General features: G+C 49.6%; 59 protein-coding genes (1 of these 59 running past the window's edge). 2 read left to right on the top strand and 57 right to left on the bottom strand.

From position 1 onward, the window contains the following. From WC592_05210 to WC592_04935, 56 genes are all read right to left on the bottom strand, one after another. A protein-coding gene (locus WC592_05210) for an ASKHA domain-containing protein (GenBank protein ID MFA4981851.1) crosses the window boundary here: on the bottom strand, positions 1 to 1,518 show its 5' portion. The gene continues 372 nt to the left of window position 1, outside the view; only the first 1,518 of its 1,890 coding nucleotides appear in the window; its start codon is at positions 1,516 to 1,518; the stop codon falls past the left edge of the window. Next, positions 1,519 to 2,850 (bottom strand): acetyl-CoA decarbonylase/synthase complex subunit gamma, encoded by a 1,332-nt coding sequence (gene acsC, locus WC592_05205; protein ID MFA4981850.1) that lies wholly within the window; start codon positions 2,848 to 2,850, stop codon positions 1,519 to 1,521. A gap of 12 nt (positions 2,851 to 2,862) precedes the next feature. After that, a complete protein-coding gene (locus WC592_05200) occupies positions 2,863 to 3,405 on the bottom strand; it encodes a hypothetical protein (protein ID MFA4981849.1) in 543 nt (180 codons plus the stop codon). A gap of 2 nt (positions 3,406 to 3,407) precedes the next feature. Next, positions 3,408 to 5,615, bottom strand: coding sequence for an acetyl-CoA decarbonylase/synthase complex subunit alpha/beta (gene acsB, locus WC592_05195; GenBank protein ID MFA4981848.1), 2,208 nt, complete (start codon positions 5,613 to 5,615; stop codon positions 3,408 to 3,410). 13 nt (positions 5,616 to 5,628) lie between these two features. Then, entirely contained in the window at positions 5,629 to 6,495 is an 867-nt protein-coding gene (locus tag WC592_05190; protein ID MFA4981847.1) for a methylenetetrahydrofolate reductase, read from the bottom strand. Next, positions 6,492 to 7,358: a bifunctional 5,10-methylenetetrahydrofolate dehydrogenase/5,10-methenyltetrahydrofolate cyclohydrolase gene (locus WC592_05185; GenBank protein ID MFA4981846.1), complete on the bottom strand. Its 867-nt coding sequence runs from the start codon at positions 7,356 to 7,358 to the stop codon at positions 6,492 to 6,494. The genes WC592_05190 and WC592_05185 overlap by 4 nt, the downstream gene beginning before the upstream one ends. Before the next feature lie 10 nt (positions 7,359 to 7,368). Continuing rightward, a complete protein-coding gene (locus WC592_05180) occupies positions 7,369 to 7,977 on the bottom strand; it encodes a cyclodeaminase/cyclohydrolase family protein (GenBank protein ID MFA4981845.1) in 609 nt (202 codons plus the stop codon). A gap of 138 nt (positions 7,978 to 8,115) precedes the next feature. After that, complete coding sequence (locus WC592_05175; protein ID MFA4981844.1) at positions 8,116 to 8,751, bottom strand: ribonuclease HII; 636 nt, start codon at positions 8,749 to 8,751, stop codon at positions 8,116 to 8,118. Next, positions 8,684 to 9,079 carry a 50S ribosomal protein L19 gene (gene rplS, locus WC592_05170; GenBank protein ID MFA4981843.1) on the bottom strand — a complete coding sequence of 132 codons (396 nt, stop codon included), beginning with the start codon at positions 9,077 to 9,079 and terminating at the stop codon, positions 8,684 to 8,686. Before rplS ends, WC592_05175 begins: the two co-directional genes overlap by 68 nt. Before the next feature lie 31 nt (positions 9,080 to 9,110). Then, complete coding sequence (trmD, locus tag WC592_05165) at positions 9,111 to 9,863, bottom strand: tRNA (guanosine(37)-N1)-methyltransferase TrmD (GenBank protein ID MFA4981842.1); 753 nt, start codon at positions 9,861 to 9,863, stop codon at positions 9,111 to 9,113. Between the two features lie 58 nt (positions 9,864 to 9,921). Next, complete coding sequence (gene rpsP, locus WC592_05160; protein MFA4981841.1) at positions 9,922 to 10,167, bottom strand: 30S ribosomal protein S16; 246 nt, start codon at positions 10,165 to 10,167, stop codon at positions 9,922 to 9,924. 122 nt (positions 10,168 to 10,289) lie between these two features. Continuing rightward, positions 10,290 to 11,555: a UDP-N-acetylglucosamine 1-carboxyvinyltransferase gene (murA, locus tag WC592_05155; GenBank protein MFA4981840.1), complete on the bottom strand. Its 1,266-nt coding sequence runs from the start codon at positions 11,553 to 11,555 to the stop codon at positions 10,290 to 10,292. After that, positions 11,548 to 12,213 carry a peptide chain release factor N(5)-glutamine methyltransferase gene (gene prmC, locus WC592_05150; protein MFA4981839.1) on the bottom strand — a complete coding sequence of 222 codons (666 nt, stop codon included), beginning with the start codon at positions 12,211 to 12,213 and terminating at the stop codon, positions 11,548 to 11,550. The genes murA and prmC overlap by 8 nt, the downstream gene beginning before the upstream one ends. A gap of 51 nt (positions 12,214 to 12,264) precedes the next feature. Continuing rightward, on the bottom strand, positions 12,265 to 13,344 hold the full coding sequence (prfA, locus tag WC592_05145; protein MFA4981838.1) for a peptide chain release factor 1: 1,080 nt from the start codon (positions 13,342 to 13,344) through the stop codon (positions 12,265 to 12,267). A gap of 4 nt (positions 13,345 to 13,348) precedes the next feature. Continuing rightward, positions 13,349 to 13,621 (bottom strand): 50S ribosomal protein L31, encoded by a 273-nt coding sequence (gene rpmE / locus WC592_05140; protein ID MFA4981837.1) that lies wholly within the window; start codon positions 13,619 to 13,621, stop codon positions 13,349 to 13,351. Between the two features lie 120 nt (positions 13,622 to 13,741). Further along, complete coding sequence (gene rho / locus WC592_05135) at positions 13,742 to 14,989, bottom strand: transcription termination factor Rho (protein MFA4981836.1); 1,248 nt, start codon at positions 14,987 to 14,989, stop codon at positions 13,742 to 13,744. Further along, the gene (gene coaE / locus WC592_05130; protein MFA4981835.1) at positions 14,980 to 15,564 is read right to left on the bottom strand and encodes a dephospho-CoA kinase; all 585 of its coding nucleotides are present in this window, start codon (positions 15,562 to 15,564) and stop codon (positions 14,980 to 14,982) included. The genes rho and coaE overlap by 10 nt, the downstream gene beginning before the upstream one ends. Further along, complete coding sequence (gene glgA / locus WC592_05125; GenBank protein MFA4981834.1) at positions 15,561 to 16,952, bottom strand: glycogen synthase GlgA; 1,392 nt, start codon at positions 16,950 to 16,952, stop codon at positions 15,561 to 15,563. The genes coaE and glgA overlap by 4 nt, the downstream gene beginning before the upstream one ends. Before the next feature lie 96 nt (positions 16,953 to 17,048). Beyond that, positions 17,049 to 19,745 (bottom strand): DNA polymerase I, encoded by a 2,697-nt coding sequence (gene polA, locus WC592_05120; GenBank protein ID MFA4981833.1) that lies wholly within the window; start codon positions 19,743 to 19,745, stop codon positions 17,049 to 17,051. Positions 19,746 to 19,931: 186 nt separating this feature from the next. Further along, the gene (locus WC592_05115; protein MFA4981832.1) at positions 19,932 to 21,506 is read right to left on the bottom strand and encodes a hypothetical protein; all 1,575 of its coding nucleotides are present in this window, start codon (positions 21,504 to 21,506) and stop codon (positions 19,932 to 19,934) included. A gap of 143 nt (positions 21,507 to 21,649) precedes the next feature. Next, the gene (locus tag WC592_05110) at positions 21,650 to 21,808 is read right to left on the bottom strand and encodes a hypothetical protein (protein ID MFA4981831.1); all 159 of its coding nucleotides are present in this window, start codon (positions 21,806 to 21,808) and stop codon (positions 21,650 to 21,652) included. Between the two features lie 10 nt (positions 21,809 to 21,818). Beyond that, positions 21,819 to 24,974 carry an efflux RND transporter permease subunit gene (locus WC592_05105; protein MFA4981830.1) on the bottom strand — a complete coding sequence of 1,052 codons (3,156 nt, stop codon included), beginning with the start codon at positions 24,972 to 24,974 and terminating at the stop codon, positions 21,819 to 21,821. Continuing rightward, on the bottom strand, positions 24,961 to 26,283 hold the full coding sequence (locus tag WC592_05100; GenBank protein MFA4981829.1) for a TolC family protein: 1,323 nt from the start codon (positions 26,281 to 26,283) through the stop codon (positions 24,961 to 24,963). The genes WC592_05105 and WC592_05100 overlap by 14 nt, the downstream gene beginning before the upstream one ends. Next, the gene (locus WC592_05095) at positions 26,280 to 26,741 is read right to left on the bottom strand and encodes a MarR family transcriptional regulator (GenBank protein ID MFA4981828.1); all 462 of its coding nucleotides are present in this window, start codon (positions 26,739 to 26,741) and stop codon (positions 26,280 to 26,282) included. Before WC592_05095 ends, WC592_05100 begins: the two co-directional genes overlap by 4 nt. A 133-nt stretch (positions 26,742 to 26,874) precedes the next feature. Continuing rightward, positions 26,875 to 27,300: a PilZ domain-containing protein gene (locus WC592_05090; GenBank protein ID MFA4981827.1), complete on the bottom strand. Its 426-nt coding sequence runs from the start codon at positions 27,298 to 27,300 to the stop codon at positions 26,875 to 26,877. Positions 27,301 to 27,480: 180 nt separating this feature from the next. After that, positions 27,481 to 27,855 carry a response regulator gene (locus tag WC592_05085; protein MFA4981826.1) on the bottom strand — a complete coding sequence of 125 codons (375 nt, stop codon included), beginning with the start codon at positions 27,853 to 27,855 and terminating at the stop codon, positions 27,481 to 27,483. Between the two features lie 141 nt (positions 27,856 to 27,996). Further along, positions 27,997 to 29,400, bottom strand: coding sequence for a hypothetical protein (locus WC592_05080; GenBank protein MFA4981825.1), 1,404 nt, complete (start codon positions 29,398 to 29,400; stop codon positions 27,997 to 27,999). Beyond that, positions 29,397 to 32,075 carry a fused MFS/spermidine synthase gene (locus WC592_05075; GenBank protein MFA4981824.1) on the bottom strand — a complete coding sequence of 893 codons (2,679 nt, stop codon included), beginning with the start codon at positions 32,073 to 32,075 and terminating at the stop codon, positions 29,397 to 29,399. The genes WC592_05080 and WC592_05075 overlap by 4 nt, the downstream gene beginning before the upstream one ends. A gap of 57 nt (positions 32,076 to 32,132) precedes the next feature. Further along, positions 32,133 to 32,807 carry a sulfite exporter TauE/SafE family protein gene (locus WC592_05070; GenBank protein MFA4981823.1) on the bottom strand — a complete coding sequence of 225 codons (675 nt, stop codon included), beginning with the start codon at positions 32,805 to 32,807 and terminating at the stop codon, positions 32,133 to 32,135. 7 nt (positions 32,808 to 32,814) lie between these two features. Then, positions 32,815 to 33,927: an AmmeMemoRadiSam system radical SAM enzyme gene (gene amrS, locus WC592_05065; protein MFA4981822.1), complete on the bottom strand. Its 1,113-nt coding sequence runs from the start codon at positions 33,925 to 33,927 to the stop codon at positions 32,815 to 32,817. After that, positions 33,924 to 35,618, bottom strand: coding sequence for a single-stranded-DNA-specific exonuclease RecJ (gene recJ / locus WC592_05060; GenBank protein ID MFA4981821.1), 1,695 nt, complete (start codon positions 35,616 to 35,618; stop codon positions 33,924 to 33,926). Before recJ ends, amrS begins: the two co-directional genes overlap by 4 nt. Before the next feature lie 7 nt (positions 35,619 to 35,625). Next, positions 35,626 to 36,504: a cation diffusion facilitator family transporter gene (locus tag WC592_05055; GenBank protein MFA4981820.1), complete on the bottom strand. Its 879-nt coding sequence runs from the start codon at positions 36,502 to 36,504 to the stop codon at positions 35,626 to 35,628. A gap of 15 nt (positions 36,505 to 36,519) precedes the next feature. Continuing rightward, on the bottom strand, positions 36,520 to 38,751 hold the full coding sequence (secD, locus tag WC592_05050) for a protein translocase subunit SecD (protein ID MFA4981819.1): 2,232 nt from the start codon (positions 38,749 to 38,751) through the stop codon (positions 36,520 to 36,522). Positions 38,752 to 38,795: 44 nt separating this feature from the next. Next, the gene (yajC, locus tag WC592_05045; GenBank protein MFA4981818.1) at positions 38,796 to 39,077 is read right to left on the bottom strand and encodes a preprotein translocase subunit YajC; all 282 of its coding nucleotides are present in this window, start codon (positions 39,075 to 39,077) and stop codon (positions 38,796 to 38,798) included. Continuing rightward, positions 39,074 to 40,213, bottom strand: a complete 1,140-nt coding sequence (gene tgt, locus WC592_05040; protein ID MFA4981817.1) for a tRNA guanosine(34) transglycosylase Tgt — start codon at positions 40,211 to 40,213, stop codon at positions 39,074 to 39,076. Before tgt ends, yajC begins: the two co-directional genes overlap by 4 nt. Positions 40,214 to 40,303: 90 nt before the next feature. Further along, complete coding sequence (locus WC592_05035) at positions 40,304 to 41,398, bottom strand: S-adenosylmethionine:tRNA ribosyltransferase-isomerase (GenBank protein MFA4981816.1); 1,095 nt, start codon at positions 41,396 to 41,398, stop codon at positions 40,304 to 40,306. 742 nt (positions 41,399 to 42,140) lie between these two features. After that, positions 42,141 to 43,304, bottom strand: coding sequence for a SpoIID/LytB domain-containing protein (locus WC592_05030; GenBank protein MFA4981815.1), 1,164 nt, complete (start codon positions 43,302 to 43,304; stop codon positions 42,141 to 42,143). Beyond that, the gene (locus WC592_05025; protein MFA4981814.1) at positions 43,301 to 43,525 is read right to left on the bottom strand and encodes a DUF2905 domain-containing protein; all 225 of its coding nucleotides are present in this window, start codon (positions 43,523 to 43,525) and stop codon (positions 43,301 to 43,303) included. Before WC592_05025 ends, WC592_05030 begins: the two co-directional genes overlap by 4 nt. 13 nt (positions 43,526 to 43,538) lie before the next feature. Further along, positions 43,539 to 44,084, bottom strand: a complete 546-nt coding sequence (locus WC592_05020; GenBank protein ID MFA4981813.1) for an epoxyqueuosine reductase QueH — start codon at positions 44,082 to 44,084, stop codon at positions 43,539 to 43,541. Between the two features lie 74 nt (positions 44,085 to 44,158). Further along, positions 44,159 to 45,232, bottom strand: coding sequence for a Holliday junction branch migration DNA helicase RuvB (gene ruvB, locus WC592_05015; protein ID MFA4981812.1), 1,074 nt, complete (start codon positions 45,230 to 45,232; stop codon positions 44,159 to 44,161). Between the two features lie 65 nt (positions 45,233 to 45,297). Next, positions 45,298 to 45,924 carry a Holliday junction branch migration protein RuvA gene (gene ruvA, locus WC592_05010; GenBank protein ID MFA4981811.1) on the bottom strand — a complete coding sequence of 209 codons (627 nt, stop codon included), beginning with the start codon at positions 45,922 to 45,924 and terminating at the stop codon, positions 45,298 to 45,300. After that, positions 45,921 to 46,451: a crossover junction endodeoxyribonuclease RuvC gene (ruvC, locus tag WC592_05005; GenBank protein MFA4981810.1), complete on the bottom strand. Its 531-nt coding sequence runs from the start codon at positions 46,449 to 46,451 to the stop codon at positions 45,921 to 45,923. Before ruvC ends, ruvA begins: the two co-directional genes overlap by 4 nt. After that, on the bottom strand, positions 46,451 to 47,188 hold the full coding sequence (locus WC592_05000; protein ID MFA4981809.1) for a YebC/PmpR family DNA-binding transcriptional regulator: 738 nt from the start codon (positions 47,186 to 47,188) through the stop codon (positions 46,451 to 46,453). Before WC592_05000 ends, ruvC begins: the two co-directional genes overlap by 1 nt. Positions 47,189 to 47,301: 113 nt before the next feature. Continuing rightward, on the bottom strand, positions 47,302 to 49,362 hold the full coding sequence (fusA, locus tag WC592_04995) for an elongation factor G (GenBank protein ID MFA4981808.1): 2,061 nt from the start codon (positions 49,360 to 49,362) through the stop codon (positions 47,302 to 47,304). Between the two features lie 61 nt (positions 49,363 to 49,423). Next, a complete protein-coding gene (locus WC592_04990; protein MFA4981807.1) occupies positions 49,424 to 50,131 on the bottom strand; it encodes a pseudouridine synthase in 708 nt (235 codons plus the stop codon). Between the two features lie 9 nt (positions 50,132 to 50,140). After that, positions 50,141 to 50,650, bottom strand: a complete 510-nt coding sequence (locus tag WC592_04985) for a hypothetical protein (protein MFA4981806.1) — start codon at positions 50,648 to 50,650, stop codon at positions 50,141 to 50,143. Between the two features lie 12 nt (positions 50,651 to 50,662). Further along, positions 50,663 to 52,177: a hypothetical protein gene (locus tag WC592_04980; protein MFA4981805.1), complete on the bottom strand. Its 1,515-nt coding sequence runs from the start codon at positions 52,175 to 52,177 to the stop codon at positions 50,663 to 50,665. Positions 52,178 to 52,227: 50 nt separating this feature from the next. Further along, positions 52,228 to 52,671, bottom strand: coding sequence for a hypothetical protein (locus WC592_04975; protein MFA4981804.1), 444 nt, complete (start codon positions 52,669 to 52,671; stop codon positions 52,228 to 52,230). A 149-nt stretch (positions 52,672 to 52,820) separates the two neighbouring features. After that, on the bottom strand, positions 52,821 to 53,162 hold the full coding sequence (locus WC592_04970) for an exosortase system-associated protein, TIGR04073 family (GenBank protein ID MFA4981803.1): 342 nt from the start codon (positions 53,160 to 53,162) through the stop codon (positions 52,821 to 52,823). A gap of 29 nt (positions 53,163 to 53,191) precedes the next feature. Then, on the bottom strand, positions 53,192 to 53,446 hold the full coding sequence (locus WC592_04965; GenBank protein ID MFA4981802.1) for a hypothetical protein: 255 nt from the start codon (positions 53,444 to 53,446) through the stop codon (positions 53,192 to 53,194). Between the two features lie 19 nt (positions 53,447 to 53,465). Beyond that, positions 53,466 to 53,915 (bottom strand): hypothetical protein, encoded by a 450-nt coding sequence (locus WC592_04960; protein MFA4981801.1) that lies wholly within the window; start codon positions 53,913 to 53,915, stop codon positions 53,466 to 53,468. A 203-nt stretch (positions 53,916 to 54,118) separates the two neighbouring features. Continuing rightward, positions 54,119 to 54,370, bottom strand: coding sequence for a translation elongation factor-like protein (locus WC592_04955; GenBank protein MFA4981800.1), 252 nt, complete (start codon positions 54,368 to 54,370; stop codon positions 54,119 to 54,121). Between the two features lie 9 nt (positions 54,371 to 54,379). Next, positions 54,380 to 54,658: a hypothetical protein gene (locus WC592_04950; protein ID MFA4981799.1), complete on the bottom strand. Its 279-nt coding sequence runs from the start codon at positions 54,656 to 54,658 to the stop codon at positions 54,380 to 54,382. Positions 54,659 to 54,680: 22 nt separating this feature from the next. After that, entirely contained in the window at positions 54,681 to 54,953 is a 273-nt protein-coding gene (locus WC592_04945) for a cupin domain-containing protein (protein MFA4981798.1), read from the bottom strand. A gap of 24 nt (positions 54,954 to 54,977) precedes the next feature. Beyond that, positions 54,978 to 55,175: a hypothetical protein gene (locus WC592_04940; GenBank protein MFA4981797.1), complete on the bottom strand. Its 198-nt coding sequence runs from the start codon at positions 55,173 to 55,175 to the stop codon at positions 54,978 to 54,980. 119 nt (positions 55,176 to 55,294) lie between these two features. Beyond that, a complete protein-coding gene (locus tag WC592_04935) occupies positions 55,295 to 55,783 on the bottom strand; it encodes a type II secretion system protein (GenBank protein ID MFA4981796.1) in 489 nt (162 codons plus the stop codon). A 229-nt stretch (positions 55,784 to 56,012) separates the two neighbouring features. Here WC592_04935 and WC592_04930 point away from each other — a divergent pair, with 229 nt between their 5' ends. Both WC592_04930 and WC592_04925 read left to right on the top strand, forming a co-directional pair. After that, positions 56,013 to 56,156: a hypothetical protein gene (locus tag WC592_04930; protein ID MFA4981795.1), complete on the top strand. Its 144-nt coding sequence runs from the start codon at positions 56,013 to 56,015 to the stop codon at positions 56,154 to 56,156. 40 nt (positions 56,157 to 56,196) lie between these two features. Beyond that, the gene (locus WC592_04925; protein MFA4981794.1) at positions 56,197 to 57,276 is read left to right on the top strand and encodes a helix-turn-helix domain-containing protein; all 1,080 of its coding nucleotides are present in this window, start codon (positions 56,197 to 56,199) and stop codon (positions 57,274 to 57,276) included. A 112-nt stretch (positions 57,277 to 57,388) separates the two neighbouring features. On the opposite strand, the gene WC592_04920 is transcribed toward WC592_04925, so the two are convergent. After that, complete coding sequence (locus WC592_04920; protein MFA4981793.1) at positions 57,389 to 57,592, bottom strand: hypothetical protein; 204 nt, start codon at positions 57,590 to 57,592, stop codon at positions 57,389 to 57,391. Between the last annotated feature and the right edge of the window lie 79 nt (positions 57,593 to 57,671).

Here is a 57,671-nt window from a genome sequence, read left to right as displayed (position 1 = left end):
TTCTATGTCGTCTTCTGTTATGACGATATCCCTGCCTATATCCGTCTCGCTCGCGAACGCGACGACGAATTCATAAGTGGTCTCGCCCTTCCTGACACGATTTGACTTTATATCGCGCCTGATCTTCCCGTCCTTCCCGATGACCTTGCGTTTCAGCATCCGGCACAGGAGATCGATGTAGCCTGAACCGCATATACCCTTGGGTTTCGCTCCGCCGATCGTTCCGACTTTAACGTTAAGGGCCTCGTCTATATCGACCTTTTGCGCGGCGCCTTTTACTGCCTTCATGCCGTGGCTTAAGCCGCTGCCCTCAAAAGCAGGCCCCGCGCTCGCGGCCGCGCCTATCATCCATTCCTTATTACCGAGGACTATCTCGCCGTTCGTTCCGATGTCGGCTAATAACGTCATATCATCCTGTTGGGCCAATCCACAGGCAAGCACGCCTGCTACTATATCGCCGCCCACATAGGTGCTGACCCCCGGCAGAAACGCTGCCATCCCTTTGGGGTTGATATCCACGCCGACCTCGGACGCGTGCATTGAGGAGAACGATGTCGTTGTCGGCACGTAAGGAGCTTTCCGTATGTTCGATGGGTCTATCTTCAATAAAAGGTGCATCATAGTCATGTTCCCGGCAAAAGTAATACATGAAATATCGCCAAGGCCTACCTTGTGCTCGCAGGTAAGATCATCTATCATCTCATTGATATTATCCAGAACTGCGCCGCAAAGTTGCGCGAGGCCGCCTGGCTCGGACGCGTAGATGATCCTCGTTATGACATCGCTCCCGAACGCGGATTGTTTATTGAAAGCTATCCTGGTCCCGAGAATATCTTTCGTATTCAGGTCGACAAGCTGGCCGGCGACCGTAGTGGTCCCTATGTCGAACGCGAGGCCGAAGTTATTTTTAGATGTATCGCCCGGTTCTATGGCCAATATCTCCAGGGCGCCGTCAATATAAGCGAGGCTCGCGGTAACCTTAAAATCGCTTTCGCGCAGCACGTCCCCGAGATGTGTCACGCTTGTGAGTTTAGCCTGAATGCGGATATGTTCGATCTTCGTTTCAAGGTCCCTGACTATCCTGTCAAGGTCGCTTAAATTGTCATCGGCCGTCGGCTTCGGAAGTTCCAGATACACCTTTCGGACCAATGGAGAGAACTTGTAAATCGCTTCCTGTTTTAACGTCTCTCCTTTTGTAAACTCCTCAGCGTCATGGCTTAAGTTCTCATGAAGCCCGATCGACTCCTTGGGAATGAGCACTTCAATGTCGCTCTCGATGATAGTCTGGCACGCCAGCGCCGCACCCTTCTCGCGCTCCGCCTCGCTTATGAAGCGCGATGAATCGGCCTTGAACTTGCCTTTCTCTATGACGACGCGGCATTTCCCGCAAAGGCCCTCGCCTCCGCAGGCCGCGTTCAGCAATATACCGCATTTTATGGCCGCGCTCAAGATATCAGAGCCTCTCGCGACCCGGACCGACCTACCCTGCGGCTTGAACGTGACGTTGAATTCCTGCAATTATTTCAGGCTCCTCAAAAAATTTGTTATGCCCGAAGCTTCTTTTGGGCCGACAGATACTTTCCAGCCGGATACCTCTTCAAGCTTACCGCTTAATACCGAGACATACCCGGGAATCACGACCTTTCGGTGCGCGACAATATCAGCGATACCGCCGGTTTTTAATGTATCCGCGATCTTCTCCGCGGTAAACTTCTCCGCCGCCCAGGCCGTCAGGACGGACATGCCCTCGGCGTCGCAGGCAATTAGGTAGGAGGGTATCTTGCTGGCCTCCACTTCTCCGGCAACTGTAAAATATGTTATGGAGAAGTTGGTAGTGACCAGCACCGGCGAACTCTTGGAGACTTTGCCTATCTCGTATATCTTAGGCTCTACCTGCACCGGCTTCTGCGGGTCCTGGTAAATATCCTGTCTGGCGACAAGTAAGGGAAAGATATAATCTTTGTCAGTATTCTTTACGATCACGATGCCGGCATACTTCACGACGTATGATATCGCCTCTGCAAGCTCCAGGTCGGGATCGTCGGAATCAGTAAATGCTATTACCGGGTATCCGAGGGGCCTAAAGTTCTTCCTTAAAGCGCTCCTCCTGGCAAAAGTAAAATCCTGTATGCGTTTCGCTATCGACCTGCATTCAAGGTTTATCACAATCTCGCCGACGCCGGCGTTCTTCGCCCTGTCGGTCAATTGCGCCGCTTCATCAAGGCTCTTCGCGCTTACCGCGAGCGGCAAACTGTTATCTTTGGATAATTTAATGAAATCATCGATGGATGAGGGCTCGTCGCATATGATAAGCGGCCGCTTTTCTTTGCATACCTTCAAAGCTTCCCCGGTCGAAGCGGCATCGGCAAAGAGCGCAATATTGAGACCGGATTGGGACACAACCTTTTTTACGACCGCGGCAAAGCGGTCCTTATTGCCGGATGAGGCCTTTACGCATATGAGATCTACGCCTATCTGCTGGCCGACCCTTTCGAATTTTAGCTTGTCTATCTCGGCGACTTTCTTCGCGAGTTCATCATCGCTTAACGTATCCTCCGCCAGGAAACCTATAGCAGCCGGGTGGAAAAATTTCTGCTCGTGGCGATACATGACCGTTTCGTTGCCTATCTCGATCTTGCTGCCGCCGGTACCGATAGTGACAAGCTTCATGGGAGGCTGACTCGCGCTTTCAAGCAACAAGCGCGCCGCAGCTGTCACGTGCGGGCACTTATCGAGCGACACCTTCTTCTGGGCAAGCGCCATCGCAAATGCCAGGCACGTCGCGAATCCGCACTCTTTGCAATTTGTCTTCGGAAGCTGTTTATAAATATCCAACCCTGATAACGCCATTATCCCTCCTGCCTATCTCCTCACAACCTCTATCATCTGTGAAATATACTCAGCTTCAGGCCATGTGTCGAGGACGTCGCCCTCTTTAAGGCCGACCGCAGGATTTCCGACAGCCATTATTTCATACCGTCTTCCCACGTCCTTATTCCCCGGCCTTCCCACAAAAATAAGCGACCCCCAATCGCCTCCGGCCTTGGTTCTCGCCTTGGGCTGTACCCAATAATCCCCTGTAGTCTTCGACCGCACCACCGTCCAGATAGTTACCCCGGAAGCCTTGGCTGTGCCCTCGACGAGCGGCCTTCTGTCCACATATTCGCCGGGCCTGGGAGAGACTATCCGGATCAAACCGCTCTTTGATACGGTCCTGCCGAGCGCCCTGCCGGCTTTCCGCGGTTTTCTCTTTTCGTTCTCCTCGAAATATTTATCCGCGATCTCCAGGGTTAAGCCGAATAACGATATCGACTTCGCGTATTTCATCTTTTCAATATTGAAGAGAAAGAACGCGACGAGGACAAAGACAAAAATAACTATCAGCGCTATGCCTAAGATCTCCATCTTTAAACCAGCGGCGGCATGGTGAGTGCCGGATGCTTGACCTTCTCGAGGTACACCAAAAGGGCTGCCGCATCTGTCGCGATAGTCTCATCCGCTATCTTGTCGAACAGGTCCGGCACGCCTTCCTCTTTGGCGCGAATTTTAAGCCTATCGGCTAGCGCCTCTTTCAGCTCCTTAGGCATCCACACGACCCTCTTCAATCCGCCATCCGCTGAAATAAATTTCTTGCTCACTACATACAGGCGTCCGACCCCGAGGAACCCGGGAGTCTGGTTGCCGCCGCCGACTGAGCTGGCAAGAGTAGTGAACTTCATTCCTGCAGGCGTCTCGCCCGTGTATTCCCTGTTGACGACCATGACACCGTTAGCCTCAGGCACTATCGCTACAATGCACTCGAAACAACCGCACGACGTCATAGGCGATTCCATCAGTGAATATACGGCCATCTCGGATATGTGCTGATGCGACTTATCAGTAACGAACTCATTTATACCCTGCCAAATGCCTTTCGAAAGATCGACGGTCTTTCCCTTCTTGATGGGCTGGTTTCCGCCTGTCGGCGTGATCTCATGCGCGGCCTTCGCGTCCAGCCACGAATACGCGCCGCACAGGCCAAGCCTCTCTGGACTTACAACGCAGACGTGGTCCGGCGCGAAACTCTGGCAGAGCGTACAGCTGTAGAACGTGTCGACGGATTCATCCGTCATTCCCGCAAGCCGCTCATCCCTGGCGTCGAAAGATTTTTTCGCCTCCGGCATCAGCGACTTAACATCGTCCTCTTTTGTATAAACCGTTACCTGGACTTTATCAACGATGGCGCCATATTCGTCATGGAGTTTTGACGCGATGATGTCGCCAAAATGCCTGATCTTGAATCCCGCCTTATGGGCGTCCTTGGAGATCCTCATCCAGTTCATATCGCGCTGGCCCATATGAAATATACCCATAGCGTAATTCAGAAACCTGTGTATCTGGCGCTCCAGGATAGGCTCAAAGTCCTGGACCATCTTCCGTCCGGCAACCTCGACGAATATGCCGAGCGGGTAACTTTCGCCTTCCTTCATGGAAGTTATCTCCGGCCCCACCACCTCGATCTTGCCGTCTTCGATCTCGTCCATCCTGCGCATCTTGAGATATTCGAAGGCTGTTGAATATTTGCCGCCGAACTGGACGAACATGTCGGCCTTCCTCACCCGCTCGCCTTCAAACGCCGCTGAAAACGGGACCGGCACCGGAATTTGAGAGACCTTCACTCTTATGCCGCGCGTCTCTATACATTTCTGCACTATCTTCTTGTAATCCGATTCCTTTATCAGGCACTCTTCGTGCGCGCAGACACCGGGCACCCTTACTTCAGGAAGATCGAGGTCCGTTATTATCGGCACTCCTGCCGCAAGCGCTCCCGCGCCCGTAGCGGCCTTCACCTCATCGACTCCGCCTAATAGCATGACAAATGCCGGCACCCTGTCCTTAACGTAATCGGCGCATGCTTTTGTGTTCCCGGCCTTGATCCCGCCGAATGTAAGCGCCGCCCTTATCGCGAAGTTGAGGACATAGACAACGGATATCGTATCCCTTCCGAAAGGCACCACATAGGATTCGAGCCCCATATGCGCCCCGCCTTCCTTAAGCTGATCCACGATGCTAACCCCGTCCACGTTACCGCCGACAAGCGTAAGTATGTTCCGTTTCTGCAAGTCCCTTACTATATCGACCGCTGTCTTCGCATCAGGCGCTTTCCCGAGAATAACGCCAATCCCTGAAATCCTGCCATCGACCAGCTGTATGCCGAGGCTTCTCAAAAGTGTATCCGGGAAGAATCCGGGACAATCAGCCTGCGGCTCTTCTCCATTCAAATATCTCGCTGCGCATATAACTTCTTCGGCCAGTATAGTCGCGACGCCGGCGTTGAGGCTGTCTTTTAAAAAACTGCTCCAGGCGTCTTCAGCCGGAACTTCCTTTATCACTAAAGTCTTTGCGGTAATTAGGATCGTTTCGGCGTCCGCAAGCGTCCGTGTCTCGAGGCCCAACAGGGCATGCGCAAGCGGAAGATAGAATGCCGTCTCCGGGAACGCTATCTTGCTGTCCGCTCCTTTATCTTTTATCGTTTTGCTTAAAAGCGCGTCTGCCTCTCCGAGGACCTTCTTCGCTCCGTTGACCATCAAGGCGCAAACCTTCTTTATCGTAATTTGTGTAGACACTTTTGACATCCTTTCCCCCTCTTTATAACCCTGCAGCATCCAACACTTGCGGGACTTTTTTATCCCAACCTATGGGCATAATATGTATCCCCTGACACAGGGGTTTCAATTCTTTTATAAGGCGCGCCGATATCTCTATCGACTTGGCCGCTTTGTCTTTTGTCTCTTCCATCTCTTTGATCAGGCTATCCGGAACAAAGACGCCTGCAACGTTTTTGTTCATATATCGTGCCATGCCGGCCGATTTCAATAACACTATACCGGCCAGTATAGGCACCTTGATATGTTTCGCGCTTTCGAGAAATTTTTTAAAAAGCGCAATGTCGTAAACCGCCTGCGTCTGGAAAAATTCCGCGCCGGCGGCGACTTTCTTCTCCATCTTTATGATCTCCGGCTCTAGAGGATCGGCTCCGGGATTGACAACAGCGCCAACGCAAAATTTCGGGGAGCCTTTGAGCGCGTTGCCCTTCATGTCTTTGCCCTGCTGCAAAGTCCTTATCGCGCCGAGAAGCTCGACCGACCCAAGATCAAATACAGGCTTCGCCTCAGGATGGTCGCCGAGACTCGGATAATCCCCGGTCAGCGCTAGGACATTCTCTATGCCGAGAACGTAAGCAGACAAAATGTCCGATTGAAGCGCAAGCCTGTTCCTGTCGCGGCATGTCACCTGAAGTATCGGCTCATGTCCCCGTTCTTTCAGCAACCGGCAGACGGCCAGCGACCCAAGACGCATGACTGAACTCTGCAGGTCTGTGACGTTTATGGCATCGACCCTGCCTTTGATGAGGTCGGCGTCTTCGAGCATCTCCTTTATGTCGACTCCCTTCGGCGGGCCTATCTCGCTCGTCGTGACAAATTTCCCTTGTTTTATCTTTTCGCAGAACGTCATTTCGTATCCGCCTGTTTTTTAAACAACTCGACCGTATTCCTCATCAATATAGTCGTCGTGATCGGCCCCACACCTCCCGGAACAGGCGTAATATACGAAGCTCTCTGCGACGCGGTCTCGAACTCGACGTCGCCGACTATCTTATCGCCGATGCGGTTTATGCCCACATCTATGACAATTGCGCCTTCTTTTACCCAATCGCCCTTTACAATGCCGGCTTTCCCGACAGCTACTATCAATATTTCAGCGCGCTTCACGTGGTCAGGCAGAAGCCCTCGTTCTCCTGTAGCGATATGGCAAACTGTAGTCGTGGCGAATTTATTGAGGAGCATAAGCGCGAGCGGCTTACCCACTATCTCCGAATGGCCAATTATGACTGCCTCTTTCCCGTACAAGTTAACCTTTGTAGATTCCAATAGCTCCATTACGGCCATTGCCGTGCACGGCCCGATCTTATAATTCCCGAGCAATATTTTTCCGAGATTCTGAGGGTGCATTCCCTCCGCGTCTTTATTGGGCGATATCATTACAGAAAGTTTTTTGGCGTCGATACCTTTCGGGGCCGGAAGCTGCAATATCAACGATGTAACGTCTTTGTCGTTGTTAAGGCCTAAAACCGCTTTCTCCGCCTCGGCTTGTGAAATGTTGTCCGGCATGACCTTCAATTCATATTCAATGCCGAGAGTCTCGGCTACTTTCTTCTGCGCCTTTACATATACGGCCGAAGACGCGTTCTCGCCTATCTGCAGGGCCGCGAGCCTGGGCGAGCTTCCATGTCTTGTTTTGAGCGCCTCGACTTCATTTTTAACGGACTGTTTCAACCCTTCAGCGATCACCCTACCTTCTAAAAGTTTCGCCGCCATCTCATCCTCTTTATTTTGAAATTACATCCTCGCACATTTCCAGTATATCTTCTTTCAATTTCGGGGCTTCATTTTCTAGCGGAGATAACGTTCCAGCGACCATCTCTATGAACTTCATGTCCTTTACGTTCTTCAAATTGATAAAGGCGTTGAACTTAGCCGAGAAGAAAGCGCCTTCGAGCAGAATAGCCGCGATCGCGGTATCTGTTATAAGGTTCGGATTGCCATAGCGCGCGAGGTCCGGGCACATCTTAAGGCACTCGAACGATAGCTTACATATCTCGAACGGCGCCTTGACTGACTCTTTATATAGCTCGTCATGCCCCGCAGGGTTCTTACCGCGTACCTTCATACCCTTCGACAGCTTGTTGTACGCCTCAACGTCCTTATCTATCAGGTCTTCAAGCTCATCCCTGAGCTTCTCGATCTTCGCCAGGAGAGGAGCAATCTTTTCGTCGCTGTCCCTATATTTCGGATTTCCTACCGTGTAATTAGCTACCATCGACATTAAGCCGGCTCCTATCGACGCGCTGAGGGCCGCGGCGCTCCCTCCCCCCGGCGCCGGCTTCTTCGCCGCCAGGTCGTTCAGATATTCGCGCAATGTCTTATCTATATACATATCTCAGCTTTCCTTTCAGCCGGTCCGGCTACTCCAGGTCTGCCTTCACAGGTTGTAATAGTCTCTTTATTATGAGCAATATCAGGTTTATTCTAATATAAAGGGCTCATGGGGTCAACAAAAATTGGCCGAGAAAATTTATACCATCAGGTCTTTAACGGGGCGGAAACTGAAGCGGTGGATCGGTGAAGGGCCGTGTTTTTTCAGGGCCTCCTTATGGAACTTGGTACCGTAGCCTTTGTGGCGGGCAAATCCGTATTGCGGGAATGTCTTATCGTACTCCAGCATCATCCTGTCGCGCGTGACCTTCGCTATGATAGAAGCCGCGGCTATAGAAAGACTAAGCGCGTCTCCCCCGACAATACACTTCAGGGGACACCTGGTCACCAACTTGACCCTTCCGTCGACTATTATATAATCAGGCACTACATTGAGGTTCGCTATGGCCAGGTCCATCGCCCTTATTGTGGCGCGATAGATATTCAGGAGGTCTATGATCTTTTCGTCTACCACACCTATTCCGACGGCGCATTTGTCCATTATCTCCGCATAAGCTTTCTCTCTCAACTTCGCGGAGAGCTTCTTTGAGTCGTCGACCCGCTCTTTAAAACAGGCGTCTTTTAATATTACAGCGCCGGCGACAACCGGTCCGGCAAGAGGGCCGCGGCCCGCTTCATCGACGCCCGCTATTGTCTTGTAACCGAGGCTACTTAGCCTCTTCTCGTGCAGGAGCAGCTTCCGGGCCCGTCTGAGAGTGTTCGATCTTCTCGTCAACTCTGGTCTCTTTCCCGACTTTCCGTTTCAGGTAATATAACTTGGCCCTTCTAACATCGCCTTTTTTCATGACCTTTATCTTATCGATCGACGGCGAATGGAGCGGGAATACAATTTCAACGCCTTCTCCATACGATATCTTTCTGACTGTAAACGTCTCGCGCAGGCCCGACCCCGCACGCGCGATCACCACGCCTTCGAAAGTCTGGATGCGCGACTTGCCTTCCTCGACTATTTTTATCTGGACGTCTACCGTATCGCCGACGTTGAATTGGGGGGTGTCTTTCTTTAACTGTTTCGATTCCACCAGGTCTAGGTAATTCTTCATATTTTTCTCCTTTGAAATTTGTTAGTTAATTTTATATGCTTTTGTCTTTGCCCGCCAAAAGATCCGGCCTCCTGCGCGCCGTTCTCTTAAAAGCCTGCGTCTTCCGCCACTCCTCTATCGCTTTATGGTCGCCGCTCATGAGAGTTGCGGGGACCTTCATTGCCTTATATTCAGCGGGCCTTGTATATTGAGGATATTCCAGCAGCCCGCCCTCAAAAGATTCATCGGTTATCGACTCGTCGTCTCCCAGCACACCGGGTATCAGTCTCGTCACGCAATCGACCAGCACCATTGCTGGGATCTCCCCGCACGTCAGGACGTAATCGCCTATCGATATCTCGTCATCCGCAAGTTCCCTGATACGTTCGTCAACTCCTTCGTAATGTCCGCATATGAGGATCAGGCGCTTTTCCCTGGCCAATTCCTTGGCTATTCTTTGATCAAGCTTCCTTCCCTGCGGTGTCAGCAGTATTACCCTTGGCCCGTGGCCTCTGAAATTTTCTACAGAAAATTTCATCCCGCCGCCGCGACGAATAGGAGCGGCAGAGGGATTACCTCTTTTCAGTTCTTTGAGAGCCAGGTATACGGGCTCGATCTTCATCACCATGCCCGGCCCGCCGCCGAAAGGCTTGTCGTCCGCTGTCTTGTGCCGGTCGGATGTCCAGTCCCGGAGATTGTAGACCTCTATCTTCACCAACCCCTTAGCCCGGGCCCGCTTTATTATAGATTCGCCCAGGACGTTCTCGAACATCTTGGGAAATAGCGTCAGAATGTCTATGCGCATAATAAGCTTTCGACTTTTCAGCTTTCGGCGCTGACGGCTGACAGCTGACGGCCTGAAACTACGCCTTGATCCCCTGCTTCTTCAACAGCGTCCTTACGATGGCGGACGGAACCGCCCCGACGCCAAGCCAGTATTCCGCCCGTTCCTTCTTAACCTTGACATTAGCTGGATTGGTCTTCGGGTCATAGAATCCGAGGATCTCTATGGTCTTTGAATCTCTTGCCCTGCGCTTATCCACGACTACGATACGATGAGACGGTTTCTTCGGCGAACCGCCTCTTTTGAGCCTGATGACTGCTGGCATTGTACCCCCTTTTATCCGAGTTTTGTGTAACGTTAAATGTGTAATGTGTAATAAAAATATTCATGACTTTTTTCCATTACACATAGACGCATTACACCAGCATTACACCTTATACATTATACTTATCTTTCCTTCTCTCTCCACACCTTCGCGCCTAAACTGTTCAACTTCTCTTCCAAGTTCTCATAACCTCTGTCGAGGTGGTAGATCCTGTGGATCTCGGTCCTGTCCTTAGCTACGAGGCCCGCGAGTACAAGCGCGGCCGACGCCCTTAAGTCGGACGCCATGACCGGGGCGCCGCTCAGATGTTTGACGCCTTTGACTATCGCGCTCGGGCCCTCTAATATTATTTCGGCTCCCATCCTGCCGAGCTCGCTGACATGGATGAACCTGTCGGGATAAATCTTTTCGGTTATGACGCTTATCCCTTCGGTAACCGACATAAGGCTCATGAACTGCGCCTGCATGTCCGTCGGAAAACCCGGATAAGCGAGCGTCGTTACGTCGAGCGGCTTCAGTTTCCTGACATATCTTGCCCTGATGCCGCTCGGCACTTTCCTGATCTCGAGACCCGCCTCTATCAACTTATCCGCCACAGCTACGAGATGCTCAAACTTGGCGTTTTTGACGGTTATGTCGCCTTTCGTTATCGCGGCGGCTATTATATAAGTACCGGCTTCGATCCTGTCGGAGATTACTGAGTGTTCGGCCCCATGCAGTCTCTTGACGCCTTCAATTATTATCCTGTGCGTGGAGTGCCCTTTTATCCTGGCGCCCATCTTTATCAGGAATGCGGCCAGGTCCACCACTTCCGGCTCGCACGCCGCGTTCTCGATCACGGTCACGCCCTTAATTAGCGTCGCGGCCATCATTACGTTTGCTGTAGCCAGAACGCTTGACCCGAAATGCCCTCCGAGGTATACGCTGCCTCCGCTCATCTTCCTCCCGTCGGCGATAATATACCCCTTCTCAACTTTTATGTCGGCGCCGAGCGCCCTTAGTCCTTTCAAATGCAGATCGATAGGCCTTGGGCCTATGACGCATCCACCCGGAAAAGAGACCTCGGCCATCTTCTGCTTGGCTAAGAGCGGCCCGAGAACGCATACAGACGCGCGCATAGTGCTTACCAGATCATAAGGCGCGCTGTACTTCTTGTATCCTTTCGGCTCGATCGTTATCCGGGAGCCGTCCTGCTGGACCTTCACGCCGAGATTCTTCATGATCCTTAGCATGGTCGACATATCCTTCAGCGCGGGGATATTACTGATAACGGATCTCTCGTCGGAGAGAAGCGCTGCCGCGAGTATCGGAAGGCAGGCGTTCTTCGCTCCGCTTATCTCTACCGAGCCCTGCAATTTACGGCCGCCTTCCACCAACAGCTTATCCATTAGCCACCACTATCCTATCTATACCGTTCCAGTCTTTCACCACAGAGGAGACCTTATACGCCTTCGTCTCCTCAACAATCTTTTTCACATACGCGGATTGCCCAAACCCTATCTCGAACGCAGCAAAACCGCCCTTTTTCATAAAACCAGAAAGGTCCCTGAATATCCTTCGATAAAAATCCAGCCCGTCTGCGCCCCCGTTCAGGGCCAGTCGCGGCTCTTTTAACACGTCCTTAGGGAGCGCGGCAAACTCGTATTCCGCGATATAAGGCGGGTTGGAAACTACTATGTCAAACCTGCCGCTTACAGACCCGAACAGGTCGCTTTCCACAAGATCGATCCGATGGGCAACGCCATGTTTTTCGGTGTTTCGGCGCGCTATGCTCAATGCCGCTGCAGATATATCGGAAGCGACTATTTTACATTCAGGGACTGACTTTGTCAACGCAATTGCTATATTGCCTGAGCCTGTACACAGGTCGAGGATCCTCAAAGATCCTGATTCCGGCAGCCGTCTCCTGGCTTCTTCCGCGACAGTCGCGACAAGTAATTCTGTCTCAGGACGCGGTATTAGCACGTCTTCGTTAACGACCAGGTCGAGGCCGCAGAAGTCCGTCTTCCCCATTATGTACTGCACCGGTGTATATGGCTCTATCATTTTACCCAGCCTATTCTTCCCGACCCATCACCATTCACGGAATGGGCTGGGTCATACGGCAGCTCTCAGCCTTAATTTTCTCTCTTCCATTTTCAGCGCGGCAGTTATTTCGTCCAGATCGCCCTCCAGCACATCCTCGAGATTATGGACGGTCAACCCTATCCTGTGGTCGGTGATCCGCCTGTCAGGGTAATTATAAGTGCGTATCTTTTCCGAGCGGTCTCCGCTGCCCACCTGAGACTTTCTTGACTGGGATATCTTACTATTATGCTCGGTCTCTTTCACGTCTAAAAGCCGCGCGCGCAGGACCCTCATGGCCTTGGACTTGTTCTTCAATTGGGAACGTTCGTCCTGGCACGTTACTACTATACCCGTCGGTATATGCGTGAGCCGCACTGCGGAATCCGTCCTGTTAACACCCTGGCCGCCCGCGCCTCCGGACCTGAAAACATCGATCCTTAAGTCCTCGGGTCTTATCTCCACCTCTACATCTTCTGCCTCCGGCAGCACGCATACCGTCGAAGCCGATGTATGTACCCTTCCGCTCGCCTCAGTCTCCGGCACACGCTGAACCCTGTGTGTGCCGCTCTCGAATTTAAGCGCGCCGTACACTCCTTTGCCGGAGATCGAGAATATGACTTCTTTATACCCGCCTTTTTCGGTAGTGCTCGAATCTATCAGCTCTACTTTCCATCCCTTTCTCACCGCGTATTTTGAGTACATCCTCAATAGATCCGCTGCAAACAGACTTGCTTCCTGGCCGCCTGTGCCTGCCCTTATCTCCATTATTATACCGCGGTCGGCGCCGGATTCCTTCTCCAGCAACAACTCTTCCAGCCGACTACCGGATTCTTCAAGCTCCTTCGCCAGTTTATACCTCTCCTCTTCCGCGAGCACAAGGAAATCCTTGTCGTGGCCGTGCGTCTTTTCGCCGAGCACCTTGTCCAGGTCTTTGACGTCGAGTTTAAGTTTCAGGTAGTCATTATACTCGTTTATTAAGGGAGTTAGGCTTGCAAGCTCCCTGGCATAGCCCTGGTATTCCGATGTATTGGCTATGACCTTCGGGTCCGCTAGAAGCTCATGGAGCTTATCGCACCGGCGTCTCTTCTCTTCCAATATCTTTTCGAACATCGTATTATCCGGCGTTTCCCGGCTCCGTCTTCTTCTCTACCTTAGGCTGATCGGCCTGTTCAGCGGCCTTCGCCTTCACTTTGCCGGCATAACGCTTGGCGAACTTCTCCACCCTGCCTGCTGAGTCTACAAGCTTTTGCTTACCTGTAAAGAACGGGTGGCACTTCGAGCAGATATCGACATGGATGTTCTGCTTCGTCGAGCGCGTATGTATTACCTCTCCGCACACGCACGCGATCGTCGTCTCTTTGTATTCCGGATGTGTCTTATCTTTCACGCTTACCCCCTTTTTTAGTTGTAAGTCATAAGTAGTAAGCTGTAAGTAAAAGATTTGAATTTTTTTAACACTTAAAACTTACGACTTACAGCTTACGACTAATGGTTTGATTCTTGTTTTCTACTGGTTCATTGACATCAAAAATTCCGCGTTGGTCTTCGTCTTCGACAGCTTCTCGACCAGGAGCTGCATAGCCTCGTCGGAATTAAGTTCGTTCAACGCCTTCCTCAGAAGCCATATGCGCTTCAATTCGTCCTCGTGGACCAGGAGCTCTTCCTTGCGGGTATTCGAGCGCTTTATGTCTATCGCCGGATATATCCTCTTCTGGAAGAGATTCCTGTCGAGCTGCACCTCCATATTGCCGGTCCCTTTGAACTCTTCGAATATTACCTCGTCCATCCTCGAACCGGTATCGACGAGCGCGGTCGCTATTATCGTAAGGCTCCCGCCCTCTTCGATATTCCTTGCCGCGCCGAGGAACCTCTTCGGTTTCTGGAGCGCGTTCGAATCGACTCCGCCCGAGAGTATCTTTCCCGAATGCGGCACGCAGGAATTGTACGCCCTGGCAAGCCTCGTGATCGAGTCGAGCAGGATCACCACATCTTTCCTGGCTTCGACGAGACGCTTTGCCTTCTCCAGCACTATCTCAGCGACCTGGATGTGCCGTTCCGACGGTTCGTCGAATGTCGAACTTATTACCTCGCCCTTCACCGAGCGCTGCATGTCCGTGACTTCCTCGGGACGCTCATCTATAAGAAGGACTATGAGCACGGCCTCCGGATAGTTCGTAGTTATCGAGTTAGCGAACTTCTGCAGGAGCACCGTCTTTCCGCTGTACGGCGGAGCGACTATCATGCCGCGCTGTCCTTTCCCGACGGGCGCCAGGAGGTCCATTATCCTCATCGAAACTTCTTTTGGGTTGCATTCAAGCAGGAACCGTTCATTCGGGTAGAGCGGGGTCAGGTTGTCGAACAATGTCTTCCCCTGCGTGTCATCCGGATTCCCGAAATTTACAGCCTCGACCTTCAATAAGGCGAAATACCTTTCGCCTTCCTTAGGCGGCCTTATCTGCCCGCTTACGGTGTCGCCCGTTCTCAGGTTAAACTTGCGTATCTGCGACGGCGACACATATATGTCGTCGGGTCCCGGGAGATAGTTGTAGTCCGGGCTGCGCAAAAATCCGAACCCGTCCGGCAATATCTCCAGCACGCCCTCGCCGAAGATCAGGCCTTCCTTCTCGGTCTTCGCCTGCAGTATCTTGAATATCAGGTCCTGTTTCTTAAGGCCGCTGGCGCCGATCACATTCAGGTCCTTCGCAAGCTTTGTCAGCTCCGCTATGCTCATGGTCTTAAGTTCGGCTATCTCCATAACATCCTCCATATTTCGAGTACCTGTCTTCTTGTCTTTGACTTCAATCCCTGATTGTCTATCACGAAGTCCGCCATTTTTAATTTCTTCTTTAACGGTATCTGTCTTTTTATCCTTTTTAATACGTCCTCCTTTTTGATGCGAAATTTCTTTACGCATCTTGCTATCTGTCTTTGTCTTGAACATTTTACGACTATCAGCTTATCTATAAGGTCGATGAGCCCCGCCTCGACCAGGAGCGGCGCGTCTACTACTATAATATCATGACCTGACGCGCGGTTAATCTCTCTCTTTATTTCCCGGATTACTTCAGGATGCATTATCCTGTTAAGCCTCTCCAGACATTTCCCGTCCTTAAAAACTATCGTTCCAAGTTTCCGCCTGTCGATCTCACCGCTCTTTGAAAGCGCCGAGACCCCGAAAAGAGCCTCTATCCTCTTATGCGCCGGAGAGCCCTTCCTCATGACACGGTGCGCGATGATATCCGCATCGACGACCTTCGCGCCCAGCGAAGCGAGTATCGAGGCGACGAATGTCTTGCCGGTACCGAAACTGCCTGTTATCCCTATTATCATCGCGGTCCCAACATCCTGTCGTACAGCCTTATATACTCCGCGGCCGATTTCTCCCATGAAAAATCGAGTCCCATCACCTTGCTGACGAGCTTCGACCACATATTTTTGTTCCTGTACAAGTTAAGCGCCCTCTTTATAGCGGCGAATAAGAGGTCCGCCCTGTATTCCTCGAACGTGAACCCGTTGCCGTCAAGGGTTTTAGGATCGAATTCGGTGACGCTGTCTTTAAGCCCCCCTGTCTGTCTGACTATGGGGATAGTTCCGAATTTGAAGCTTATCATCTGGCTCAGGCCGCACGGCTCGTATCTTGACGGTATGAGGAAAACGTCCGATGCCGCGTATATCTTTTGTGCCAGCACCGCGTCGAATTTAAGGTTAATGGAGGTGTTCTTACTATGCGCCTTGGCCATCTTCTCGAATAGAAGATGATATTTATTCTCGCCCGTGCCCAGCACAACGAACTGCACTTTCATATTTAACAGTTCGCTGATGATCTTCGCTATGAGGTCCAGGCCTTTCTGGTCGGCAAGTCGCGATATGAGGCCTATCATAGGGATGTCTTGGTCTACCTTCAGCCTCAATTCCTTCTGCAGCGCCTCTTTGTTAACGTATTTATCGTTTGATGTCTCGGCCGAATATTTTTTTGATATCCCGGCGTCCTTCTCAGGGTTCCAGATATCGTAATCGATCCCGTTAAGGATACCGGATAAGACATTGTTGCGCGTCTTTAACACGCCTTCGAGGCCGCAGCCGAACTCCCTGGTAAGTATCTCCCTGGCGTAAGTCGGGCTCACCGTGTTTATAGCGTCGGAATATACCAGCCCCGCCTTCATCAAGTTGACCTTGTCGTAAAACTCAAAGTATTCTATACTGAAGAGCACCCAATCCAGCCCCGTCTTAGGGAACTCCTCTTTTGGGAACAGGCCCTGATATGCCATGTTGTGGATAGTGAAGAGCGCCCTGGTATTGAAAAAGAACGGGTCGTATTTGTATATGGTATTAAGATAGACCGGGACCAATGCCGTCTGCCAGTCATTGCAGTGGATTATATCCGGTTGGAAATTCTCGCGTTTGCAGCGCTCCAATATCTCCCTGGAAAAGAAAGCGAACCTGTCGAGGTTGTCCTCGTAATCTCCGAATTTGTCGCCGTACAGCTCTTTCCTGTCAAAGTATTCTTCATTCGCGACAAAATAGACTTTTACGTTCTTACCCATCGTAGCTTCATCGGCTTTGCATTTTATGAGTCCGTATTTGGGCATTATCACCCGCACGTCTACACCCTTTTTTTCCAACGCGATAGGAAGGCTTCCGGCGACATCCGCCAATCCGCCCGTTTTCGCGAAAGGCACGACCTCGCTTGAGGCAAATAGTATTTTGAGTCGTTCCATGGAATCTCCGAATGATAGTTGTAAGCCGTAAGTTTTAAGCTGTAAGTTAAAAATTGAGTTTCACAATCTTACAACTTACGACTTATAACTTACAACTCACTTATACTCTTCCAACTCCAGCCAATTCTTTCCCACTTCTATATGAACTTCGATAGGCACCTTCAGCGTTATGATATTCTCCATGCTCTCTTTCAGTATCTTATATGCCTTCTCGCGCTCTTTCCTGGGCACATCCAGGACCAGTTCATCATGAACCTGCAGTGTCATTTTCGATCCCAGTCCTTCTTTTATAAGCTTTTCATTCACCGCTATCATCGCGACTTTTATGATATCGGCCGCGGACCCCTGGATCGGCGTATTTACAGCCGTTCTCTCGGCAAACTGCCTTATGCGAACGTCAGGGCTGTTTATCTCTGGTATATGCCGCTGTCTTCCCAGGAGCGTGGTAACAAAACCCTTTTCCCTCGCCTCCGCGATCAGGCCTTCGAGATATTGCCGCACATCGGGATATCTTTCAAAATACGCGTCTATGAAGTTCTTCGCCTTATCTACGTCTATCTTCAGGCTCTGCGACAGGCCGTACGGGCTCATCCCGTATATTATCCCGAAATTGACGGTCTTTGCCATGTTCCGCATCTCTTTCGTAACGTCCTTCTCATCCACCCCGAACACGAGCGCCGCGGTAAAGGCATGGATATCTTCCCCCTCTTTAAACGCATTTATCAGGTTCTTATCTCCGGAGAGGTGCGCCAGTATCCTAAGTTCGATCTGCGAATAGTCGGCAGAAAGAAGCACGTTCTCTTTAGACGACGGAATAAAGGCTTTGCGTATCTTCCTGCCCTCCTCCGTCTTTATCGGAATATTCTGGAGGTTGGGCTCGCTCGACGAAAGCCTGCCTGTAGCCGTAACGGTCTGGTTGAACGATGTATGGACTTTGGCCGTCTTTGGGTTGATGAGGTTCGGCAGCGAATCTACGTATGTCGATTTCAACTTCGAGAGCTCCCTGAACTCCAGGAGCATTGCCGGCAGTTCGTGCTCGAGCGAAAGCTTCGTCAGGACCTCTTCGTCGGTTGAAAATCCGGTCTTTGTCCTCTTCACCACAGGCAGCTTCATCTTCTCGAACAATATCTTAGAGAGCTGCTTTGGCGAATTTATATTGAACTCCTCCCCCGCCATCTCATATATGGACTTAGTGGACTTCTGCAGTTTCCTCTCTATCGCGACGGAGAGATCGGCAAGGTACCCCTTATCTATCGAGACGCCGTTTATCTCCATGATGGCCAGTACCTCGATGAGCGGGATCTCGACGTCGTAGAATAAACTGTCGAGGCACCTTTTTGAGATCTCCTTCTCCAATATGTCCTTTAGCCTAAGTGTAACGTCGCTGTCTTCGCAGCAGTATTGGCACACCTTATCCACATCGACCTTGTCCATCGTAATGGCATTCTTACCCTTACCGATCAACTCCTCTATGGGTGTCGTCAACTTGTGGTTCAGGTATTCCAGCGATATGTCTTCAAGGTTATGGTTCAATTTGGAAGGGTTCAGAATGTAGGAAGCGACCATGGTGTCGAAGATGATACCCTTCAATATTATCCCGTAATTCGCCAGCACTATATACTCGTACTTGATATTCTGGCCTATCTTCTTTATAGAGCTCTTCTCAAAAACCGGTTTAAGCGCACCAAGGACTTCTTTCGCATCGAAATACTTGCCTGTCCCGCCCCCAGCTTTACTCCCGGCGGGATTTACAGGAACATAACAGGCGCGGCCGATCTTCCATGAGAACGATATCCCCACGAGCTCTGCCAGCATCGGATCCTCGCTGGTCGTCTCGGAATCGAAAGCGAATTCCTTGAGGCCCTTAAGCTCGTCGACCAGCTTCCTGAATTTCTTGTCGTCGTCGATCAGTTCATAGGTAGATTCAAGCTTCTCCCTGGGCGTGACATCCTTCAGGAATGACTTGAACTCCAGCTCCTTATATAATTCCATAAGTTCGACCTGGTCCGGATCCTTCGATTCCATCTCTTTGAAATCGATCTCGACCGGCACATCCGAGTCCAGGACCGCAAGCTCCCTCGACAGTATCGCCATCTTTTCGTTCTCTTTCAATGTCTTCTTCTTCGCCTCACCTTTCACTTTATCCACGTTCTTCAGGAGGTCATCGAGCGATCCGAATTCCACTATCAATTCAACGGCCGTCTTTTCGCCTATGCCGGGCACCCCGGGGATATTGTCAGTCGCGTCGCCCATCAGGCTCATTATATCGATCATGCGCTCCGGCTCGACGCCGTAGACCTCTTTTACCTTCTTCGCGTCGTATATCAGGCCTTCTTTATGCGTGCTAAAAACTTTTATATGCGGATTCACAAGCTGCAGGGCGTCCTTATCTCCCGTCACTATGAACGTCTCGATGTCGCGCGCCTCGGCTTTTTTTGCGACTGTCGCAAGCACATCGTCCGCCTCGTATCCTTGTGCCTCATATATCGGGATATTGTAAGCCTCGACGAGCCTTTTTATGTAAGGCATCTGGCTTACGAGATCATCCGGCATGGGCTTCCTGTGGATCTTGTATTCCTCGTACTTCTTATGCCTGAACGTCGGCCCTTTAAGGTCGAACGCCACAGCTATCATATCAGGCTCGTTTTCCTTGATTATCTTATTGAGCATGGTGATGAAGCCGTATATGGCATTCGTCGCCTGCCCCTTCGAATTGGAGAGCGGCCTGACGGCATAATGCGCCCTGTAACAGAATGAATTCCCGTCGATAAGAAAAAGTTTTTTCTTGGACATTAAGCGGCAAGCCCTATAAGGTCAGGATATAATAGCAGGGTATCTTTAACATCGTCTAATTTTAGTATGTCAGGGATTTTATTTCTCTCGGAAATTGAATTTACAACAATATAGAGAGGAAATACGACTTGATAACTGCTTTCATTCTACATTAATAACGCTATTTGTCAAGAAAAAAAATGCCTTTTATTCATTTGCGTCAGTTATCTTCATATGCTCGCTCAGGTAATTCCCGGTCAGGTCGTCTATTGCCTGAGTAAGTTCCTGAATACGCAGTTCCTTATCGAATCGCGCCTTCATCTCTTTTGGCGGCGCGGTCATAGTATCGAACTGCAGCCGTTTCCGCTCGTAATATGCCCTCCTCAGGTCATCGAGTATGTCGTTCCTCAGTTGCGTCGTGAGCCGCGAGCGAACGTCGATATTCGTCTGGTCGTCAGACCAGATGAGGTCAGCAAGCTCCCACGAGACCGAGACATCGAGCCCGTCATTTTCGTCGTCCGGCCCCATGATGACATAATCTTTTGTGGCGCTCGTGTATATCTCCGAGTTTGTCGAGCGCTTCTTATCAAGACCTACGCTCACCTTCGGCAGGAGCGCTTTTAACCTCGCCTCGCTTCTCATCTTCCTGATCTTCTCCGGGTCGACCTCGGCAAAGCGCATAGCCGCCCGCTGTAATTCCTTGAACGCGGGCTCGTTATCGAAGATTATCTTCAGGCCCTTCAGGTTCCTCTCCACATCTATATATTGGTCGGAGGCGTATTTTCCGCTCTCAAGACGGTATAACCCTTTATCGGTCAAGGCCCATAGGAAATTTTCTTCTTCATCGCCGGATACGATACTATTCACGTTGAATATCCTGTCGGCTCCTTTATATAATTCCATCCATCTGCCGTCCTTGAATTCAAAAACACCTTTACTCGTAGCGCAATATAAAGAATCTCTCTTTTTGACGCTCGCTATATAGTTTATTGTCCCTGTCAGGCCCTCATCGGACAGATCGCGCCAGGACTTTCCGTTATCGTCGGAGAATATTATCTTCTTACCTACCCCGGCATAGAGCCTGGAGCCTTTAAGCATCAGGCAATTCACCGTCACGCCGGAGCCATTTTCAGCGTCATACGGCGCTTCTTCGAAAACGTCTTCCGCCGTCTCCTCCGCGTTACGATGTACGTATATTCTCTCCCAGTCGCTTAGGGTATCAGGTTTGAAATATAGCCCGTCATCCGCGCGCGCGAACGCGGAGTCCTTGTTCAGGGCTATACTGCTTACGCGCCTTCCCTTTATGCAGCCGCTGATGTCCTGCCAATTGTCCCCGGAATCGACACTTGCGAAGATCCCGCGCTCGGTCCCTATAAATACTTTCCTCGGATTGTATTTTGAATTCTCAATGCACAGGATGCTGTTCTTCCCGGGGATTATGGTCCTGAAAACGTTCCTCCACGTCTTTCCGTAATCCTGGGACCTGTAGAGGCCGCGCCTCGTGCCTGCGAGAATATTTTTAGCGCTCCCGCCTATAGAACTAATCTCGTTCTCACCCTGCGGAAGAGTAAATATCGACTCCCACTTGTCCTTCGCATCCCTTGCCCGGTATATCTCGCTCCTGGTCGCCAGGTAAAGCTCGCCCTGGTCTATTATCATCGCGCGGGTATCAACGTTCCTTATATTGCCGTCTTTGCCCGCCCATATATCCTGGGCCTTTGCCGGCGGCGGAAATGATACGGCAAATAGCGCGCAGGCGATCATAGCTAATACCTTTTTCATGCCTACCTCCATTTGTGTATGAATTCTAACATTTGATTGATTTTTTGTCAATATTTATTTTATCTTTAATCAAATCTGCGCGGGCACAAAAAACCTCCTTTCCGCCTTATATGCCCCACTATATAAGACGGTAAAAGAGGTTTTTATTTCTTGACCCCAAAAAAGAGTCCCGCGCTTATTAAGAAAATAGCGCCTGCGAGGATATATCTGACAGGAGGATTGAGGTCGGCTTTCAAGCTTATGGCAAGGACCGCGAGGATGAAGACGATCCACAGGGTAATTGTTCGATTAGTCTTGTTCATATATAGCGGCTTATATCCGAAAGTCTTTTTTCTCGACTGAATTGCCGTGATCGTCAAGATCCTTGAATTCGATCTGATATTTCTTCCGTTCGATTTTTGAGAAAAGACTGTAGACAGACGGCACCACAAATAAAGTCAATAGCGTAGAAAGTATGACGCCGCCTATTATGGTTACCGCCATAGGTATCCTCGTCTCGGCGCCGGGACCTATTGCGAGCGCAGGCGGCACTGCCGCCGCGATCGTAGCAACTGACGTCATCAGGATCGGGCGCAGCCTTGTAGGACAGGCTGATAGCAAAGCCGGTGTAGCCTCGAGCCCCTGTTCTCGCTGCTGGTTAGTAAAATCGACGAGCAGGATCGAGTTCTTCTTTACTATTCCCATAAGCAATATCAACCCTATGATACTGTAAATATTCAAGGACTGATTGAATATCATCAGAGCTATCAATGCGCCGGAAATGCTGAACGGCAGCGCAAAGAGGACCGAAAACGGATGGAGATAACTATTGAACTGGGAAGCGAGCACCATATACGCTATCAATATGCCTAGCCAGAAGGCCAGGAGCAGGCTTCCGAACGATTCCTTGAAAGTCTGTGTACTGCCTGAAAATACCGCCCTATACCCTTCGGGAAGAACGCCCCTGACTATCTTCTCTACCTCTTTCAGCGCATCGGTCTGAGACTTGCCCTGAGCGACATTGGCAAACAGCGATATGGCCCTCTCCCTGTTGCGCCTCGTTATCGTCAGCGGTGTCGGTTTTTCGGTTATCTTTATGACATTTTTAAGCTGTACCAGCTCATTCCTGTTGTTCCATACCCACAAGCGGTCAATATCTTCAAGAGCTGTCCGCTGGGAAGGCACCAGCCTTATGCGTACATCGTATCGCCGGCCGTCTTTTGTATATTTCGCGATCCTCTCACCGCCTATCAGGGAGTTTATGGTGCTGCCGATAGTTGAAACGCTTACCCCCCTGTCATCCGCTTTTTCCCTGTCGGGCTGTACGCGCACTTCCGGGATCTTCGCGAGATAGTCGGTGTCTACGTCTATCATGAGCGGAGACTTCTCCATCTTTTTGCGGATCTCTTCGGAATATATCGATAATTTTTCCCAATCGGGACCTCTCACCGACAATTCAACCGGCATTCCCCGCTGCGCGGAGAAACCGGAAAGCGACAAGTCCTGCACAACCACCTTTAGGTCCGGGATCTTGTTCAATTCTGTTCGGAATAACGTCATGAGCTCGGCCTGGGAAAGTGAATGTTTATTAGGAGGTACTACAGGCCGTTTCTTCGGTTCTTTAAATGTTATGAACATCATCCCGGAATTTACCTCTCCCCCGCCCATCCCTCCTCCAAAACTGCCTATCAGAGCGAAATACGAAATGACTTCAGGCCGGTTCATAAGGAAGGCCTCTGCCTTCTTAAAATGTTCGTCTGTGAAAGTTATCGACGAACCTACGGGCGTCTGGAGTCGAAGCATCAGCATGCTCATATCCTGTGACGGCAGGAACTCCTTGCGGATAAATAACAGTAATAAGAGCGAGGAGATAAAAAACGCTATAGCCACCAGGACGACGAGTACGCGTTTCCTCAACACCTTTTCAAGCGTCCTGTGATAAGAGGCCGAGAGACGTTTGAAGCCTTCGTCGATCGAACGGCCGATGAACGTGTGGCGCGTCCCTACCTCCAGGAACTGCGAGCATCTCATGGGGGCAAGCGTAAGCGCTTCCAGGAGCGACAACGCAACCGCGACAGAGATCGTGACGCCGTACTGGTAAAAGAATTTGCCGATGATACCGTACATAAATGCTACGGGCAGGAATATCGCGACGAGCGCCATCGTCGCCGCGATGGCCGCGAACGTTATCTGCCTTGCGCCGCGGCGCGCCGCCTCCACCTTATCTACGCCGCGCTCCCTGTACCTGACTATATTTTCCAGGACCATTATAGCGTCATCCACGACTATACCTATCGCGAGCGACAGTCCTAATACAGTAAACGTATTAAGCGTAAATCCCATAAAATATATTACGATAAACGTTCCCAGGACAGATGTCGGTATGGCGAGCAGGATATTGAGCGTCGCGCTCCATGACCCGAGGAAGAGCCAGCATATGAGCGACGTCACTATGGCGGAAAGTATCAGCGTGAAGATAAGCTCACGGATAGAGTCTTCGCTGAACTTGGTAGCGTTATAACGCACCGATATATTTATATCTTTGGGCTTGGTCTTCTGTATCTCTTTCAGGCGTTCAAGGACTTTATTGGCGACACCGACCTCATTAGCGCCGCGCTGTTTGCGTATACCGACACCCACAGTCGTCTCCAGGTTGGAACGCGCGATCCTGCGTATGTCGGAAAGCCCGTCCTCGATCGTGGCGACTTCTTTAAGGTAGATCGGCCTGAAGATCGGCTGTCCCGACCTTTTAGGGATGAGCAGGTTCTCGAAATCCTTTGTCGTCGCGGCCTCGCCCATGACCCTGACGTTGAATTCCTTCTCGGAGGTCTCTATACGGCCTGCGGGCACCTCCTCGTGCTCCGCCTTTACGGCGTCGACGACATCCCCTACTGTAAGCTGATACGCCTCTAGCTTATTCGCGTCTACCCATATCCTTAAGTTGCGTTCGACAAATCCTCCCAGGAAGATGTCACCTACTCCGTTTATGGTGGCAAACTGGTTCTTCAAATGGTCCTGGACATAGGTCATTATATCCCTTATCGGGCGCGTAGGCGATGATACGGAAAGTATTAATATGGGGTGGTCATCCGGATTTACCTTATTGACTATCGCGGGGTCGATGTCTTTTGGAAGCGACCTCTGCGCCTGGTCTATCTTATTCTGCACATCCTGCACGGCAACATCTATATCCTTACCCAGGTCGAATTCAACGGTTATGCCTGCCGAGCCCTGGTGCACAGCCGAGGATATCTCCTTGACGCCCTGAATGCCCATCAAGGCATCTTCAACTACATCCACTACATCGGTCTCCATGACTTCGGGCGCCGCGCCTTCCCAGGTCATGCTTATGGACACTATCGGGAAGTCAACGTCCGGCAGCTGCCCTACGCCGAGACGGTTATAGGAAATTATGCCGAATATGATCAGCGCCGCCATCAGCATCCAGGCAAATACGGGATTCTTGATCGATAGGTCAGATAACGTCATAATGTGTCTCCAATAGGCCTTCTCCCGTAGCTATGCGCAGCGCCCAGAAAGCGCGCTTCGCCTCATAAAGCGCTTGTATATAATCCCGTTCGGAATTTTCCAGCGTCTGGATAGCCGCCAGCACTTCGAGGTTATTAACCAGGCTGCGCTCGTAATCCTTTCTCTGTAGATAATAGTTGAGCTTGGCGCTCTTATACGCTTTCTCGAGAGCGTTGTGGACCGAGATCGCCGTCTTCAATCTGACATACGCTTCCCTGATGTCGTATGGGGCTTTCCGCCTGGTCCTTCTGAAGATCAATTCACTCTCGTGCGCCTTAAGAGAATACTCTTTGGACTTTCCCAGCACCTCGGTCCCGCTGAATATAGGAACGCTGAACGTCAGCTTTACGTCCCAGTCGGTGTCCTTGCTGAACCCCGTCCTCTGCGTATAGTAGTTGCCTTCCCAGTCTACTCTTGGGAGGAAGTCGCTGTCCACCACCTCGCGTTGTTTCTTCGCGTAAAGCCACGCGAATTTTGCCGCTTTGACGTCCGGCCTTTCCATAACAAGCGACACATAATAATCCTCATCCATAAGATGCGACGGCGTACCGTACGTATCCTTCACGGCGGTTATCTTCCCGCCCACCAGGAACTCCAATATCTGCCGCACGATTATCTCCTGGTTCTTGACCAGCTCTATACTGGCTTCTACGCTGTATAACTGCGTCCTCGCGTTAACCACCTCGCTCTTCCTCGACCTCCCAAGCTTTTCACGCGCCTTCAGCTCTCTTATTCGGTCGGAGAGTGCCATCCTGATCTTCTGCAGGGATTTCAGGTCCTCACGTCTCTCTATAAGTGAATAGAACGCGCTGGAGACATCGACGAGCAGCAATTGTTCGGCGCGTGTCTTTTCTTCGGTACGCTGGCCGCGTTCGTACTTACTTCCCTTCATGGCTGCAAGGGCCTTGAATCCGCTGAAAAGATTTTGCGTTACATTAAATCTTCTCTCGGAGCTCTTTGTCGGTTTCAAACTGGTCAGCGCGCTGAACTGTTCATCAGGGGGCTCTTCCTGTAGATCCTGCGATTTGAACGAGACATAAGGCATCATGATAGAAAGCGCTTGCAGGAAATGAGCCTCCGTCTCTTTTACCCTGTCTGCGGTTATAGCAATATCTTCACTCTGCTTCAGCGCGAGATCGTAGCAGTCCGAAAGGGTCAGGGCATCATCGTTGACACCGGCCGGAACGGGAAGTTTCGGAGCGTCTGCCGCGCCGATGGTGACACACGCCGTAAAAATAAATATTATCGATAAGATCATCGCTCTCTTCATGACTTGCTTAAAGCTTCCCTCTCTTTGATGTGATGCTGTATATGCTCCAATATTTTAAGGTACTCTGCCCGCTCTTCCGCGGAAATCATGCCGAACATCTCCATCATAACCTTCCTGTGCTGGCCGAGTATATAACCGACTATCTTATTGCCTTTGGATGTAAGTGTCAACCTCTTTATGCGCCTGTCTTTAGGGTCGTCCAATCTTGTGGCATACCCTTCCCTGACGAGCCTGTCCACCATACCGGTGACAGCCGCCGTAGTCACCTTAATATAATGCGCAAGGTCGGTCATGCTCGATTCGCCGTGCGTGCTCAGGAAATTGAGGACGATAAATTGCGGCATCGTAATCTTCATCCTGTAGAAATCTTTGGTCTGGTATTTTATGAACTCCCTGCTGACTACCGCCATGATGTCTCTTACCCTGTCGGCAAATTCGGAAAGCGAGAGATCGGACATTTTTAACCCCCTTAATAGTTAAACATATTGAATATCAATGATATTAAATATATCATAGGCGACAATATATGTCAATGATTAAACTGTTTTTTGCTTCGGACTTATTTGTAAGAGAAATGTTTCTGGGACGGCCTTAAAACCAGGCGGGAGAATCCTTATACCACTTCATAGAAGCTTCGGTCAGGGATATTTCCCTGTCTTCCTCATCACAAAGCTGCCTCTGATAGAGGCTCAATGCGCCCATCTCTTCGTTGAACCCTCGCGTAAAATCGGGGGTTTGCTCCTTAAATTCTATTCCTACGTTATAAGGCCCACCCTCGCTCTCCTTGCGAATATGGCGGACAGACGCTGTTATGAAAAAAACTCCTCTGCTTAAACATATCCTGACCGCAATATCCGTACCGATGTCTATGGGTTCCCTGGTAGATACAAGAGCCCCTCCTTCGCTGATATTAAGGGTTATGGACTCGTCGCGCATCTTCTTGCTCTCACATCTGTACTGGAGCGGGCAGTACACCGGAAACCTGAGAAATCTTCTTCTCTCTGTTTGGTCGGCCATACGATTTCCTTTGCTCAGTACGGAAACAAAATAAAACAGCCGGACTTACAAATCAGCCCGGCTGTCCCGTCGCTGCCTTCCGGAACCGCCATATTTGAAAAACTGACGCGAACCACATTCCAATCAAATATACCATCTAGTAACCCAATATGCAAGGCGGTAAAATCAAATTTTTCATTCTTAACCGCTTACCACATGCCGCTTTACCATCGATACCAGCTGTTCCATGCTGGCGGGTTTTATCATATAATCCGACGCTCCGAGCCTTCCGGCGTCAAGGGCATATTCCGCTTCGGTCTTGGCGGTCAGGACTATAACAGGTATGTTCATCGTCCTTGGATCGGATTTCAATTGGGATAACGCCTCGAACCCGTTCACTTGAGGCATTACCAGGTCCAGGAGGATGAGGTCGGGGTGCTGCTTTCTTGCCTTTTCAAAGCCCTCGCGTCCGTTATAAGCCTCCACGACCATATAATCGTTCGCCTCCAGCCTCATCTTAACCGCATCTACGAATTCGGCTTCATCATCGATAACTAATACGGTCTTCTTTCCCATGTGAAGCGCCCTCCTGAAATTATTTTGGATTACAGCCAATCAATATAAGTATATCATATAAAACTGAAATTTAAGGCAAATTTTTATGGTATAGGAAAGTATAAAACTTTCCTAACCACTGAAACTTCATGAGGAAGGTTCTTAAATCCCTCCTTCGTCGGGATGAAGTTTCTTGCAGTTCAACAGCGAGATCAATAATAATACGAGCCCGGATACCTGAAGAGCGAACCTGTCCATCCCTATCAGCATATGGTCGAGCGGAAGGTCGACCAGAATGAACATCGTGTAGTATAATATGAGCGTAGACCATACTATGAATGCCAGATAGACGACAGGTTTTTTAAAAAGCTCTTTTAGTGAGAGTATCTGCGCTACAAAAAAGAGTATCCAGAAGAGATTCCACTTCCTTGTCTTAAGCACTATATCGAATATAAAATTGTCCATGATAAGTGAATGCCTGCTCATTTTAGCCGTTATCGTATTGATGACGCCTGCATTAAAAAAAGTCTTTTCATTAACGAGGACGTCTGTGGAAGGCAACGACGTGAACCTATAGATAAGCCATGGCGTTGAGAGGGCAAGGGTCAGGCCCATATAGATGAAAGCGGCCTTAGCCTTATCCCTCAATGGCATCCGGCTGAAGAACAGACTCAACAAAAGACATGCTGTAAGAATTACAAAGAACGATGTGGCTTCGTTCTTCGTAAATATGGCAAACGCCGTAAAGAGCGACGACGACACGATATAGGGCGTCTTCCCGGAACATATCCATAAGAACATAAGCGCGCCTGCCCCAAAATAAAAGAAGGCTAAAGGCGCATCCGCTTCAGCGCACGCGAACCTGTATACAAAGACATATATCAGGGAGTACAGGAGAGTATACACAAGGCAGTGCGTACTGCCGCAGAACCTCCTCTGCGCCCCATACATTAGACTTAGGAACCCGAGGGCCATGAACGGCAGGAAACCCTTGCCGAACCTGTCGTCATCCGTTCTCATGACGGTATACATCCAATCCTCCAGCAGGGGCACCATCAAAGGATATTCGGGATGTTCGATGACGAATTCCTTGTCGATAAAGCTCTTGTCGTAAATAGTCCCGGAGTCGTGAAGTATCTTCGCCTTGAAACCGAAGCAGGAACGCGAAGCCCACTCATACATCGGGTAATACAACGACTTGAAAAATATGACCGATACGCTTACCGCGATAACGATGACCAGGATAATATCGAACTTTTTTATGCTGGGCTTTTTTGGCATATCGGGGACGCCCCCCCTCCCTTTCATCCTATTGCCCATTATGATAACGAGAGCCGAGGCCGCGAAGACAACCGTGACTGCCATCATGACGTTACCGCTAAGGCGTATACCTGAAAATGAGAGGTAGAAGAATACCAAAGCCATGCCGCCGCAACCGAACCCGATATCGAGCCCGAACTTTTCAGGTCCGGATAAGAGAGCCGGCTCCCTGCTAAATACAGCCTTGCGGATAACAAATCCTGTCGAATATATCGCAAGTATGCCCGCGAAAAATAACCCTATCATCCGCCCATCTCCCCTATGCTCTTTAACGTCAACCGCTCATTCTTATCGGCCATGATGACCCATTTGATATTCCGCTTTTCAAGCCATTTTGCGTCAACTTCTTCAAATTTGTACGGAGCGCTCGTCGAAAAATAGCCCTTCCTGAACTTGTACATCTTTATGGGGTAGATATAGTACGCTATGAAATATATCTCTCTGTGGAGGACCAACACGCCTTCTTTAGGATCGACCCTTCTCTTTATCTCGTCTATGAACGCCTTATCGTCCCTGTTTATCGTGAACCTTACCTCATCAACGGGCGTCTTCCGGTATTTAATATAATCTTCGACGCAGTCAAGGACCGAAAGACAGCATATCCTGTGAAAGCCGAGGACGATCCCTGCGGCCGCTATCCCTCCTATGACGACCTTCTTGAAAAGCGCGACGTTGATCGAAACGACCAGCGCTAAAAGTACCGCGAGATTCAATCCCGCTACCAAAAAACAGGTCTTCGGAATACCGATGATCGGTATGAGGAACGCTCCAGTCAGGACCGCTCCAAGGCATGAGCCGAAAAGGTCTGTGCCGTAAGCCAGGCCTGCGACCCGCCCTGTCCCTTTGCCCTTTTTCAGGCATATCGCGTTTGCGAGCGGAAATTGGAACCCGCCTATTACGCCGGCGATCGCGGAGAGCGCGGGAAAAACAATGTTAGAACCCGACCAATACATTACCTTGGTCCCTGATGACGCCAACCACAAAAAAGATAAGGGCAACACAAGCGCATACGCGAAGAGCGCTGTTTGGGTAATGATAAGCGGTAATCTATGATTTTTCATACGCGGGAGCATTTTTACTATCCACCATCCCCCGAACACCATGCCTGCCATGAACGATGTTATTATTATGCCGAGCTTATAGAAGAGATATCCATAGACGATCTGGAACGACAAGAGGATGAGCATCTGGAACGCCATAGCGCTGAAGCCGGTAGCGGCGACCGAGACCATGGAGGCTTTCTCCAGGAAATCAGGTCTTTTGGCCGATGAGAACCCGAGGGCGAATATCGATAGGCAAACGAAAAATACGGCATACCATATCGTCTCTTCCGTCACGCTCTTCAGAAGCCCGGTAAAGAATGAGCCCTTGAAACGGCTCGACCAGTATATTATGTCATAGTAGTAGGCGATAGGCCTGAAGTCGCGGTTTATTGCGGACTTATTTTCGCGCATTACGGACGTCTCAACGTAAGCTATCCTTTGAGGCGAGAGCTTTGAAGATAAGTAATAATCGCGGACATATTCCAGGTCGAGCCCTCGATCCCTGACCCTTTGAGCAAGCGCCTTATGATCGAGTGTCAGGGATAAGCTGCTGTCCGAGGCTATGAAATAAGCCGTATCTCCCGGCACTATAATGACATTGGCAAAAACTGTCCTAAGAGTACTGTATAACGACTCAAGGAAATTTTTCAATTCGTCATTGATATAATTTTCCGATGAATTGACCGAAAAAGAAAAGACGCCGCCCGTTTTCAATATCCGCCTGATCTCGGCAAAGAACTCTGCTGTGTAGAACCTGTTCAGCTGCGCGGTCGACGGGTCCCCTACGTTCAATATGATACAATCGAATTCCTCTTTTGCCCTCTTCACGAACAGGCGGCCGTCGAGATTTTTAATGACCGCCCTGGCGTCTCCCAGGGGCTTATAATATTTTATTGGCAGGAAATCCTTTGCCGTCCCTATTATAAGCGGGTCTATCTCTACATAGCAGACGCTATCCACAGGATATTTGAGGGCCTCTTCCATGAGCCCTCCCACCCCGCCTCCTATCAATAGCACCTTCTTCGGCCGGGGATGTTCCAGCATCGCGAAGTGTACCGCTTCCTCCGCCGCGAGAGCGTCGGGGACCGTATATAGATGGAGGCCGTTATCAAAGAATGAGAATTGTTCCAGTTTCTTCGCGAGAGTGATATTGCCGTAGATGGAATTCTTCGAGGATACCAGGTCGAAGCCGCGCCACTCGTTCTCGAGCGACGTTTTGTCGATCCTGTCCCAGCCGTTCGAGAACCACGGCAGAAGACAGACAGCAAAGGCGATAGCGGCTAAAGCCTTAAATAAAGGTTTGTAGCTCTCTCTTTCCAAAGAAGAAGCAACCGCAAATACGGCGATCGCGTTAAGCAGGCTCAAAAATGCCGCGATATGCACGGAGCTTAGATGCTGTATCAGGATAAAACTGGCCGCAAAGCCGCCTACTACGGCTCCGCACGTTTCTATTATATAGATCCTGCCGATCCCGGCAGCCCCAAGATGAGACCCCTTTTCATAGATGCCGCAGGCAAGCGCGAACATGAACCCGAGAGCGATGCATATGGGAGCGAGGATGGCGAGGCTTGCGGCGATCATAGGAAAAAAAGGTATTATCTGTCCGGGAGAGACACCAAGCGCCGTTTTGACAGACCTGATAGCGAGGACCGTCAACGGAAGTGCCAATATCAACACAAGCTGGCATAAGCAGAATGCGGCGATCCTATGTTTCATCCTGTCCGCGAAGACCCCGGACAAAGAACTTCCCAGCGCCCCTCCTATAAGCCAGCTCGCCAGTATAAGGCCGATGGATAATTCATTGCCGCAAAAAACAACGAGGAATTCGCGCATGAATACGATCTGCGAAGCCATGGCCGTAATACCTAATATGATCACAGACAGAGATATTGCTCTATTCAATTCGCTCTTTATCCTATCCTTTCATAAAAAGGTTCATAGACGCGAAAATCGCCCCCATATCAGGCTTAACCCCAACAATATGAGAAGCGAGGCGCATAATATCTTAAACACCAGATTGCTGACATTTGACTTCAAGAGCTTCGAAGGGATCCACGCCAGGATGCCTGCCGCGGCCCCTACTACGATCAACCCGGAAAGGAGCGTACCCATGCCGAAAGAGAATACATATAGAACCCCATCGACGATATTCTTTGAGATAAGCGATACCTCGAACAGAAGCGCTATGAGAGGCGGGCATGGTGTTATACCTATCACAAACCCCAACGCAAAGAGTCCGCCGAGATCATGCTTGCTGCGGCTTTGCGCGGCGCAGTGTACGTCATATTTATTTTTATGTACCAGCATAAATATGCCGAGCGCTATACTTATCAAGCCGGCAACCGGTTTAAAATAAGACGTGATATCGGAATTGATGAACCTGTTGAGTAATTCCGCAGATAGTCCGGCTAAAAATCCCAATGTGAGATAAGCGGTAAGTCGGCCGACCAGGAATATCAGGACATCGCACGCCACTCCGCCCGCGTCTTTCCTGCTGCCCGTTATGTATGTTATAAGGATCGGCGTGCAGACTAAAAAACAGGGCCCGATCATGCCAAAACCGAACCCGATTGCGAATATTTGCGCGTATGTGATCAGCGTATCAAACATTATATGGTTATTCGACGCTCCATATGCCGGCTATCTTGTAACCGCAAAACTTGCACTTGCCGTGCCTGATATTGTTTTGCAGGATCTCGTATCCGAGCCTGTCTATTACCTTCTTGCCGCAATTAGGGCAATAAGTGTCTTCCATCGGGTGGCCGGGCACATTTCCTACGTAGACATATTTTAGCCCTGCGTCTTTGGCTATACGGGCGGCCTCTTCCAGTTTTTTAAGCGGCGTCGGCGGCAGGTTCTGCAGCTGGAACGATGGCGTGAACTTGCTGAAATGCAGGGGCGTCTCGCTCCCTGTATTCTCTTTGATCCAGACGCACATACGGCGAATCTCTTCAGGGTCGTCGTTCTGCCCCGGTATCAAAAGATTTGTGATCTCGAGCCAGACGCCCTCCTGCCTCACGGTCTTAATAGTCTCCAGCACCGGCTGTAATTCCGCCATCATGCCCATCTTCTTATAAAACGCCTCGTTAAATCCTTTCAGGTCGACATTCACCGCATCCATATACTTGAGAAGCTCTTTAAGCGGCTCAGGGTTAACATATCCGCACGTATGCATGCCGTTCTTCAATCCTTTTGTCCTGGCGAGCTTTGATATGTCGAGCATATATTCATAAAATACTATGGGCTCTGTATAAGTATAGACGATGAACGGGCAGTTGCTGGCCTGGGCCTGTTTTACCACTTCTTCAGGCGGCATATCGTAGGCAGTGACTTCATCCGGTTTTGATTGGGATATCTGCCAATTCTGGCAGAAGAGGCAGCGCATATTGCACCCTGCGACCGCTATTGAGAACGCGTTTGTACCGGGCAAGACATTAAAGAATGGCTTCTTCTCGATGGGATCGACGTGGACGGCTATTGGATTGCCGTAACCCAGCGTGTAGAGCATGCCGTCCTTATTAATGCGCGCTGTGCAGACGCCCCTCTGGCCCACATCTATTATGCATTTACGGGGGCACAATACGCACTGCACAATATTGCCCCTTACGCGCTCCCAGTAGCTTGCGATCCGGGGCACAGGCTTAGCAGCAAGAACATCGGCGGAGAGACAGAAACTCAGTGTAGCTACGATCAACGCGGAAAATATTGCGGGTGTCGGTCTTCGCTTCATATATTTTGGACCTGTATATCGCGCAGCTCCAGCTGGATCGACCGGACCCCTTGCCAGTCATTTATGGCGGGGATATACGCGAGATCCAGTTTTGAACCCGGCGCGGGCATATCCAGGTTATTCCTTCCGAAGCTCACGGCCTCGCAAGTAATATTATCATCCGTGACCCACATCTTAAATCCGTTCTTCCCTATCTGTCTTGGTCCGTCCTTTACTACTAGTCCGCGCGAAGCAAGGACGGGCCTTGGGTTGTCGGGCCCGAAAGGAGAAAGGCTCTCGATCTCCGATATGACATTTTCGCTTAGCATGCTGAGCGGGATATCTATATCTATATCCAATCCCGGAATGAATACATTCTCGTCAACATCCTTAGACACTTCTTCATTTATCCTGTCCCTGAAATCGTCTATCCTGTCCTTTTCTATGGTTATACCACATGCGGCCTCGTGACCTCCGAACCCTGACAGGATCTCCCTGCACCTGAAGAGATATTCGAAGAGATGAAAACGGTCGATAGACCTGCCTGACCCTTTGCCAAGCTTTCCGTCCAGCGATATCAGGATCGTCGGCCGATAAAACCTGTCGGCTATCCTCGACGCGACTATGCCGATTACCCCCGAATGCCAGCCCTCGCTCGCCAGAACGATCACGCGGTGATACTTAAAATTCACTTCGCGCTCTACTTTGGACAAGGCCTCATCCAATATCTTCGCCTCGATCTTCTGCCTGCTCCTGTTCTCCGCGTCCATGATCTTCGCTATCTTTGCGGCGGCAGACGAGTCGTCGCTAAGCAGCAGCTCCAGGGCTTTCTGGGGCGAACCTATCCTGCCCATGGCGTTGATCCTGGGCCCGAGCATAAAACCTATGTGGCCGCTTGAGATATCCTTATCTTTCAGGCCGGACACGTCCATAAGCGCCTTCAACCCTACCCGGCCCCTTCTATTAAGCTCGTCCAAGCCGTATTTTGTCAAGGTCCTGTTCTCGCCTATAAGCGGCGCGATGTCGGCAACGGTTCCCAGGCTTACAAGGTCCAGAAAATCTTCCGCAAAAAAAGGAGTATTTTCGTACAGAGCTTTGACGAGTTTATACGCTATTCCTACACCGGCGAGGTGCTTGAACGGGTAAGAACAGCTTTCCTGCAGCGGATTAACAACAGCATACGCGCTCGGGATACGGGATTCCACTATCTCGTGGTGATCGGTTACTATGACATCTATATTTATGGCCCCCGCGTGCTCTATTTCCTTAAAAGAGGTGATACCGCAATCGACTGTTATTATAAGAGTAACGCCGTCCTTGTGTGCGCGCTTTATGGCATTCGTATTAAGGCCGTAACCCTCTTCGAGCCTGTTCGGGATATAACTATCGACTATGGCCCCCAGGTTCTTCAGCGCCGAATAGAGTATCGTGACCCCGGTCATCCCGTCGACATCGTAATCGCCGTATACGAGCATCTTTTCATTGCCGGCTATTGCCTTCTTGATCCTGTATACGGCCTTATCCATATCTTTTAAAAGGAACGGGTCATGGCACGACGACAGCGACGAGCGCAGGAAATCGGAGGCAAGCGCGGCGTCGGTTACTCCCCTGTTAGCTAAGAGCTGGGCTGTGATTTTGGATATATTTAATGCGGATGAAAGGCAATCCTGCGCGAGAGGGTCAGGATCTTTTATCCTCCATATCTTTCTCATGGCTTACTTACTTTCGCTTAAACGGCTCGACGTGTATGAATACCTCTTTTGCAGTGGAGATCTTCTTAAGGATATTTTCGCATATCACATCGGTTATCTTGTGGCCTCTTTCAACAGAGATACTCTTATCTACTTCTATGGTCATATCTATTATCACCTCAAGCCCCATCTTCCTGACCTTTACGTCCTTCACGGCCTTGACGTTGGGGTTCTTGAGAGCTATCTTCCTTATGTTATCGATAAACGACTTATCCGGCGCTCCGTCCATAAGTTCGTCATATGCTTTATGAAATCCTTCCGCGCCTGTCCTTATTACAAGTATGGCCAGTATAAAAGCCGCTATCGGGTCCATTATCGGGAATCCAAGGCGCGCGCCGGCTATCCCTATTAGCGCGGCAAATGAAGAAAAGGCGTCTGACGCCAGATTCCACGAGTAGACCATCATGGCCGTGCTCGATATCTTCTTGCCGATGATATTAGTGTATTGGAAGAGTCCCAGTTTTACTACTATGGAGATCACAGCCGCCACCAAGGCTATCTTGCCCGGCACATATAGTTTATGCCACACCATAGCATGGGCTGACGTATAGGCTATCTTAATACCGATCGCTATTAAAAATATCGCCAGGAGCTTCGCGATGATCGATTCCGCTTTGCCGTGGCCGTATGGGTGGTCCGAGTCGGCCGGTTTTTTGGCGATCTTGTACCCGATGAGCATGCCCGCAGACGTCACCGCGTCGCCGAACGTGTCGAGGGCGTCCGCTATCATCGCGTTGGAGTGGCCGACGACGCCGGCGAATATCTTCAATATAAAGAGAAGCCCATTTACCGCGATACTTACTACGGAAGCCTTTTCCGCGTGTTCGTATCCTTTATGGCCGGACATGCGCCCTCTCTATCATCACTTCTTTTTCGCCGCAACCGTCTTCTTCTGCCACGATATGATGAGCGGGCTGGCTATATAGACGGTGGAGTAAACACCTGATATCATGCCCACAAAGAGGCAGAACGCGAAGTCGTTCAGTACCTCGCCGCCCCAGAAGAGCAGCGCTATGACAACGAGCATGGTAACGCCGGTGGTAAGGACCGTCCTCGCGAGGGTCTGGTTAACACTCAGGTTAACTATGTCGATGAAGCTCCCCTTTTTGACAAGGCGCAGGTTCTCCCTGATCCTGTCGAATATAACGACAGTGTCGTTGATCGAATAACCGGCTATAGTAAGAAGTCCCGCGACAATGGTCAGGTCAAACTGCCGTTGAGTGAGCGCAAGCGCTCCTATAGCTATAAATACGTCATGGAAAAGAGCGATTACGCCGGCCATGCCGTATTTAAGATTAAATCTGAACATAATGTAGGCCAGGATACCAAGGATACCAAGCATAAGGCTCATAGAAGCGTTTTTCCGCAGGTTCTTCCCTACAGCCGGGCCGACAGTCTCCACCTTAAGCAAGTCGTACTTATTATCGGTGAACTTATCCCTGAAGACCTCTTTCAACTTTTTCGTTATATCGTCCTGTGTCCTGATAATTATCTCTTTCGGGTTGCCGTACTGCTGGATGGATGCGTTCCCGTACCCTATCTCTTTCAGCGCGTTCCTCATCTTATCAACGTTAACAGGCTTTTCGAACACGAATTGTTGAAGCGTTCCCCCCGAGAAGTCGACGCCGAAGTTCTTCTCGCCCCTCATCGCGAATATGGCAAGCCCCGCGACTATAACAATAGCGGATATCGCGTAACATATCTTTCTTTTGCTTATAAAATCAAAATGCGTTTCCGGGAACAACTGCATGAACTTTAATTTTGCCAGGTCGAACTGATCGCATAAAAGCTCGAATACCGCTCTGGTGCAGACTACGGACGTAAAGAGATTTGCCAGAAGACCTATCGTCAGCGTTACGGCGAACCCGCGTACCGGTCCTGTCCCGAATTTGAAGATAAGGGCGGCCGCTACGATCGTCGTAACGTTAGAATCCACTATCGCGGAGAGCGCCCTGTGGTAACCCGCCGCTATAGAGGCGCGCAGAGACTTTCCGAGCCGCATCTCTTCGCGTATCCTCTCATAGACAAGGACGTTCGCGTCTACAGACATGCCGATCGTCAATATTAGACCGGCTATACCGGGCAGGGTCAGGGTGCCTTTGAACATGGACAGGCATGCCAATATCAGGAGTAAGTTTAGGCCAAGGGCAAGGTCCGCTATCACGCCTGCAAGCCGGTAATAAAATATCATGAATATCACTACGAGAAGGCCGCCTATGACCGTCGCGCGGATGCCGCTTTTGATAGAATCGGCTCCAAGGAGCGGACCTACGGTCCTCTCTTCTTCCACTACGACTGGCGCGGGCAGCGCGCCGGCCCTGAGTACTACAGAAAGGTCGTTTGCCTGTTCTACCGAGAAGTTGCCGGATATCTGCGCCTGCCCGGACGGTATGGCCTCGCGTATGACTGGAGCCGACACCACCTTGCCGTCAAGTACTATCGCGAGCCTCTTACCGACATTGGCGGCGGTAAGATTAGCGAAGATCTGCGCGCCCTTAGAGTTGAGTGTAAGGGAAACATAAGGTTCACCAAACCCGCTGGAGCTGAACTCCGTCTTGGCATTCACTATCGCGTCGCCCGTAAGGCTCGCGTCTGCAGCCACCAAAAGCGGCTCACTGCCGCCGCGCTCACCTTCGGAGTATTTTACCTCGTAACCCGCCACAAGCTCATTATTGAGCGCCTTCTTCAGGTCTTCGACGTTATCTGAAACGAGTTTAAATTCGAGATGGGCGGTCCTGCCGATGATCTCGAGAGCCCGTTCCCTGTCTGTAATACCGGGAAGCTGGATGATGATATTTTCCTTGCCCTGTTTCTGGATAGACATTTCGCCTACGCCGAACTGGTCTATCCTGTTACGGATGATCTCCATCGCCCTGTCCAGGGCGTCCTTCTTAGCGTCAAGCGGTAGTTTGGAGGAATCCACGCGAAGCACTACGTGCATACCACCCTGCAGGTCGAGGCCTAAATTTATCTTCCCCTTTTGAACTATAGTTCCGTTCTTATCCTTGATCGTAAAAGGCGGCCATATAAGCCATATACACGCCAATGCTAACGCCACCATGCCCATCAGTTTCCATTGTTGGTTCTTATCCATCCATTAGCTCCTTTTGATTGTTCTTATAGCTTACGGCTTAAAGCTTATACTGACGCCTGCCGCTTCATCGTCATTATGCTGTTCTTCTGGACCTCTATCTTCACATTATCGTCCACTTTAAGCGTGACCGAATGCTCTTTTACATTAGTGATCGTTCCGTGGATGCCGCCCGCTGTTATTACCTCGTCGTTCTTTTTAAGGCCCGCTATCATCTTCTTATGGAGATCCTGCGTCTTCTTCTGCGGCCGAATAAGAAGAAAATAGAAAACTATAAAAATAAGCACTATCGGCATCAAATTCAATAATGGGCTCGGCGCCTGGTTCATTTGTCTCTCTCCTTGTTATACTGTTTCACAAAATCACGTTTAAAATCAGAAAAGCGGCCTTCTCTGATGGCCTTCCTCGATAATTCAATAAGTTTAACATAAAAATGTATATTATGCAATGAAACTAGCCTTAATCCTAATATCTCCTCAGTATTAAACAAATGTCTAATATAGGCCCTTGTATGCGTCCTACAAGCAAAACATTGGCACTCCGCATCTATCGGAGCGAAGTCCTCTTTATATTCCGCATTTCGGAGCTGCAGTTCTCCTTTCCAGGTAAAAGCCTGGCCGTTCCTGCCGTTCCTGGTAGGAACGACGCAATCGAACATATCTATGCCGTTAGCTATGGCTTCAAGCATATCGGGAGGCGTCCCGAGCCCCATAAGGTATCTGGCCTTATCCTCGGGCAAAAGCGACGCCGTATATTCGGAGACTTCGTGTATGAGTTTTTGCGGTTCGCCTACACTAACGCCTCCGATCGCATAGCCGTCGAACCCGATCTTGAGCAGGTCCTCTACGGCCTTCTTCCTCAGGTCCAGATATGTGCTCCCCTGCACGATCCCGAATAGCAATTGCTTTCCTGCGCCCTTGATATTTTTGCGCGTTGACTCTTCAAAATATTCCCTCGACCGCTTCGCCCACTTAGTCGTAAGAGCCAGAGACTGCTCTACATAATCACGCGCCGCGGGATAGTGGACGCATTCATCGAGCATCATCATGATGTCGCTGTCCAGTATCCGCTGTATATCCACGGCCTTTTCCGGAGTTATGAAATGCTTCGAACCGTCTATATGGGACGAGAACTCGACGCCCTCCTGGCTCAATTTCCGCAATTTGGCGAGACTGAATATCTGGTATCCTCCGCTGTCGGTAAGTATAGGTCCCGGCCATCCCATAAATTTATGTAACCCGCCGGCTTTGCCGATTATATCCAGACCAGGCCTCAAATACAGATGATAGGCGTTGCCCAGTATTATCTCTGCGCTTGAAGCCTTGAGCTCGTCGACCGATATTGCTTTGACGGTCCCCTGCGTCCCTACGGGCATGAAGACGGGCGTATTAACCTCTCCGTGCGCCGTCGTCAGCACCCCGAGCCGGGCTTTAGTCGATTTGTCTTTATGAATAACAGTGAACATAGATTTAGTTGTAAGTTTTAAGTTATAAGTTATAAGTTATAAGTTATAAGTCAAACTGTTATCTTACGACTTACAACTTATAACTTAAAACTATAATATAATCATCGAATCGCCGTAACTGAAAAAACGATATTTCTTCTCAATGGCCTCGCGATACGCCTTCATGATAAAGTCTCGACCCGCAAATGCACTAACTAACAACATCAACGTAGATTTCGGCAGATGAAAATTCGTTATCAGATGGTCCACTACTTTGAAATTGTAGCCGGGATAGATAAACATGTCTGTATGCCCGGTTTTAGCTGAAAGCTGTAAGTTATAAGTTATATTCTGAGGTGCGCAATACTCTAAAACTCTGGTCGTCGTGGTTCCAACAGCAAATATCTTACCCCCTACTTTCTTAGTTTCGACTACTGCCTTAGCCGTATCTATCGGTAAATCAAAATATTCCTTATGCATATTATGGGACTCAATGTCATCTGTCTTTATCGGCGCGAACGTCCCATAGTTCGTATGCAGAGTAATATACTTGACCCTTGACCCCTGAAATTTTCGACAGAAAATTTCATCCCGAGATTCCGACGAACAGAAGGAATCGAGGGACTTCATCATTTTTTGATTTACCCTCTCCATCAATTCCCGCGTAAAATGTAACCCTGCCGTCGGGCTTGCTGTAGCGCCTTCATTAACTGCATATGCTGTCTGATAATCATCCCTATCGGACTCTTCATCCATCCTGTCAATATAAGGCGGCAGCGGAATATGCCCGGACGCTTTTAATATTTCGTCAAGGGGCCGGCTAAACCTGACGCGCCTGCCGATCTCACCTCTATCGAGGACCTCCACTTCGTCCCCCGATTCCAACGCTATCCGCTCGCCCTCTTTTAGCCGGCCTGAAGGTCTGACAAGCGCCTCGCAAACCGGATTCTTCTTTTCCAGCAGAAATAACTCTACCTTGCCGCCCGTCTTTCGCTTCCCGAACAACCGAGCTGGGATGACCTTCGTGTCATTAAGGACAAGTAAGTCGCCCTCATTAAAATATCCGACGATATCCTCAAAGTGCTTATGGCTTATCATCCTCGACGCGCGGTCGAGCACCATAAGGCGGCACTTCTCCCTCTGCTTAACCGGATACTGAGCGATCAATTCTTTCGGTAATACGTAGTCAAATTCCGATAGTTTCATGGTTCCTCTAAACCTAAGCCTCCATGTGGTATTAAATTTTTACGGGTCCCCGCCTGCCAGCGAGAGACTGCTTCAGGCGGGCAGGCTGCTGCTCCTTCGACTTTTTCTTTTAAAGGGCTCGTTTGGGATTTATCCCGCCATCTGTTTAGCTCGGGGCGGGATCCCGCCTCAAGTCTAACTCCGGGCGGGACAATCTATCACGGGTATATTCTATGCTCGTATCTATGTATCCCGAAATCCAGTGTTTAACATTCGGGCAACCCATCCGTTCCTGTCACTCTAAAGCATAAAGGCAGGAACGGGTTTACAATCTGTAGCCGTAGGGGAGGTTTAAACCTCCCCTACGACATAAGCGCGTATCTATATGCCCGAACTATTCTCTTCTGTATTCGGGACACCCCATCCCTGCCCGCCTGACTTAGTTTGCTGCGATCAGGCGGGCATACTTCGCCCTTATCATAAAAAGTCTCAAGCCGCGTCACCCGAAAAATTTCCCTACCAGCTCTTTCCCAATAAAATTTCTTCGCTCAGACTGTAAGGGCAGATAACGGCAGGTTGCCCTTGAGGCGTTATATTTTGCCGATGCTGCGCTATAACCCAAACTCTTTAGAGCAATTGTCTCCATAACGGCAATATTATAATCCACAATAAACACCTACATATATACTCTTGACGGCAAAATTAGCCGAAAGGGCGCCTGCCGTTAAGCTGCCCTGTGGTGGAGCGAAAAATTTTACCTCACTTACTTCTTCAGCTTGTCAATAGTCGTGATCTCTGCGCCGGGATAATAATACTTCAGTATCTCGTCGGCCTTCTTTTTCTTCTTCGCCATGCCGAACGCGCCCCACTGGCACATCCCAACTCCGTGCCCCCAGCCTAGCCCTTTCAGGACAAGATCATTGCCCTTAACGCCGGCGTCAAATTTTGTACTCCTGACCATATTCGGGCCCATCATCTGCCTGAAATCTTTGCCGGTCAATACGACGGAAATCCCCGCATCGTCCCTGATCTCCAGCTTATCAACGCGCCCTGACTTATTTTTGGAGAGCGCCGACACGGAGGCTACCTTGCCGATCTTATAGCCTTTCTCTTTCAATTTATCCTGCAGAGCGGACAATCGGATCTCTTTGCCCCACTTGTAATGAGGAGAGTGCTTGCAGAAATCACACCGGACTCCCTTTAGCGGAGGCATGTCGATCTTCCATAAGTTGGACGCGTCTTCGGTATAGCCGGCGCATGTCGCATGAAAGTATGCAGGAATCAGATTAGACTTATAGGCCAGCACTTTGCCTTTCGTGGCGTTCACAGCCATCGTAGTGGACCATTTTTCAGATGTCCTACCTCCATATACCTGGGAATATATGTCGCTGCGCAAATCAAACGGCTGCAGTTTGTTCTGTCTTGCCTGATATAGGGCAAACGTCCGGGCAGCTATAGCCTGAGCCTTCAGAGCCTCCATAGGCCAGCGGTGGGACACCTCATGATAAAGAACTCCGTATAGGTATTCATCCAGACCGACATGGTTTATCACCATGAGCTTATCGTTGTCCTTGCGCAGTATATCTATTTCCCCCCTGAATATCCTGCCGTCTACGTATATACTTGAGTTTTTCGACGCTTTGACCTTGACTCCGGGCGCTCTTATTTCCCGGCTCCCCACAGATAATCCGTCTTTTGCGCAACTGACCTGAGCCGCAAGATAAGGCCCTTCAAGCACAGCCTTGTCGGAATTGATCGCGTACATCGTATATTTCCCCTTCAAGCTAAGAGAGATAGAATCTTTGTTGTCTATAATCAATACCCTGACAATTACATCGGCGGGATCTTCAGCCGGGATCGCGGCGGTCGGAATGTTGAGGATGAAGGTTATTATGCAGATAAAGGTTATGAGCTTGATATTTTTCATCTCCGCCTGATCAGGACAAGGATTATGGATAGGATAATCGATATTAGTATGGATGTCGTGATCGGGAAAAAGAAGGTAACGCCTTTTTTTTGGATGCATATATCTCCCGGCAGCCGCCCCAGCCACGGGATCTTCCCGCCTAACGTGAATATGGCCCCGAATATTATAAGGAAAATTCCCAGCAGAATAAGCATCTTTCCGAACGCGCTCATGTCTGGCATCTACTCGTCCTTTTTATTTCTTCTTTTTCTTACTCTCAATTCGCTCCTTCTCGGAGAACAGGCATCCGCAATAATTCTGGCAATACATCCCCACGGACTTCGCCTTCTCATGAGCCTCCCTGAACCCTGTCCTGAAATCCTCATAATAGAATTTCAACCCCAGCTTGCCTGCGACGTCAATGCATAAACTCTTGATCGTCTCCTGGTCCTGGTACGGGCTGCCGAGGAGAGTCGTCGTGAAAGCGTCGAAACCGTTTTCCTTGGCGAATTTCGCCGCCTTTTCCACTCTCAGCCACCAGCATACCGGGCACCTGAGTTTAGCATCTTCGTTGTAGACGATATACTGGAAATAGCTTTCAATATCGTAATCCGAATAAGTAACGTTTAGACCCGCCTGTTTTGAGAATTTCTCGACCTCGGCTTTCCGTTTAAGGTATTCGGAATACGGATGGATATTCGGGTTATAGAAGAATCCGGCAATGTTATGCTTCTCGGCGCGTAATCTCTCTACAGGAAAAATAGCGCACGGCGCGCAGCATATGTGTAGTAGTACGTTCATTTGTCAGTCGTAAGTTATAAGTTGTAAGTTATAAGCACTGAACTTACGACTTATAACTTAAAACTTACAACTTTTTAGAACATTTCCTTTTGTTTATCTTTGGACTTACCCGCAAAGGCCATGTGTTCATAAGCCTGCTTCGTGAGTTCCCTCCCCCGCGGCGTCCTCTTCATAAAGCCTATCTTAAGCAGGAACGGCTCTACTATATCGACTATGGTATCCGGCTCCTCATTCAGCGTAGCGGCTATCGACTCTATACCGGCGGGCCCTCCCCCGAACGATTCATACATCACATTGATTACCTTCCTGTCTACATTGTCAAGCCCCATAGAATCTATCCCGTGGCTCTTCAATGCCTCTTCCGTGGCCCCGATCGTTATCTTCCCGTCTCTCTTGACCTCGACCCAGTCCCGGACGCGCCTTAAGAGCCTGTTCGCGACCCTCGGTGAACCTCTCGAACGCCTCGCTATCTCTTCGGCCGCGTTCTTCTCGATGGTGATATTCAATATCTTTGCGGAACGCGTTAATATCATAACAAGGTCTTCCGTCTCATAAAAATCGAGGTGGTAGAACATACCGAACCTCGACCTCAGCGGCGCGGTCAATAAGCCGGCCCGGGTCGTAGCCCCGATAAGAGTAAATCGTTTGAGATTGAATTTGATCGTCTTTGCGTACGGTCCCTTATCTATAATAAAATCGATCTCAAAATTTTCCATCGCCGGATATATGAATTCTTCCACGGTCTTTGACAGCCTGTGGATCTCGTCGATGAAAAGGATATCGCCATCGGCGAGATTCGTCAATATGCCGATGAGGTCGCCGGCGCGCTCTATCGCAGGCCCGCTCGTAGCCGTGATCTTCGTGCCCATCTCATGCGCTATTATGTGCGCGAGCGAAGTCTTTCCCAGTCCCGGGGGACCCGAGAGGAGCGTATGCTCCATGGGCTCTTTTCTCTTCTGAGCCGCCGCCAGCGACACCTTAAGGTTTTCAACAATAGCCTTCTGTCCGATAAAATCAGGCAGGTTTGAGGGCCTGAGCGAGATATTCAATACCAGGTCTTCGTCCGTCTCCTGGTTTGTTATCAGCTTTTCCCTGCCCTCTGGAGGAATTGTTTTGGCTGCCAATTTTTTCATATCTTTTTTTGGCATATTTTTCTGTTTCTCACTCTAGTTTTAAGTTGTAAGCTATAAGTTTAAAGCTTACCACTTAAAACTTACAACTTACGACTGCCCTTGTACACCTCATTCAATATCTCTTCGCAATTAGAGGCTTTCGGATTGGATTTAAGCGCCCGCTCGATCATTTCGCGGGCTTCATTCTTTTTATACTGCAGTTGGACAAGGACGCTTAAGGCCTCGTCTTTAATATCTTCTTTGATCTTCGGCATATCCTGGTCGAACCTGTCCTGGATGAGGCCGAATTTCCCGATCTTTCCCTGGAGTTTAGCTATGATCTCGCGCGCCTTCTGCTCCCCTATGCCGGGCAGCGTCTTCAAAAGCGCCATATCTCCCTTATCGATAGCCTCGGCAATTACGGAAAACGAAAGGCTGAGCGCCCTGCACGCCGCTTTAGGGCCCACACCCGAGACCGTTATAAATTGCTCAAAAAAATCTTTCTCGATCTCGTTGATGAAGCCGACCAATACGGGTATCGCTTTCGAGGGATCCATCTGGTAATAATGGTATGTGATGAGGTTTATCGCGCCATCCCCGGTCTTCGCCTTATCGAGGCCTTTCATTACGGCGGGAGGTATCAGGACTTCGTAAGAAATACCGCCGACGTCGACTATGACGCTCGAGGGTTTCTGCTTCTTTATCTTGCCCGATATCTGGGAGATCACAGCTTAGCTTTCTCCGCCGAAGGCGGATCCGCCAATCTTTGTGGCGGAGGCTGCAGTTTATTTTTCGCAATATAACAATAACTTATCGCCATAGCGAGAGCATCGCTTACATCAACCGGCTCGGGCGGTTCCTTCAATCGTAACAGGCTCTGAACCATCCTCTGGACCTGACGCTTGGACGCGTGACCGTTGCCCGTAACGGCCTTTTTGATTCTCGTAGACGGATAGTTGATCAGTTTTATCTTAAAGTCGCCGCAGACAAGGCATGCCATTGCCCGCGCGTGGCCCATAAGTATCGCTGTGGTGGGGTGTTTGTAGTGCGAATATATCTTTTCCAGGACCAGTATATCCGGCCTGTGCTCTTCTATGACCACCGATATCTCATCGAATATCTTCTTTACCCTGTCCTGGATCGGCGTGCCTGATCTCGTCCTTATTACGCCGGCTTCGATCAGCTTGAAATCCTTATCTTCTATTATACCGTATCCGGTCGCTCCAAGCCCCGGATCTACGCCGAGTATCCGCATTATTCCTTCAGCATGTCGTCTGGTATATCGAAATTCGCGTAAACGTTCTGCACGTCATCGTGCTCCTCAAGGGCTTCTACGAGGTCGAGCACCTTCTTCGCTTCATCCCCCAAGACCTTGACCGTCGATTTCGGTATAAGGGTCACTTCGGCAGATTCAATTTTAACGGTTTTGTCCTCAAGCGCTTTCTTCACCTTGAAAAAATCCGCCGGCCCGGTCTTTACGGCATAGTTCTCGTCTTCGGTCACCAGGTCTTCCGCTCCGGCATCCAGCGCTATCCCCATAAGCTTTTCCTCGTCTATCGCGCTTTTACTCACGACGATGTAACCCTTCTTCTCGAACATCCAGCTGACAGAACCGGCGCCGGCCATATTGCCGCCCTTTTTGGTGAATATAGTGCGCACCTCGCTCGTCGTCCTGTTCTTATTATCGCTGACACCCTCTACGTAGATCGCCACTCCGCCCGGACCGTAACCTTCGAGGGTTATATCTTCATAGCTGACCCCTTCCAGTTCCCCCGTGCCTTTTTTTATGGCGCGTTCGATATTATCCGCGGGCATCGACGCTTCTTTAGCGCGCTCTATTGCGACCCTTAGTCTGGGATTAGAATCGGGTTTTCCGCCGCTTCTTGCGGCCACGGTTATTTCTTTGATAAGTTTTGTGAACAACGATCCTCTTTTGGCGTCCGTCGCCGCTTTTTTATGTTTGATCGTTGCCCACTTCGAGTGTCCGCTCATGTGTCTCCTCTCAATTTATGCGTTAGTTTATTGCGTTCTTTGCGTTTTAGCGTTATTGCGTTCGAACGCTATAACGCAATAACCCTACAACAGAACTACTGTTTGCGTAAGAATTACGCCTCGATTTCTTCCTTCTTACTCAGCTTCGCCTTCTCTATTATCGCCTGGGCCGTATTCGACGGCACGACTTCATAATGAGAAAAACTCATAGTGTACGTGCCGCGGCCTCCGGTTATAGATTTAAGTTCATTCACATATTTGTACATCTCTTCGAGCGGGACCTTCGCCTTTATCGTCTGGCTCCCGTCTCCCGGCTCCATCCCCATCACCCTGCCGCGCCTTGAATTCAGGCTGCCGGTTATATCTCCCATGAATTCATCCGGAACGACGATGTCTACGTCCATTATCGGCTCCAGCAGCACAGGCTTTGCCTTTAGCATCGACTCCCTGAACGCATGCCGCGCTGCCGTCTGGAAAGCTATATCCTTCGAATCGACCGGATGCGTCTTGCCGTCGTAAACAATAGCCCTGACATCCACGACCGGGTATCCGGCCAGGCCGCCGGACTGCAGGGCGCTCCTGATGCCTTTCTCGCAGCTTACGACGAACGGCCTGGGTATCGCTCCCCCCACAACCTCGTCCACAAATTCGAACCCGGCCCCTCGAGGCAGCGGTTCTATGCGCATCCAGACCTCGGCAAACTGGCCGGCGCCGCCCGTCTGCTTCTTGTGCCTGTACTGGGCGTCGCCCTTGCCAAAGATCGTCTCTTTGTACGCGACTTTGGGCGTCCCGAGTTCAGCCTGAACCCCGTAACGCATCTTCATCCTGCTGATCATCGTGTTGATATGTATGTCCCCCATACCGGACGCGATCATCTCCTTGGTCTGCTCGTCCATCGCGATCTTGAACGTAGGATCCTCTGCCGTTAATTTATGGAGGGCAGTTGATATTTTATCCTCGTCGGAACGCGTCTTAGGCTTTAACGAGAACGATATTGCCGGTTCAGGGAACTGTATATCTTCGAATTTAAGCGGGTTCTTTTCATCGCTTAATGAATTCCCGGTATCCGTCTCTTTCAGCTTGGCAACGCATGCGATGTCGCCCGCCTGGGCGGACTCCATAGACGTCTGGGCTTTTCCCAGCAGCGAAAATATCTGGCCTATCTTCTCCTTCACCCCTTTGGTTGTGTTGTAAAATCCTGTATTCGATTGTAACTTGCCGGAGAAGACCTTAAATATCGATATCTGGCCCAGGAACGGATCAGACAGCGTCTTGAATACAAGCGCCGCAAAAGGCGCGTTAGGGTTCGCGTCTAGGGGGAACCTCTCCGAAGTCTCGGGCTTTATAGCCTCGGTCTTCGGCCTGTCTACCGGCGAAGGCAGGTAGCTGACTATCGTATCCAGAAGCTCTTTTATACCTATTGAACGCGCGGCAGATCCGCAAAGGATAGGCGTTACGTTGCCCTGCACGACGGCCTTCTTGAACGCCTTCATCAATTCCTCCGGCTCGAGCTCGCCCTTATCCAGATATTTCTCCAAAAGCGCGTCGTCTGTTTCGGCAACGGCCTCTGCCATCTGATCGCCAAGCGCCTTAGCGTGGTTCTTCTCGTCATCCGCAAGCGAGTCTATCCCCTTATGGGTCAATATATTCACCACGCCCTTAAGCCCATCCTCCTTACCCACCGGCATGTCGAGGCTCACGCAATGTTTCCTGAACTTCTTTTTTATATCTTCAAAACATTTATCATAATCGGCATACTCCCTGTCGAGCATATTGATGAAGAAGATGCACGGGACGTTCTTCTCCATCGCCATCCTGTACGCTCTCTCCGTACCTATCTCTATGGAGCTCGCGGCATTCACGACGACTATACAGACATCGGCCCCCCGCAATCCCCCTATCATCTCTCCCGCGAAATCCGCATAGCCCGGAACGTCTATCAGGTTTATCTTGGTCGAATTATAGACAAAGCTTGCCAGCGAAGTATTGACCGAATGTTTCTTCTCTTTCTCATCCTCATTGTAATCTGAAACCGTAGTCCCTTCATTGATCGTACCCATGCGCGGGATCGCCCCTGCCGCATAGAGAATGGCCTCTACCAACGATGTCTTGCCGCATGCTGAATGGCCTAAAACAATAATATTTCTGATGTCTTTCGGATTAAAGCTAGCCATTTTAGCAATCCCCCCGCTTTTTTATGTTAATTTTACTATTATATCGTTAATTATACGAAAGTCAAGAAGAATGTACCGCCAGACGATACGCATCGTCCTTGGTCAATTTCCTGAAACGGCCCTCTCCTAATTCTCCTAACCTTATACCGCCTATGCGGATACGTTTAATATCCATTACCGGAAAACCGACAAATTTGAACAATCTGCGTATGTGCCTCTTCTTGCCTTCAGCCACTATGACCTTAAGCTCGGCCTTACCGTTCTTTGCCCATATAACAGAGCAGGAACTTACCTTCAGCAACTCATCCTCATCGCGGACGCCTTTTAATAATCTTGATATCGCCCGGGCATCCGGCTCGCCTTCCACCATGACCAGATACTCTTTCTCGATCTCGAATTTCGGATGGGTCAGTTTATAGCAGAAATCACCGTCATTGGTAAGTACTATGAGGCCGCGGGAATCTTTATCCAGCCTGCCTACAGGGTATAGGCGGCCGTACTCTTTCGGGATAAGGTCGGTGATCTTATGCGCGGCGAACCTGTCTTCGAGCGTCGCGGTAACGCCTTTAGGCTTATTGACGATGAGGTAAAGCTCTTTTTCGACGCTGAGTTTTCGTCCGGACATGTAGACGGAGTCGCCGTCTTTCACTACATACCACGGCTCGCGCACGACGGCGCCGTTCACCTTTACCTTGCCGTCTTTTATATAAAGAACGGCCTTTCTCCTGGCGCAGCAACCGGCTCTCGATAAAAAGTTATTCAGTCGCATGATCTATCCTCAATCCTGTACTCGCGGATCGCGATACGGGATATTTTGACTACCCAGTAATAATTGCATCGCGGCGCCTTCATACGGATCCAGATTATCGTCATCCCTGTATTGTCTTAAGACCAGCCTCCCCGATTCGCTGTAATGCCTTCTTTCGACCTGACGCCCATCCTCATCATACGTTATCTGCGAGATCGTCCTGGAATCTTCATACCACCAACGCCTCGCGGCCCAGCCGTCTATGCCGTTCTTGAGCCTGCCCGACTGGTCGTAAAAAGATTCCTCTGTCCTGTTCCCCGCAAGGTCGAACTTCTCTATCTTTTCGACCGTTCCATCGTTTCTGCAATAGGCCTTAGCCTTCAAATGTCCCGTTGCGTCATAGACTGTGCAGGATCTGATCTTGCCGTTATCCCAATAAAGGATATCGTTCAGGCCGGACACATCCCCTTCTGCCATGGCATCCAACGGCGCGAGCAACAGGCATACGCAAAATATAAGGACACTCTTAGAGATAAACATATCCGATTAACCTCACTCAAAATAGAAAGGCGGCGTCATCGCCGGATAGAACAACTTCTTCTTCCTGAGCTTTTCGATTACGTGCCTATTCTTTTCGTTATCTTTAAGGAACACCACAGCCGGAGGCGACGCGTACGCCAGCACCCAGCTCTTATCGAACGACACTTTCCACACTATCCGGTTATTCACATCTAAGAACATGATGTCGGTCTCCGGGAATCTCGGCAGCGCCGCATTGTAATCGATCTGGCCCTCCACTACCCCGAAGTAGAGATGGATAAAAGGATTGTTATAGATAGTCTCATATCTGCCGTCGATAAAGACCTTGTTTGAATCTCCAAGCTGCCTTATGCACATCTCGCCCCAGTTGAACCAAGGGAAGATATTGCCTTTTATACCGTTAGCGCGAAGGAACTCCACGGCCTCGACGGGAAATTCGTCTTTAGATATCTCTATCTTAAGCGGATTGACTTGCGTATTAGAGAATACCCCCGATATGAAGAAGACTGCATAGCAGGCCAATATCGAATTTATAAAAAAACCGGACAGTCTATTTTCCATTCGGCCGAACCATTCTCCCGCAAAAGAGTCAAAGTATTTCGGCATCAATACAGCGGCCAGGATAGCGAATAGCACGGTATGCCGGTTATGTTTGAAAGCAAGGATGAACGCGAGGCTTAAGACTACGAGGTCGAAGGCAGACCTTCGCCGTTTAGCGAAATACAACCCTACCAGCACTATCATAGAAACGATTATATAGCCGTATGACTGGGGTGACAATTCAGACATCTGCCATTCGGTGATGAACGGCCTATCCAGCGTTACGGCGGATATCATAAAACGCCACAGCCTGATCCCGTATGGGTTTATAAGCGTCGCCAGCACAGAGAATGCGCAAGCCACAGCCAGAGGCGCAGACAGCTTGCGCGTAAAGAGCTTTACCAGGACATACAGCATTAATATAGAAAGCCCTGCGACAAATCCGCCGTGAAGGTTAGGCCATAATAAAAAGATGACAGGCAGCGCAATCAGCCATTTCCTGTCAAGGCCGTTTTCCAGCCTGTCGATCATAAATATCAGACAGGCTAAGAACAGGTTTGTAAATATCTGCGGTCGGATCGTAAATCCGCGCGTAAGCACGGAGAGCGTCGTAACGACGAAAAGCATCCTTAAGAATGCGCTCCTTGTCCATAATTTCGCCGATGCGTAAACGATCCATGTGACCAGAAAAGCTGACAAAAATTTAAAAAGGACAAGCCCCGTATCTTTCGTGTGCCTGTAGACAGTATAAAATATCAGCTCGGAAAGCCATTCATGATTGATCCAGGGGGCTCCGTAGGCCGAATAAGAATATGTATCGACCTTAGGGATCTCGCCCTTTTCATAGATATCCTGCCCAAACTTCAAATGTCCCCACAGGTCCGGATCCGCTCTTGTCTTTAAGAAAAAGAAGAGCGCGGCGCCTACGACAAAAAGAATGAACAGGGATTGGGATACTTTCTCGTTCCTAAGTTTTGCGAAGGTCATGGCAGGTCTTTCAATACGGGCACTTTTTCATGCCGGCTTCATTCCCATGTTCAAAATATTTTTCCCAAACCCCAAAACATCCCGGAATAGAAAGCGCACCATGCCCATGCGCTCAAGAACGCGCAGAATACCGCGTATAAATATATTCTTCTCGTATTGACGCCTATCATCGACATCAATATTGAAGCGATGATCGGCCCGAGAAAAACCGTAGTATTCAAAACGGCGATGAATTCGCCTCCTTTTACGATCGCCTGCGCGCGGCTCGACAGGCCTTCTCTTTTCTTCTCCACCCAATCTCTGAAGCGAAGGCTTACATCCGCATTTGTCGATAAATATATGACTAACCACGAAAGCGGTATAGTAAATACAACCCTCAATAACGTCGCCCTGACCACGCCGAACATCTTGGTAGTGGCTATTAGCGTCCCTTCTGTGAAGATAAACCCTACGGCAGTGAGCGCGATGCCCGCTATCCAGTATACGTCTTTCATATCGGCAATCCTATTTTCTCATCGATCTTCTTTTGCGACGTCTCATAGCAAGCCGCTTCATCCTTCTTGTGTTCTTTTTAGGCATTTGCTCCTCCTTTAATGAGGCCACAACTTATGGCTCGGTTTGAGATCCAAACAATCTTTCGGCGCTATTTTTCGGCAAACGGCTCTTCCCAGAAAAATTCAGGGTCTTTTAATATCGGTTCATATTTTGGCGGAAATGGGACCGGGAACGTTACAAGCTCGTACGCTCCGACAATCGCTCTCGTCGCTACCATACCCACGCCTTTCGCCAGACCGACCGTCCACGCCCATCCTACGCCGTCTTTCTTACCTGTCATATCCATCTGGTGGATCAATTCCAAATGGGAAGTCGCAAGATTACATAAGCCCCGTCGAAATTTCCTGAAAGCCGGGGTTTCGCAATATGCCGGCGAAACCTCAGCAAAAATAAAAACCGAGACCAACATCACTAAAACCGCTTTCTTCATACCGCTCCTCCTTTGCATTATGTTCGATATTATCTACGGCCTGATTTTGTAACAGTTGCTTTCGGAACCTTCTGTCCGGTCGCATCCAGCGTATAATCATCCTTCTTGGCGGCCCGGTCCTTATCCACATCCATCTTAACTTCGAGATTACCGGACAATAGCGCTTGAGCTTTAGTCACCAACGCCCCCGCCGCGTCGGTCACAAGATCCAACCCCTTCGCCTTGCCTTCTTCCGGATGAGCCGGGGCACAGGCGCAGGTGACAGAGAATAACAATACCGCCATCCCGCGTTTCAGCATGTTTTTAGTCTAGTTCAAGCATCGCCTTGTCTTCATCGGATAACTTATCCCCGAAAACCCATACAGTATAAGAGCCTATATTATCTACGATCTTTAAGAGCGTCGCTTCCAACTCTATCACCTGCCCCTTAGACAGAGGTTTGACGCTGGCCTTATCTTTGTAGAATATCTGTATATCGTACATCACCCCGCCTGACGTTACCTTCGGGAGAGTAACCACTTTGTAATATTGGCCACCCCTGTCTGTCCTCTCGTCAAATTCATCCCAGCCCAGGACATCCTTTATCATGCCGTCTACAGGAACCTGTTTATACCTGTATTGCCCTTCTACCTGCGGCCTCTGAACTTCGGTAGCGCTGTTATATTGCCCGACGATCTCATCCAATCCAGCCGCTTCGCAATATGAACACGCCGCCGCCAACGTTGAAAATAATACAGCTGAGAAAATGTTCATCAAGTATCTCCGCATCTTCCCGCGCTCCTTTCTAATATTGACCCCCTAAAAAAAACTCCCGCTCAACAGCGAGAGTTTTAATACCCTGATCTGCGATTGTTCGAGTTGGTCATATGATATCCCCGTCATTGGTATAATAATACTATAATAACGGGAATTTTTCAAGGCCTTCCTCGGAAAAAGACGGAAAAAGACTATTGTGGTTAACCGATCTTATATACTGCGTCGCCCTGGCGGACCTTCTGGTCGACCTTTAAGCTGATCATGTCTCCCGGCTTCGCTTCCTGCGCGGGAACGCGGTCTATCTGCATGGAGCTTACATCATGCACAAGCTCCGAGGCCTTGCCTTTTATGCGTATCTTATCACCTACTTTTACAGCGTCGCTGAGCTTTACCATGCAAACGCTGATCTTGTCGAAGAAATGATCCACCACCCCTACCTGTTTCTCGTCCATTTTATCCTCCTATAGTTCCTCGCCCGCTCTCCTGCCGGTCCTCGGCATGTACGGCCGCCGCCCGGACAGATCGCCGTCAGGCATAAGTGTAACGTCGTCCATGCCTTTAGCATTCTCGTCAAATATCGGCTCTTCGCCGGAAGTGACTTTATTCATCTTGTCCTTCACTGAAGATATGACACCCGAAAGAAACCCTTCTTCCTGAACATCCTCTTCAACCTTCTCTTCAGCCGCATAAACCGGCGCGATCATCACCATCGCAATAAGCAAGAAGAATAATATCTTCATCGTTATCATCAACACTCCTTCCTCATTCGAAAGAATAATGCTTCTTCACTGCCTCTTTTATATCCCATACGCACTTCATCCCTGACGGGAATGTCACAAAATCACCTTTCCCGAAACTGACCGGCTTTCCGCCTTTCGGCGTCACGGTGACTTTCCCTTCGAGAATATAACATTTCTCGACCGAATCGTATGTCCAATCGAACCTGGATACCTCTTTCTCCCATATCGGCCAAGAGAAGACTCCCATCTTATTGAGATCGTCCTTCGCCAATTTCTTTACGCTTATCTGGGCCATAATCTCTCCTCGATATTCAATATCTTATTTTTTCATCCAAAATGCATAAAGTGGCTTTGCCCCGGCAAGAAGGACCAGGACTATGAGAACGGGATAGCCGATATTTAATAACTGAGGAAATATCTTAACGATAATGATCGTAAAGAAGAATACCGCCGCTTTCGTAAGTCCTATATCCCATACCGTCAGCTTCTTAATCCTCTCGTTCATTTTTTCTAACATATCCATCTCCTTTTTATGCCCTCACCCTATCCCGCCGGGTGTCCCCATCTAGGCTGGCCCTAAACTGACCTAATTTACCTAATTTGACTGAGATTTGGGTTTATCTTTCCTGACAGCGCTCAATGTCCATAGTCCACCATAACCCAAAAGTCCCCCGGTTTATGGCCCCAGATACCTGCATCTCCGTATTGATAGATATAAAAACGTCCTTTTGTGCCGTTGCCCCATTGACTACCGGCATAATGCGAACATGTTATGTAATATGCTTGATAGGTTGGCTCATGGGTGACTTGCCATGTAAGACCGTCCGGCGTTGAACTGCTATAGGCCTTATGCGGTGGAGACTGCGCTAATAGCGTAAACGGGTTCACGGCCGGCCAATACTCTCCGGAAGCGTTTTTCGTACCGTTAAGAGCATTCGCTGCATATTGGGCATTTACTGCAGATTTCAACGCGCCTATAACGGCGTCGTCAGCACCTTCTTTGGCTTTAGTTAATATGTCTGCGAACTTGGGAAGGGCTGTTGTGGCAAGTATTCCAAGAATGACAATAACTATTACCAGCTCTACAAGAGTGAATCCGTAAAAATCAACACGATTTTTTTTCATATTTCCATATAATATATGATAAGACATAACTAAGTCAATTTAAATAATCTTGTGTTTCGGGAATGGGAAGAGACATCGTACCCCCTCTTCCGTAGCTTTAAGGAAGATTAAGAGGGTTAGTCTTGAGGTCTTCCTCGGTTTAAAAGAGTTAGTTAATAGTGTTAAGGAGATTACCCCGAGGGGTAATCGAAAAAAATCAAAAGCTGGATCCAAAGAACGTGTTACGGTTATGCCGAATTATGTATATGAATACGAGCCAAGCAACGCGATTTATGTCGGCGACAGCTCGCCCTGGCAGTGGCGCAGGGTCAATGAATGGCACCGGTATCTCAATGATCCTGTAGAAAAAATAAAGGGACACATGATAACCTGATATAATTCTCCTTATTCTGCTAAGAAAAGGAGGCGGTTATATGTGCCCATATCCATGGTATCAGGTTATGCGATTAAGTAAAGATAAAAAACAGCAAAGGTATCAGATGGTCATCTATGCCAAAGAACACGGCGTAAAGCCCGCGGCAAGGCTGTATGCAACAACTCCCAGGACAGTCCGTAAATGGCTGCTACGCTTCATCGAGGATGGTTATCAGGCTCTTGATGACCTATCCAGGCGGCCTCATCACTCGCCTCGTGCCGTACCGGAAGATGACGCAAAGCATATAGTAAAGCTTAAAACCAAATATAAGCATGTGGGCGCCCAACATGTCAGGATACTGGAGAATCTCCCCACCTCCGCCAAAACGATCCGCAAGATATGGCGTAAGAACGGCGTGTCAAGCCGCTGTCGCAGGAAGAAGCACGTTACCAAACAAAACCTGCGTGAGATTAAGAAGCGATTCGCCCTCTTTGAGCGATCCTGCGAGGATACCAAGGACCTTAACGATATCCCCGAATACTGGCCACAGATGATGGATAGGCGGCTTCCTAAGGTTCAGTATACCTTCCGCGAGATAAGCTGCGGAGTGCAGTTCTTAGGCTATTCCGACGAAAGATCGCTCATTAACGCCACGCTCTTTGCCGAATATATCAATGAACATCTCAAAAGATACGATCTTATTATTGAGAACGGCATACGTCAGACCGATAATGGCTCTGAATACATCGGCGCGTGGTCAGCGAAGAATCCTTCAGCGTATACTCTAGCCATTGAATCCGAGAAGCTTATCCACGGCACTATACCGCCCGGAGCCCACAGGTTCCAATCCGACGTGGAAACAGTCCATAATTTAATCGAGACTGAATTCTATGAGATAGAGCACTTTGCTGATAAAACCGACTTCATGGGAAAAGCTCATACATACCAGCTATTCTTCAATCTCGAAAGGCCTAATACATACAAAGAGAATAAAAGCCCCTGGCAATTGGCCAAAGAGAAGCGTCCGGATATTCCAAAAGAGGCTCTTATGCTGCCACCGGTTGATTTAGACGCTTTACTCAATAAAAGGCTTGCTGATCAGGTTATAGGGGGGTATGATGTCTATTCCGCTCCCTAAAAAAAATAGCCGGCGGCTCTTTATCCATCTTTTACGCATGTATTAAAATATTCAGTCAAACTGAGTAGTTATTGCTGGCGGTGAGGGTTGGTTCTGAACTGAAAAGAAGTAACTATTTTAGCGAAAAAGGAATACCGCGGTGCAATGTAAGCCACTCATCCTTCGACATTCTCTTTCTCGGAAAATGCTTCGCGCAAAAATTCACAAATTTAACATAATCGTCCATAGATAAGCGTTTGTCCGAATACAGGAGATCGCCCATCCTCTTCAATTCCCCAATTGGCATATCTCGATCTACCGCATGTTTTCTCTTCATAAAAGTTATCCGCAATTGTTGCGCACCCTTAAAGGCGTGCTACTTATCGCGCCGATAGGTGTAAGAAATTACACAAGGC

It is taken from the genome of Candidatus Omnitrophota bacterium, from assembly GCA_041648975.1.
Lineage (GTDB): Bacteria > Omnitrophota > Gorgyraeia > 2-01-FULL-45-10 > 2-01-FULL-45-10 > JAQUSE01.
Note: the sequence above shows the minus strand (reverse complement) of the source record. Positions and strands in the feature narration are given on the sequence as shown.

Bases quoted from the DNA above. Each gene is read 5' to 3' on its own strand.
- acsC (MFA4981850.1), bottom strand. From the start codon at position 2,850: ATGGCGTTATCAGGGTTGGATATTTATAAACAGCTTCCGAAGACAAAT.
- WC592_05200 (MFA4981849.1), bottom strand. From the start codon at position 3,405: ATGGAGATCTTAGGCATAGCGCTGATAGTTATTTTTGTCTTTGTCCTC.
- acsB (MFA4981848.1), bottom strand. From the start codon at position 5,615: ATGTCAAAAGTGTCTACACAAATTACGATAAAGAAGGTTTGCGCCTTG.
- WC592_05190 (MFA4981847.1), bottom strand. From the start codon at position 6,495: ATGACGTTCTGCGAAAAGATAAAACAAGGGAAATTTGTCACGACGAGC.
- WC592_05185 (MFA4981846.1), bottom strand. From the start codon at position 7,358: ATGGCGGCGAAACTTTTAGAAGGTAGGGTGATCGCTGAAGGGTTGAAA.
- WC592_05180 (MFA4981845.1), bottom strand. From the start codon at position 7,977: ATGTATATAGATAAGACATTGCGCGAATATCTGAACGACCTGGCGGCG.
- rplS (MFA4981843.1), bottom strand. From the start codon at position 9,079: ATGAAGAATTACCTAGACCTGGTGGAATCGAAACAGTTAAAGAAAGAC.
- trmD (MFA4981842.1), bottom strand. From the start codon at position 9,863: ATGCGCATAGACATTCTGACGCTATTTCCCAAGATGTTCGAGAACGTC.
- rpsP (MFA4981841.1), bottom strand. From the start codon at position 10,167: ATGCCAGCAGTCATCAGGCTCAAAAGAGGCGGTTCGCCGAAGAAACCG.
- murA (MFA4981840.1), bottom strand. From the start codon at position 11,555: ATGGATAAGCTGTTGGTGGAAGGCGGCCGTAAATTGCAGGGCTCGGTA.
- prmC (MFA4981839.1), bottom strand. From the start codon at position 12,213: ATGATAGAGCCATATACACCGGTGCAGTACATAATGGGGAAGACGGAC.
- prfA (MFA4981838.1), bottom strand. From the start codon at position 13,344: ATGTTCGAAAAGATATTGGAAGAGAAGAGACGCCGGTGCGATAAGCTC.
- rho (MFA4981836.1), bottom strand. From the start codon at position 14,989: ATGGAGATAGCCGAACTTAAGACCATGAGCATAGCGGAGCTGACAAAG.
- coaE (MFA4981835.1), bottom strand. From the start codon at position 15,564: ATGATAATAGGGATAACAGGCAGTTTCGGTACCGGCAAGACATTCGTC.
- glgA (MFA4981834.1), bottom strand. From the start codon at position 16,952: ATGGAACGACTCAAAATACTATTTGCCTCAAGCGAGGTCGTGCCTTTC.
- polA (MFA4981833.1), bottom strand. From the start codon at position 19,745: ATGTCCAAGAAAAAACTTTTTCTTATCGACGGGAATTCATTCTGTTAC.
- WC592_05115 (MFA4981832.1), bottom strand. From the start codon at position 21,506: ATGAAAAAGGTATTAGCTATGATCGCCTGCGCGCTATTTGCCGTATCA.
- WC592_05110 (MFA4981831.1), bottom strand. From the start codon at position 21,808: ATGAACAAGACTAATCGAACAATTACCCTGTGGATCGTCTTCATCCTC.
- WC592_05105 (MFA4981830.1), bottom strand. From the start codon at position 24,974: ATGACGTTATCTGACCTATCGATCAAGAATCCCGTATTTGCCTGGATG.
- WC592_05100 (MFA4981829.1), bottom strand. From the start codon at position 26,283: ATGAAGAGAGCGATGATCTTATCGATAATATTTATTTTTACGGCGTGT.
- WC592_05095 (MFA4981828.1), bottom strand. From the start codon at position 26,741: ATGTCCGATCTCTCGCTTTCCGAATTTGCCGACAGGGTAAGAGACATC.
- WC592_05090 (MFA4981827.1), bottom strand. From the start codon at position 27,300: ATGGCCGACCAAACAGAGAGAAGAAGATTTCTCAGGTTTCCGGTGTAC.
- WC592_05085 (MFA4981826.1), bottom strand. From the start codon at position 27,855: ATGGGAAAGAAGACCGTATTAGTTATCGATGATGAAGCCGAATTCGTA.
- WC592_05080 (MFA4981825.1), bottom strand. From the start codon at position 29,400: ATGATAGGGTTATTTTTCGCGGGCATACTTGCGATATATTCGACAGGA.
- WC592_05070 (MFA4981823.1), bottom strand. From the start codon at position 32,807: ATGTTTGATACGCTGATCACATACGCGCAAATATTCGCAATCGGGTTC.
- amrS (MFA4981822.1), bottom strand. From the start codon at position 33,927: ATGAAGCGAAGACCGACACCCGCAATATTTTCCGCGTTGATCGTAGCT.
- recJ (MFA4981821.1), bottom strand. From the start codon at position 35,618: ATGAGAAAGATATGGAGGATAAAAGATCCTGACCCTCTCGCGCAGGAT.
- WC592_05055 (MFA4981820.1), bottom strand. From the start codon at position 36,504: ATGTCCGGCCATAAAGGATACGAACACGCGGAAAAGGCTTCCGTAGTA.
- secD (MFA4981819.1), bottom strand. From the start codon at position 38,751: ATGGATAAGAACCAACAATGGAAACTGATGGGCATGGTGGCGTTAGCA.
- yajC (MFA4981818.1), bottom strand. From the start codon at position 39,077: ATGAACCAGGCGCCGAGCCCATTATTGAATTTGATGCCGATAGTGCTT.
- tgt (MFA4981817.1), bottom strand. From the start codon at position 40,213: ATGTTCACTGTTATTCATAAAGACAAATCGACTAAAGCCCGGCTCGGG.
- WC592_05035 (MFA4981816.1), bottom strand. From the start codon at position 41,398: ATGAAACTATCGGAATTTGACTACGTATTACCGAAAGAATTGATCGCT.
- WC592_05030 (MFA4981815.1), bottom strand. From the start codon at position 43,304: ATGAAAAATATCAAGCTCATAACCTTTATCTGCATAATAACCTTCATC.
- WC592_05025 (MFA4981814.1), bottom strand. From the start codon at position 43,525: ATGCCAGACATGAGCGCGTTCGGAAAGATGCTTATTCTGCTGGGAATT.
- WC592_05020 (MFA4981813.1), bottom strand. From the start codon at position 44,084: ATGAACGTACTACTACACATATGCTGCGCGCCGTGCGCTATTTTTCCT.
- ruvB (MFA4981812.1), bottom strand. From the start codon at position 45,232: ATGCCAAAAAAAGATATGAAAAAATTGGCAGCCAAAACAATTCCTCCA.
- ruvC (MFA4981810.1), bottom strand. From the start codon at position 46,451: ATGCGGATACTCGGCGTAGATCCGGGGCTTGGAGCGACCGGATACGGT.
- WC592_05000 (MFA4981809.1), bottom strand. From the start codon at position 47,188: ATGAGCGGACACTCGAAGTGGGCAACGATCAAACATAAAAAAGCGGCG.
- fusA (MFA4981808.1), bottom strand. From the start codon at position 49,362: ATGGCTAGCTTTAATCCGAAAGACATCAGAAATATTATTGTTTTAGGC.
- WC592_04990 (MFA4981807.1), bottom strand. From the start codon at position 50,131: ATGCGACTGAATAACTTTTTATCGAGAGCCGGTTGCTGCGCCAGGAGA.
- WC592_04985 (MFA4981806.1), bottom strand. From the start codon at position 50,650: ATGTTTATCTCTAAGAGTGTCCTTATATTTTGCGTATGCCTGTTGCTC.
- WC592_04980 (MFA4981805.1), bottom strand. From the start codon at position 52,177: ATGACCTTCGCAAAACTTAGGAACGAGAAAGTATCCCAATCCCTGTTC.
- WC592_04975 (MFA4981804.1), bottom strand. From the start codon at position 52,671: ATGAAAGACGTATACTGGATAGCGGGCATCGCGCTCACTGCCGTAGGG.
- WC592_04970 (MFA4981803.1), bottom strand. From the start codon at position 53,162: ATGAAGAAAGCGGTTTTAGTGATGTTGGTCTCGGTTTTTATTTTTGCT.
- WC592_04965 (MFA4981802.1), bottom strand. From the start codon at position 53,446: ATGGCGGTATTGTTATTCTCTGTCACCTGCGCCTGTGCCCCGGCTCAT.
- WC592_04960 (MFA4981801.1), bottom strand. From the start codon at position 53,915: ATGAACATTTTCTCAGCTGTATTATTTTCAACGTTGGCGGCGGCGTGT.
- WC592_04955 (MFA4981800.1), bottom strand. From the start codon at position 54,370: ATGGACGAGAAACAGGTAGGGGTGGTGGATCATTTCTTCGACAAGATC.
- WC592_04950 (MFA4981799.1), bottom strand. From the start codon at position 54,658: ATGAAGATATTATTCTTCTTGCTTATTGCGATGGTGATGATCGCGCCG.
- WC592_04945 (MFA4981798.1), bottom strand. From the start codon at position 54,953: ATGGCCCAGATAAGCGTAAAGAAATTGGCGAAGGACGATCTCAATAAG.
- WC592_04940 (MFA4981797.1), bottom strand. From the start codon at position 55,175: ATGTTAGAAAAAATGAACGAGAGGATTAAGAAGCTGACGGTATGGGAT.
- WC592_04935 (MFA4981796.1), bottom strand. From the start codon at position 55,783: ATGAAAAAAAATCGTGTTGATTTTTACGGATTCACTCTTGTAGAGCTG.
- WC592_04930 (MFA4981795.1), top strand. From the start codon at position 56,013: ATGCCGAATTATGTATATGAATACGAGCCAAGCAACGCGATTTATGTC.
- WC592_04925 (MFA4981794.1), top strand. From the start codon at position 56,197: ATGTGCCCATATCCATGGTATCAGGTTATGCGATTAAGTAAAGATAAA.
- WC592_04920 (MFA4981793.1), bottom strand. From the start codon at position 57,592: ATGAAGAGAAAACATGCGGTAGATCGAGATATGCCAATTGGGGAATTG.